General features: G+C 68.4%; 40 protein-coding genes and 1 riboswitch. Of the genes, 20 read left to right on the plus strand and 20 right to left on the minus strand.

The window, feature by feature from the left end; genetic code table 11:
• Positions 1-56 precede the first annotated feature (56 nt).
• The 8 genes from ACTJKF_RS19335 (at position 57) to ACTJKF_RS19370 (ending at position 10,018) form a co-directional block, all read left to right on the plus strand.
• Positions 57-1,316: an IS256 family transposase gene (locus tag ACTJKF_RS19335; protein ID WP_440625230.1), complete on the plus strand. Its 1,260-nt coding sequence runs from the start codon at positions 57-59 to the stop codon at positions 1,314-1,316.
• A 263-nt stretch (positions 1,317-1,579) separates the two neighbouring features.
• Positions 1,580-2,812, plus strand: coding sequence for an aspartate aminotransferase family protein (locus ACTJKF_RS19340; protein WP_440625231.1), 1,233 nt, complete (start codon positions 1,580-1,582; stop codon positions 2,810-2,812).
• A 30-nt stretch (positions 2,813-2,842) separates the two neighbouring features.
• The gene (aruF, locus tag ACTJKF_RS19345) at positions 2,843-3,943 is read left to right on the plus strand and encodes an arginine/ornithine succinyltransferase subunit alpha (protein ID WP_440625233.1); all 1,101 of its coding nucleotides are present in this window, start codon (positions 2,843-2,845) and stop codon (positions 3,941-3,943) included.
• Positions 3,940-4,986, plus strand: coding sequence for an arginine N-succinyltransferase (astA, locus tag ACTJKF_RS19350; protein ID WP_440625235.1), 1,047 nt, complete (start codon positions 3,940-3,942; stop codon positions 4,984-4,986). Before aruF ends, astA begins: the two co-directional genes overlap by 4 nt.
• 7 nt (positions 4,987-4,993) lie before the next feature.
• A complete protein-coding gene (gene astD / locus ACTJKF_RS19355) occupies positions 4,994-6,457 on the plus strand; it encodes a succinylglutamate-semialdehyde dehydrogenase (RefSeq protein ID WP_440625237.1) in 1,464 nt (487 codons plus the stop codon).
• Positions 6,458-6,471: 14 nt separating this feature from the next.
• Entirely contained in the window at positions 6,472-7,812 is a 1,341-nt protein-coding gene (astB, locus tag ACTJKF_RS19360; protein ID WP_440625238.1) for an N-succinylarginine dihydrolase, read from the plus strand.
• Between the two features lie 7 nt (positions 7,813-7,819).
• Positions 7,820-8,869: a succinylglutamate desuccinylase gene (gene astE, locus ACTJKF_RS19365; RefSeq protein WP_440625240.1), complete on the plus strand. Its 1,050-nt coding sequence runs from the start codon at positions 7,820-7,822 to the stop codon at positions 8,867-8,869.
• A 354-nt stretch (positions 8,870-9,223) separates the two neighbouring features.
• A complete protein-coding gene (locus ACTJKF_RS19370; RefSeq protein ID WP_440625242.1) occupies positions 9,224-10,018 on the plus strand; it encodes an ABC transporter substrate-binding protein in 795 nt (264 codons plus the stop codon).
• 115 nt (positions 10,019-10,133) lie between these two features.
• On the opposite strand, the gene ACTJKF_RS19375 is transcribed toward ACTJKF_RS19370, so the two are convergent.
• The gene (locus tag ACTJKF_RS19375) at positions 10,134-11,672 is read right to left on the minus strand and encodes an HDOD domain-containing protein (protein WP_440625244.1); all 1,539 of its coding nucleotides are present in this window, start codon (positions 11,670-11,672) and stop codon (positions 10,134-10,136) included.
• A 27-nt stretch (positions 11,673-11,699) separates the two neighbouring features.
• Entirely contained in the window at positions 11,700-13,439 is a 1,740-nt protein-coding gene (cdpA, locus tag ACTJKF_RS19380) for a cyclic di-GMP phosphodiesterase CdpA (protein WP_440625377.1), read from the minus strand.
• A 263-nt stretch (positions 13,440-13,702) separates the two neighbouring features.
• Between cdpA and ACTJKF_RS19385 the strand changes: the two genes are divergently transcribed.
• Positions 13,703-14,254 (plus strand): peroxiredoxin, encoded by a 552-nt coding sequence (locus ACTJKF_RS19385; protein ID WP_440625246.1) that lies wholly within the window; start codon positions 13,703-13,705, stop codon positions 14,252-14,254.
• A gap of 101 nt (positions 14,255-14,355) precedes the next feature.
• On the opposite strand, the gene ACTJKF_RS19390 is transcribed toward ACTJKF_RS19385, so the two are convergent.
• Positions 14,356-14,985, minus strand: a complete 630-nt coding sequence (locus ACTJKF_RS19390; protein WP_440625248.1) for an SDR family oxidoreductase — start codon at positions 14,983-14,985, stop codon at positions 14,356-14,358.
• Between the two features lie 260 nt (positions 14,986-15,245).
• Here ACTJKF_RS19390 and ACTJKF_RS19395 point away from each other — a divergent pair, with 260 nt between their 5' ends.
• A complete protein-coding gene (locus ACTJKF_RS19395; RefSeq protein WP_440625250.1) occupies positions 15,246-16,796 on the plus strand; it encodes an NYN domain-containing protein in 1,551 nt (516 codons plus the stop codon).
• 140 nt (positions 16,797-16,936) lie between these two features.
• Here ACTJKF_RS19395 and ACTJKF_RS19400 read toward each other — a convergent pair whose 3' ends face one another.
• From ACTJKF_RS19400 to ACTJKF_RS19430, 7 genes are all read right to left on the minus strand, one after another.
• A complete protein-coding gene (locus ACTJKF_RS19400) occupies positions 16,937-20,245 on the minus strand; it encodes an efflux RND transporter permease subunit (RefSeq protein WP_440625251.1) in 3,309 nt (1,102 codons plus the stop codon).
• Positions 20,246-20,248: 3 nt separating this feature from the next.
• Complete coding sequence (locus ACTJKF_RS19405; RefSeq protein ID WP_440625253.1) at positions 20,249-23,362, minus strand: MdtB/MuxB family multidrug efflux RND transporter permease subunit; 3,114 nt, start codon at positions 23,360-23,362, stop codon at positions 20,249-20,251.
• A gap of 15 nt (positions 23,363-23,377) precedes the next feature.
• Complete coding sequence (locus tag ACTJKF_RS19410; protein WP_440625255.1) at positions 23,378-24,748, minus strand: MdtA/MuxA family multidrug efflux RND transporter periplasmic adaptor subunit; 1,371 nt, start codon at positions 24,746-24,748, stop codon at positions 23,378-23,380.
• 247 nt (positions 24,749-24,995) lie between these two features.
• A complete protein-coding gene (locus ACTJKF_RS19415; RefSeq protein ID WP_440625256.1) occupies positions 24,996-25,820 on the minus strand; it encodes an IclR family transcriptional regulator in 825 nt (274 codons plus the stop codon).
• A gap of 570 nt (positions 25,821-26,390) precedes the next feature.
• Positions 26,391-28,352, minus strand: a complete 1,962-nt coding sequence (locus ACTJKF_RS19420) for a PhoX family protein (RefSeq protein ID WP_440625257.1) — start codon at positions 28,350-28,352, stop codon at positions 26,391-26,393.
• 190 nt (positions 28,353-28,542) lie between these two features.
• Positions 28,543-29,736, minus strand: a complete 1,194-nt coding sequence (locus ACTJKF_RS19425; protein WP_440625259.1) for an ammonium transporter — start codon at positions 29,734-29,736, stop codon at positions 28,543-28,545.
• A gap of 253 nt (positions 29,737-29,989) precedes the next feature.
• Positions 29,990-30,325 (minus strand): hypothetical protein, encoded by a 336-nt coding sequence (locus ACTJKF_RS19430; RefSeq protein WP_440625260.1) that lies wholly within the window; start codon positions 30,323-30,325, stop codon positions 29,990-29,992.
• Between the two features lie 196 nt (positions 30,326-30,521).
• Between ACTJKF_RS19430 and ACTJKF_RS19435 the strand changes: the two genes are divergently transcribed.
• The 4 genes from ACTJKF_RS19435 to ACTJKF_RS19450 all read left to right on the plus strand — a co-directional run bounded on the left by ACTJKF_RS19435 (position 30,522) and on the right by ACTJKF_RS19450 (position 33,023).
• On the plus strand, positions 30,522-30,950 hold the full coding sequence (locus ACTJKF_RS19435; protein ID WP_440625262.1) for a hypothetical protein: 429 nt from the start codon (positions 30,522-30,524) through the stop codon (positions 30,948-30,950).
• A 91-nt stretch (positions 30,951-31,041) separates the two neighbouring features.
• Complete coding sequence (locus ACTJKF_RS19440; protein ID WP_440625264.1) at positions 31,042-31,497, plus strand: Rrf2 family transcriptional regulator; 456 nt, start codon at positions 31,042-31,044, stop codon at positions 31,495-31,497.
• A 135-nt stretch (positions 31,498-31,632) separates the two neighbouring features.
• Positions 31,633-32,274 carry an NAD(P)-dependent oxidoreductase gene (locus ACTJKF_RS19445; RefSeq protein WP_440625266.1) on the plus strand — a complete coding sequence of 214 codons (642 nt, stop codon included), beginning with the start codon at positions 31,633-31,635 and terminating at the stop codon, positions 32,272-32,274.
• Between the two features lie 278 nt (positions 32,275-32,552).
• Positions 32,553-33,023 (plus strand): Lrp/AsnC family transcriptional regulator, encoded by a 471-nt coding sequence (locus tag ACTJKF_RS19450; protein ID WP_006754321.1) that lies wholly within the window; start codon positions 32,553-32,555, stop codon positions 33,021-33,023.
• A 71-nt stretch (positions 33,024-33,094) separates the two neighbouring features.
• Here the strand turns inward: ACTJKF_RS19450 and ACTJKF_RS19455 are convergent, their stop codons facing one another.
• Genes ACTJKF_RS19455 through ACTJKF_RS19465 form a run of 3 tightly spaced genes read right to left on the minus strand, consistent with a single transcriptional unit; the run spans position 33,095 to position 36,582 of the window.
• Positions 33,095-33,868, minus strand: coding sequence for an ABC transporter ATP-binding protein (locus tag ACTJKF_RS19455; protein ID WP_440625268.1), 774 nt, complete (start codon positions 33,866-33,868; stop codon positions 33,095-33,097).
• Between the two features lie 4 nt (positions 33,869-33,872).
• Positions 33,873-35,549, minus strand: a complete 1,677-nt coding sequence (locus tag ACTJKF_RS19460; RefSeq protein WP_440625269.1) for an ABC transporter permease — start codon at positions 35,547-35,549, stop codon at positions 33,873-33,875.
• Positions 35,539-36,582 carry a Fe(3+) ABC transporter substrate-binding protein gene (locus ACTJKF_RS19465; protein ID WP_440625271.1) on the minus strand — a complete coding sequence of 348 codons (1,044 nt, stop codon included), beginning with the start codon at positions 36,580-36,582 and terminating at the stop codon, positions 35,539-35,541. Before ACTJKF_RS19465 ends, ACTJKF_RS19460 begins: the two co-directional genes overlap by 11 nt.
• A gap of 232 nt (positions 36,583-36,814) precedes the next feature.
• Here ACTJKF_RS19465 and ACTJKF_RS19470 point away from each other — a divergent pair, with 232 nt between their 5' ends.
• On the plus strand, positions 36,815-36,976 hold the full coding sequence (locus tag ACTJKF_RS19470; RefSeq protein ID WP_006476417.1) for a hypothetical protein: 162 nt from the start codon (positions 36,815-36,817) through the stop codon (positions 36,974-36,976).
• Between the two features lie 169 nt (positions 36,977-37,145).
• Here ACTJKF_RS19470 and ACTJKF_RS19475 read toward each other — a convergent pair whose 3' ends face one another.
• The gene (locus ACTJKF_RS19475; RefSeq protein WP_440625273.1) at positions 37,146-38,513 is read right to left on the minus strand and encodes an amino acid permease; all 1,368 of its coding nucleotides are present in this window, start codon (positions 38,511-38,513) and stop codon (positions 37,146-37,148) included.
• A 283-nt stretch (positions 38,514-38,796) separates the two neighbouring features.
• The gene (locus ACTJKF_RS19480; RefSeq protein ID WP_440625275.1) at positions 38,797-41,088 is read right to left on the minus strand and encodes an FUSC family protein; all 2,292 of its coding nucleotides are present in this window, start codon (positions 41,086-41,088) and stop codon (positions 38,797-38,799) included.
• 181 nt (positions 41,089-41,269) lie between these two features.
• Here ACTJKF_RS19480 and recC point away from each other — a divergent pair, with 181 nt between their 5' ends.
• From recC to arfB, 4 genes are read left to right on the plus strand one after another with little or no spacing between them, the layout of a single operon-like run.
• Positions 41,270-44,608: an exodeoxyribonuclease V subunit gamma gene (gene recC / locus ACTJKF_RS19485; protein ID WP_440625277.1), complete on the plus strand. Its 3,339-nt coding sequence runs from the start codon at positions 41,270-41,272 to the stop codon at positions 44,606-44,608.
• Positions 44,605-48,309: an exodeoxyribonuclease V subunit beta gene (gene recB, locus ACTJKF_RS19490; protein WP_440625278.1), complete on the plus strand. Its 3,705-nt coding sequence runs from the start codon at positions 44,605-44,607 to the stop codon at positions 48,307-48,309. The genes recC and recB overlap by 4 nt, the downstream gene beginning before the upstream one ends.
• The gene (locus ACTJKF_RS19495) at positions 48,306-50,630 is read left to right on the plus strand and encodes an AAA family ATPase (protein ID WP_440625280.1); all 2,325 of its coding nucleotides are present in this window, start codon (positions 48,306-48,308) and stop codon (positions 50,628-50,630) included. The genes recB and ACTJKF_RS19495 overlap by 4 nt, the downstream gene beginning before the upstream one ends.
• Entirely contained in the window at positions 50,627-51,031 is a 405-nt protein-coding gene (gene arfB, locus ACTJKF_RS19500) for an alternative ribosome rescue aminoacyl-tRNA hydrolase ArfB (RefSeq protein ID WP_063548829.1), read from the plus strand. The genes ACTJKF_RS19495 and arfB overlap by 4 nt, the downstream gene beginning before the upstream one ends.
• A 51-nt stretch (positions 51,032-51,082) precedes the next feature.
• On the opposite strand, the gene ACTJKF_RS19505 is transcribed toward arfB, so the two are convergent.
• The 5 genes from ACTJKF_RS19505 to thiC form a co-directional block, all read right to left on the minus strand.
• A complete protein-coding gene (locus ACTJKF_RS19505) occupies positions 51,083-52,363 on the minus strand; it encodes an EAL domain-containing protein (RefSeq protein WP_440625282.1) in 1,281 nt (426 codons plus the stop codon).
• 480 nt (positions 52,364-52,843) lie between these two features.
• Positions 52,844-53,770: a DMT family transporter gene (locus ACTJKF_RS19510; RefSeq protein WP_440625283.1), complete on the minus strand. Its 927-nt coding sequence runs from the start codon at positions 53,768-53,770 to the stop codon at positions 52,844-52,846.
• 157 nt (positions 53,771-53,927) lie between these two features.
• Entirely contained in the window at positions 53,928-54,185 is a 258-nt protein-coding gene (locus ACTJKF_RS19515) for a hypothetical protein (protein ID WP_440625285.1), read from the minus strand.
• Positions 54,186-54,406: 221 nt separating this feature from the next.
• Positions 54,407-54,622, minus strand: a complete 216-nt coding sequence (locus tag ACTJKF_RS19520; protein WP_440625286.1) for a glycine zipper 2TM domain-containing protein — start codon at positions 54,620-54,622, stop codon at positions 54,407-54,409.
• Positions 54,623-54,874: 252 nt separating this feature from the next.
• On the minus strand, positions 54,875-56,806 hold the full coding sequence (gene thiC / locus ACTJKF_RS19525) for a phosphomethylpyrimidine synthase ThiC (RefSeq protein ID WP_440625288.1): 1,932 nt from the start codon (positions 56,804-56,806) through the stop codon (positions 54,875-54,877).
• A gap of 124 nt (positions 56,807-56,930) precedes the next feature.
• A riboswitch (TPP riboswitch) is annotated at positions 56,931-57,047 on the minus strand.
• Positions 57,048-57,317: 270 nt separating this feature from the next.
• Here thiC and ACTJKF_RS19530 point away from each other — a divergent pair.
• The gene (locus tag ACTJKF_RS19530; RefSeq protein ID WP_440625289.1) at positions 57,318-57,566 is read left to right on the plus strand and encodes a pentapeptide MXKDX repeat protein; all 249 of its coding nucleotides are present in this window, start codon (positions 57,318-57,320) and stop codon (positions 57,564-57,566) included.
• Positions 57,567-57,671: the final 105 nt, after the last annotated feature.

A 57,671-nucleotide genomic window follows, 5' to 3' on the forward strand; every position in this document is an offset into this window, starting at 1 on the left:
GAGCCTATCCGAACCTTTGTGTGTGAGGCATAAACTGATGGCCAAGGAGCCACTTTATGCCACGCAAACGCAAGGAAGAAGTGACGATTGAGCCGGGCAAGGGCTTGAACCTGGACCCGGAACTCATCAAGCAACTGGTGCCCGGAACGCTGGATCGGGCAACGATCAACGAGCAGCTCGCGGCGCTCAAGAAGGCGATCTTCGAACGCGCGCTGGGCGGCGAACTGACCCACCACCTTGGCTACGAGAAGGGTGAAGCCAAACCGGGCGGCCGCACGAACCATCGCAACGGCACCAGCCGCAAACGCGTTGCAACCGACGACGACTTGCTCGACGTCGAGATTCCGCGCGACCGCGAAGGCACCTTCGATCCGGTGTTGATCGCCAAGGGCGAGCGACGCTTCACCGGCTTCGACGACAAGATCATCGCGATGTACGCCCGCGGCATGAGCGTGCGGGAGATTCAGGGCTTCCTGCTGGAGATGTACGGCATCGAGGTATCGCCGGACTTCATCAGCACCGTCACTGACGCGGTGATCGACGAAGTGCGTGAATGGCAGCAGCGGCCGCTCGAGCCGATGTACCCGGTCGTGTTCTTCGATGCCTTGCGAGTCAAGATCCGCGACGAAGGCGTGGTGCGCAATAAGGCGATCTACCTGGCACTGGGCGTGCGCCGCGACGGCACACGTGACGTGCTGGGCCTTTGGATCGAACAGACCGAAGGCGCCAAGTTCTGGCTGCGGGTGGTGAACGACCTGAAGCTGCGCGGCGTGCAGGACATTCTGATCGCCGTGGTCGACGGCCTGAAGGGCTTCCCGGAAGCGATCAACACGGTGTTCCCGGACACGACGGTGCAGACCTGCATCGTGCATCTGATCCGGAACTCGCTGGACTTCGCCAGCTGGAAAGACCGGAAATCGGTCGCAGCCGCGCTCAAGGAGATCTATCGGGCACCGTCGGCCGAAGCGGCCGCCGTGGCGCTGGATGCGTTCGATACGAGCCCGTGGGGTAGGAAATACCCACCGATTGCCGCCCTCTGGCGCCGGGCCTGGGATCAGGTGATTCCGTTCTACGCCTTCGCGCCTGACATCCGGAAAGTTGTATATACGACCAACGCGATCGAGTCGTTGCACATGCAGCTTCGGAAGATCATCAAGGCGCGGGGCCACTTCCCATCGGACGAGGCCGCGCTCAAACTGATCTGGCTGGCGCTGCGCAACGTCGTGGTCAAGTGGACCGGTTCCCGGCACGATTGGAAGAGCGCCATGACACAGTTCGCGCTGCTTTACCCGGAACGATTCAACATTGGAGTCTGAATCTCAACCCGCCTCACACACGAAATTCCGGATACCTCCGACCGACACGATCGCAGGTGCTTCACGCGAAACGAAAGCGCACCACCAAAAACGCCCCCAAACAAAAACGCCCAGACAAAAACCAAGAGCCCTCCGCCGGAAGGGCAAAATAAAGCGAGCTATCCGCTTCCGATAGAACCCGTCGCAATTCTGCAAGACGCTTGCGTCGCCCTTACCTAAACTTGATCCTGTTGAACCCTCTTACGAAACCGAAAGGAACGACCATGACGACCTCGACCGTGACCCGCCAGACATTCGACGAAGTGATGGTGCCGGTATTTTCCCCCGCGCCGTTCGTGCCGGACCGTGCAGAGGGCTCGCGCGTGTGGGACACGGCCGGCCGCGAGTACGTGGATTTCGCGTGCGGCATCGCGGTCACGTCGCTGGGCCACGGCCACCCGGAACTGCTGAAGGTCCTGGACGAACAAGGCCGCAAGCTCTGGCACATCGGCAACGGCTACACGAACGAGCCGGTGCTGCGCCTCGCCAAACGCCTCGAATCGCTGACCTTCGCCGACCGCGCATTCTTCGCGAACTCGGGCGCGGAAGCGAACGAAGCCGCACTGAAACTCGCCCGCCGCGTCGCCTTCGACCGCCACGGCGCCGACAAATACGAAATCGTGTCGTTCGTCCAGTCGTTCCACGGCCGCACGTTCTTCACGGTCAGCGTCGGCGGCCAGCCGAAATACTCGGAAGGCTTCGGCCCGGTGCCCGAGGGCATCAAGCACCTGCCGTTCAACGACATCGAAGCCGCGAAGGCCGCGATCGGCCCGAAAACCTGTGCCGTGATCGTCGAGCCGGTGCAGGGCGAAGGCGGCGTGATCCCGGCCGATCCGGCCTTCCTGAAGGCGTTGCGCGAAGCCTGCGACGCCAACGGCGCACTGCTGATTTTCGACGAAGTGCAAACGGGCGTCGGCCGCACGGGCCAGTTCTACGCATACATGGACACGGGCGTCACGCCGGACATCCTCACCACCGCGAAGGCGCTCGGCAACGGCTTCCCGATCGGCGCGATGCTGACGACGAACGAACTGGCCGCGCACTTCAAGGTCGGCGTGCACGGCACGACGTACGGCGGCAACCCGCTCGCGTCGGCAATCGCCGACAAGGTCGTCGAACTGATCGGCGATCCGGCACTGCTCGAAGGCGTGCGCGAACGCAGCGTGCGACTGAAGGGCGCGCTCGAACGCATCAACGCACGCTTCGGCATCTTCAAGGACATCCGTGGCAAGGGCCTCTTGGTCGGCGCGGAACTCACCGCCGCATTCGACGGCCGCGCGAAGGACTTCGTCACCGCCGCCGCCGAGAACGGCCTCATCATGCTGATCGCCGGCCCGAACGTACTGCGCTTCGTGCCGTCGCTCGTGATCCCGTTCGACCTGCTCGACGAAGGCATCAAGCGCTTCGAAAAGGCAGTCGAGCAGGTGCTCGCGGCCCAGGAAGCCACCGCGCGCTGATCGGCGCGCCCATCGCAGACAGGAACGACGATGCTATTTGTTCGCCCCGGCAAACTCACGGATCTCGATGCGCTCGCGCACATGGCGCGCACCGCGCAGCCGGTCCTGCACTCGCTGCCGCACGACCGCGCGGCGCTCGAAGCGCGCGTGGCGCTCTCCGAGGATTCGTTTCGCGCGGACGTCGACTTCGCCGGCGAAGAGTTCTATCTCTTCGTGCTCGAGGATTCGTCGACGGGCAAGCTGCTCGGCACGGCGAGCATCGTGGCCGCGGCCGGCTACTCGGAACCGTTCTACGCGTTCCGCAACGACGCACTGATCCACGCGTCGCGCGAGCTGCACGTGAACCGCAAGATCCACGCGCTCACGATGTCGCACGAGCTGACCGGCAAAAGCCGGCTGGCCGGCTTCTACGTCGATCCGTCGCTGCGCGGCGACGCGGCCGCGCACCTGATCTCGCGTGCGCGGATGATGTACATCGCCGCGAACCGCCGCCGCTTCACGCCCGAAGTGTTCACGCTGCTGCTCGGCGTGAGCGACAACACGGGCGCATCGCCGTTCTGGGAAGCGGTGGGCCGCAAGTTCTTCGGCCGCAATTTCACCGACGTCGACATCGCGTCGGGCGGCCGCAGCCGCACGTTCATCGCGGAAGTGATGCCCGCGTATCCGCTCTACGTGCCGCTGCTGCCGGAAGCCGCGCAGCGCGTGCTCGGCGAGCCGAACGAAACGGCACTGCTCGCGTACGACATCCATCTCGAGGAAGGCTTCGAGCCGGACCGCTTCGTCGACATCTTCGACGCGGGCCCGGTGCTGACCGCGCAGGTCGACCGCACCGCGTGCGTGAAGCACGGCGCGGAGCGCACGGTGCGCGAAGCCGCGCGTCAGCAGGGCGACGTCGCGTACATGGTGTCGACGGGCAGCGGCGAATCGTTCCGCTGCGTGCTGGCCGACCTGCCGGGCGATACGGCCGACGCGCGGGGCGCCCATGCGCCGCTCGCGGCCGACGCGCGGGGCGCCCATGCGCCGCTCGCGGCCGACGTGCGCGCGGCACTCGATGTGAAGGATGGCGATGTCGTGCGCTGCGTGCCGCTGCACCGCCGCGACGATGACGAGATGAAGGGAGACGCAGCATGATCGTCGTTCGGGTCGTACAAACGGGCGACGTCGACGCGCTCGTGTCGCTCGCGAAGGAAACCGGGCCGGGCCTGACCACGTTCAAGCCCGACCGCGACGCGCTTGCCGCGCGCATCGAACGCTCGCGCCGCACGCTCGACGGCCGCGCCGCGCCGGGCGAAGCCGGCTACTTCTTCGTGATGGAAGAATCGAAGACGGGCGACATCGCAGGCGTCTGCGGAATCGAGACGCAGGTCGGCCTCGAACAGCCGTTCTACAACTATCGCGTGAGCACGGTCGTGCACGCGAGCCAGGAACTCGGCGTGTGGACGCGGATGTCCGCGCTCAACATCTCGCACGACCTGACGGGTTACGCGGAAGTGTGCTCGCTGTTCCTGAGCCCGCGCTATCGCACGGGCGGTGTCGGCGGCCTGCTGTCGCGCTCGCGCTTCATGTTCATCGCGCAGTTTCGCGACCGCTTCCCGGAACGCATCTGCGCGGAACTGCGCGGCCACTTCGACGAAGACGGCACGTCGCCGTTCTGGCGCGCGGTCGGTTCGCACTTCTACCAGATCGACTTCAACGCAGCGGACTACCTGAGCTCGCACGGCCGCAAGTCGTTCCTCGCGGAACTGATGCCGCGCTACCCGGTGTACGTCGACCTGCTGCCGCAAGACGCACAGGACGCGGTCGGCCTCACGCACCGCGACACGCTGCCGGCCCGCAAGATGCTCGAGGCGGAAGGGCTGCGCTACCAGAACCACGTCGACATCTTCGACGCGGGCCCGGTGCTCGAATGCCATGTGAACGACCTGCGCACGGTGCGCGAGAGCGTCGTCGTGCCGGTCGCGATCGGCGTGCCGGATGCAACCGATCACGCACGGGGCGACCATCCGCCGAAGTCGCTCGTGTCGAACACGTCGCTCGGCGATTTCCGCGTCGGCGTCGCGCCGGGCGTGGTCGCGAACGGTGCGTTCGTGCTGTCGGCCGACGATGCCGTCGCGCTCGACGTGAAGGCCGGCGATCCGGTCCGCGTGCTGCCGCTCAAAGTCAAACAAGGATAAACGAATCATGACGGAACTCTTCATCGACGGCGCCTGGGTCGCAGGCTCGGGCCCCGTCTTCGCTTCGCGCAACCCGGGCACCGACGCGATCGCATGGCAGGGCGACAGCGCATCGGCGGCCGACGTCGACCGCGCGGTCGCGAGCGCACGGCGCGCCTTCGCCGGCTGGTCGGCACTCGACTTCGACGCGCGCTGCGCGATCGTCAAGCGCTTCGCCGCGCTGCTCACCGAACGCAAGGAAGCGATCGCCGCCACGATCGGCCGCGAGACGGGCAAGCCGCTGTGGGAAGCGCGTACCGAAGTCGCGGCGATGGCCGCGAAGGTCGGCATCTCGATTCAGGCCTATCAGGAACGCACCGGCGAGAAACGCCAGGACATGGCCGACGGCGTCGCGGTGCTGCGTCATCGTCCGCACGGCGTCGTCGCGGTGTTCGGTCCGTACAACTTCCCCGGCCACTTGCCGAACGGTCATATCGTGCCGGCGCTGATCGCGGGCAACACGGTGGTGTTCAAGCCGTCGGAACTCGCACCGGGCGTCGCCCGCGCGACGGTCGAGGTGTGGCACGAAGCCGGGCTGCCGGCGGGCGTGCTGAACCTCGTGCAGGGCGAGAAGGACACGGGCATCGCGCTCGCGAATCATCGGCAGATCGACGGGTTGTTCTTCACCGGCAGCTCGGACACCGGCACGCTGCTGCACAAGCAGTTCGGCGGCCGTCCGGAAATCGTGCTCGCGCTCGAAATGGGCGGCAACAACCCGCTCGTGATCGGCGAAGTCGAGGACCTCGACGCGGCCGTGCATCACACGATTCAATCGGCGTTCCTGTCGGCCGGCCAGCGCTGCACGTGCGCACGCCGCATCTTCGTGCCGCAGGGCGCGTTCGGCGACCGCTTCCTCGCACGCTTTGCCGACGTCACGTCGAAGATCGCGGCCGACGTGTTCGACGCCGATCCGCAGCCTTTCATGGGGGCGGTGATCTCGGCGCGCGCGGCCGCAAAGCTCGTCGATGCGCAGTCGCGCCTGGTCGAGCAGGGCGCGAAGCCGATCATCGCGATGACGCAGCGCGATCCGCGCCTCGGCTTCGTGAACGCGTCGATCATCGACGTGACCGGCGTGGCGAACCTGCCCGACGAGGAACACTTCGGCCCGCTCGCGCAGATCGTCCGCTACGCGACGTTCGACGAAGCGATCGAGCGCGCGAACGACACGGCGTTCGGCCTGTCCGCCGGCCTGCTGGCCGACGACGCCAACGCATGGGCGCACTTCCGCCGCACGATCCGGGCCGGCATCGTCAACTGGAACCGCCCGACCAACGGCGCATCGTCTGCCGCGCCGTTCGGCGGCACGGGCCGCTCGGGCAACCATCGGCCGAGCGCGTACTACGCGGCCGACTATTGCGCGTATCCGATGGCGTCGGTGGAAAGCACTGAACTGACCTTGCCCGCGAGCCTGTCGCCGGGCCTGCATTTCTGATCGAGGGAACGACGATGAACGCACAAGAAGCCAATTTCGACGGACTCGTCGGCCCGACCCACAACTACGCCGGGCTGTCGTTCGGCAATGTGGCGTCGCTCAACAACGAGAAGTCGGCGGCGAACCCGAAGGCCGCCGCGAAGCAGGGGCTGCGCAAGATGAAGCAGCTCGCGGATCTCGGCTTCGCGCAAGGCGTGCTGCCGCCGCAGGAGCGCCCGTCGCTGCGCCTGCTGCGCGAGCTCGGCTTCTCCGGCAAGGACGCGGACGTGATCGCGAAGGCCGCGAAGCAGGCGCCCGAACTGCTCGCCGCGGCGAGCTCGGCATCGGCGATGTGGACCGCGAACGCGGCGACCGTCAGCCCGTCGGCCGACACGAGCGACGGCCGCGTGCATTTCACGCCGGCCAACCTGTGCAGCAAGCTGCATCGCGCGATCGAGCACGACGCGACGCGCCGCACGCTGTCGACGCTGTTCGCCGATCCCGCGCACTTCGCGGTGCACGAGGCGCTGACGGGCACGCCGGCACTCGGCGACGAAGGCGCGGCGAACCATACGCGCTTTTGCGCGGAATACGGCAAGCCGGGCGTCGAATTCTTCGTGTACGGCCGTGCGGAGTATCGTCGCGGTCCGGAGCCGAAGCGCTTCCCGGCGCGCCAGACCTTCGAGGCGAGCCGCGCGGTCGCGCATCGCCACGGTCTTGCCGAAACGGCGACGGTCTATGCGCAGCAGGATCCGGACGTGATCGACGCGGGCGTGTTCCACAACGACGTGATTTCGGTCGGCAACCGCGACACGCTGTTCACGCACGAGCGCGCGTTCGTCAACAGGCAGGCGATCTACGACACGCTGACGGCCACGCTCGACGCGCGCGGCGCACGGCTGAACGTGATCGAGGTGCCCGATGCGGCCGTGAGCGTGAACGATGCCGTCACGTCGTACCTGTTCAACAGCCAGCTGCTGTCGCGCGCGGACGGCTCGCAAGTGCTCGTCGTGCCGCAGGAGTGCCGCGAGAACGCGAACGTCGCCGCCTATCTCGACCGGCTCGCGGCCGGCAACGGCCCGATTCGCGACGTGCTGGTGTTCGATCTGCGCGAAAGCATGAAGAACGGCGGCGGCCCCGCGTGCCTGCGCCTGCGTGTCGTGCTGAACGATGCCGAGCGCGCGGCCGTCACGTCGAACGTGTGGATCAACGACACGCTGTTCGCGTCGCTCGACGCGTGGATCGAAAAGCACTACCGCGACCGTCTCGCACCGGAGGATCTCGCCGATCCGACGCTGCTCGACGAATCGCGCACGGCGCTCGACGAGCTCACGCAGATCCTGCGCGTCGGGTCGCTGTATGACTTCCAGCGCTGAGTCGCCCATGCCGTCCGCCGTATTGCTCGACGACTTCCTCGCGTTCACGCTCGCGGGCGATCCGCCGGCCGCAACCGGCGGCGCGTGTGCGGACGGTGCGGTGCGCTGGCAATGGCACGGCGACGGGCTGCTCGCGTTCGAGCCGGCCGCGGGTGACGCCGGCGCCGAGGCGCGCGCGAGCGTGCTGGTGTCGGCCGGTGTGCACGGCGACGAGACGGCGCCGATCGAGCTGCTGTCGATGCTCGTGCGCGATCTTGCCGCGGGCACGCTGCCGCTCGCATGCCGGCTGCTGGTGGTGCTCGGCAACGTGCCGGCGATGCGCGCGGGCGACCGCTATCTCGACGACGACCTGAATCGGCTGTTCAGCGGCCGTCACGCGCAAGTGCCGGCGAGCCGCGAAGCGGCGCGCGCGGTGCAGCTCGAAGCGGCGGCCACCGCGTTCTTCGCGGCGGCGCCGAAGGGCGGTGCGCGCTGGCACATCGACATGCACACGGCGATCCGCGCATCGGTGTTCGAGCAGTTCGCGCTGCTGCCGCACACGGGCACGCCGCCGACCCGCACGATGGTCGAGTGGCTCGGCGATGCGCGCATCGCGGCCGTGCTGCTGCATACCGCGAAGGGCAACACGTATTCGCATTTCACGGCCGAGCATTGCGGCGCGCTCGCGTGCACGCTCGAACTCGGCAAGGTGCGGCCGTTCGGCCAGAATGACCTGTCGCGCTTCGCGCCGGCCGACCGCGCGGTGCGCAAGCTGGTCTCGGGTGCGCCGGGTGACCGCGCCGCGGGGGGCGGCCATCCGCCGCTGCCGCGCGTGTTCACGGTGATCGACCAGATCACGAAGCAAAGCGACGCGCTCGAGCTGTTCGTCGCGGCCGACGTCGCGAACTTCACCGCGTTCGCGCGCGGCACGGTGCTCGCGCAGGACGGCGACTACCGCTACACGGTGCAGCACGACGAGGAGCGCATCGTGTTCCCGAATCCGACCGTGAAGCCGGGTTTGCGCGCGGGCCTGCTCGTCGTCGACACGACGCGCGACACGCTTGCCGCACTCGTCTGACCGATGACCGGATGCGCGTGGCCGCGGGATCCACAGCCCGCGCCCAGTCCCGCGGCATGTCCCTTTTTGAGATGACGCGCACCTGCCGCACCGACAGCCCGCGCGCCGCGCTTGCGTATTTGCGACATCGTCTTGCAAGTTCGACGGACCGCCCGGCCGTCACCGCGCACGCACTGCAGCATCGGGCGCCGGCGGCGGCTTTACCGTATCGGGCCGCGCGGATTGGTACAATCGCGGCCTTGCGGCTGTTGCGCCGCATCAAGGCGCGGCATCGGAATTGTCGACGTTATCCGACCCTGCAATGATGCATGCGCCCGTAGTTCCGGAACATTCGAGTATCGAGGAGAACACCTGATGAAGTTGGATTGGCGTAAAGTGGCCGCGCACGCGGTAGTGGCGGCGTCGGCCGTGGCGGCAGGCAGCGCGATGGCTGCGGATCTGAAGGAGATCCGGTTCGGCGTCGAGGCCTCGTATGCGCCGTTCGAATACAAGACGCCCGACGGCAAGCTGACCGGCTTCGACATCGACATCGGCAACGCGGTGTGCGCGAAGCTGAAGACGAAGTGCGTATGGGTCGAGAACGACTTCGACGGCCTGATCCCCGCGCTGCAGGCGCGCAAGTTCGACGCGATCAACTCGGACATGACGATCACCGACCAGCGCAAGCACGCGATCGCGTTCACCGATCCGATCTACACGATCCCGAACCAGCTGATCGCGAAGCAAGGCAGCGGCATGCAGCCCACGCCGCAGTCGCTGAAGGGCAAGCGCGTCGGCGTGCTGCAGGGCACGATCCAGGAAGCGTACGCGAAGAAGAAGTGGGCGCCGGCCGGCGTTGAAGTCGTGCCGTACCAGACGCAGGACCTGGCGTATGCCGACCTGAAGTCGGGCCGTCTCGACGCGACGTTCCAGGATTCGGAAGCGGGCTCGAAGGGCTTCCTGTCGAAGCCGCAAGGCCAGGGCTTCGGCTTTGCCGGCGGCACGGTCAGCGATGCCGAGATCCTCGGTTCGGGCGTCGGCTTCGGCCTGCGCAAGAACGACGCGGCGCTGAAGACCGCGCTCGATCAGGCGCTGAAGGAACTGAAGGCCGACGGCACGATCGACAACCTCGCGAAGAAGTACTTCAGCGTGCCCGTGACGCTCAAGTAAGCGTTTCGATTCGTCGCATGATGCAGCCGGCCGCCTTCGCGGCCGGTTTGCTTTTGGGGTGCCGATCGTGGCGGGTACGCTGGCGTGCCGTCCGCAGGCCTGCGCGGCTGCCGCGTCACGCGGGGAAGAACCGTCCCAGCTCCCGCGCAAGCTCGTTGAGCACGCTCATCTCCTGCTGCGTGATCTTGCGCGCGGGCTGCGCGCCGGCCCAGTCGCCGTACAGCAGCGCGACGGTCTTCGCACCGACGCGCACCGGCAACAGCACGAACGCGAGCGTGTCGGGCAGCGCGTCGAGGTACCACGCGGGCAGGCGCTTCACCATCTTCGGCTCCTGCGCCTGCTCGATGAAGATGCCGACGGAGTTCGTGATCGCGAGATGGAACACGTCCGGCTCGAAGCGCTCGTGGAAGCACAGTCGATCGAGCGCGGCATCGACGCCGGGGCCGAAGCCGAGGCGCGCGGCGAACGTGCCGTCGTCGCGGCGCACGAACATCACGGTGCGCGTGAACGCAAGGCCCGCGAGCAGGCTTTCCGACGCGAGCGCGAGCACCGGCGTCAGGACGTGCTCGGACGGCAGCGCGCGCAGGTCTGCCAGGCCGGCTTCGAGGCAGGCCTCGGGTTCGCCTTGCGCCCGCGCGATTGCGTCGGCGTTCGCGCGCAGTTCGACGATCTCGCGCATGACGGTGTCGCTCGCTTCCTCGCGTGCCAGCCGCTCGGCGATTTCGACGAGCGCGCCGGGTTCGATCTCCAGTTCGGTGCTGCAGTGCTGCGCGAGGGCCGCGATGTGCGCGTCGCGCTGCGGGCCCGCGGGCATCGCCAGCGCACCGGCGACATCGGTCGAGCAGCGGCTCACCGCGCGCAGCCAGCGCACGCGCTCGGGGGTGTCGTCGGCGCAGGCGTCATGGGGCCGCTGGCAGCGGGCGTTCCCGTCGTCGTCCTCATCTTCGTCTTCGTCTTCGTCATCGTCGCGCAGGTCGACGCGCTTCGCATGGCGGTCGCCATCGGCCATCCCCGCGCGAATCACGTCGGGCAGCCGCCAGCTCGCGGCCGCCTCGAGACCGATTTCATCGAAGCCGACGCCGAGCACATCGATGCATGCGGCCTCATCGTCGCCGTTCAACTCGGCGGCGCGCCGGCGGATCCGGTCCCATTCGGTGTCGAGATAGCAGACCACCAGCAGCTTGCCGACCTGGCGCATCAGCGTGCAGACGACGGCTTCCTCGCCGCCGCGCAGCTCCGCGTGCTCGGTCAGCTTGCGCGCGACGCAGCCGGACAGCAGCGCGCGGTTCAGCTCGAGCTTCGCGTCGATGCGGCGCGGCGTGCTGTGATGGAAATGGTCGACGAGCTTCAGCCCGACGACGAGATGGCCGACCGTGTCCATGCCGAGCACCATCAGCGCTCGCGTCACGGTCGTGATGTTGCCGCCGAACGCCATGTACATCGCGGAATTCGCGAGTCGCAGCACTTTCTGCGTGAGTGCGAAGTCCGACAGCACGACGCGCACGAGCGCGGTGAAGTCGAGGTCGTCGTTCTTCATCGCGGCCATCGTCGCGCGCAGCGATTCCGACAGCAGCGGGAAATCGCCCCGTTCGTTCATCCGGGCCCACAGCTTGTCGAGCAGCGCCGTGCGGGGCAGGTGTGCGGTGATTGACATATGGATCTGTCCGGTTCGCCGTGCGCGTCAGGCGGCGTGCAGGCGCAACTGCTGCGCCTCGAAGCGCCGCGCGAGCTCGTCAGACGGCAGCGCCTGGCAGACGAGCCAGCCCTGGATATGGTTGCAGCCCATCTCGGTCAGCAGCTCGCGCTGCGCCTCGGTCTCGACGCCTTCCGCGACGAGCTCGAGATCGAGCGTCTGCGCGAGGCCGACCACCGCCGACACGATCGCGCGGTCGTTGCGCGACGTCAGCAGGTTCTCGACGAAGCTGCGGTCGATCTTCAGCTTCGCGAGCGGGAAGCGCTGCAGGTAGGCGAGGCTCGAATAGCCGGTGCCGAAATCGTCGATCGCGAAGCGGATGCCGAGCTCGGTCAGCTCCTCGAGCAGCCCTTTCGCCTGCGCGGGATCGTGCATCAGCAGGCTTTCGGTGATTTCGAGCACGATGCGGCGCGGGTCGATGCCCGTCAGCGCGATCGCCTCGCGCACGCTCTGCGTGAAGCGCGGGTCGCGGAACTGCTGCGGCGACACGTTGACCGCCACATACTGCAGCGCGAGCCTCTGGCGGTCCCACGCGACGAGCTGCATGCACGCGGCCTTGAGCACCCAGTTGCCGAGATAGTTGATCAGGCCGATCGATTCGGCGAGCGGAATGAAGGTCGCCGGCGGCACGAGGCCGTGCACCGGATGGCGCCAGCGCATCAGCGCCTCGACGCCGACCACCGCGCCCGACTGGCTGCGCGTGATCGGCTGGAAGTGGAGCGAGAACTCGCCGTTGCGCACGCCGTCGTACAGGTCGGCTTCGAGCTTGAGCCGCTCGGCGTCGGCCGGATCGTCGACCGGCGCATGAAACGCGAGCGCATTGCCGCCCGATGCCTTCGCCTGCGCGAGCGCGTGATCGGCGCGGCGCAGCAGCGGGCTGTGGTGCTGCGCGCGATGGGCCGCCGCACGTTCGTCCGGGTAGAGCGCGATGCCGATGCTCGCCGACAGGTGGACGGTCTGCCCCTGATAGACGTAAGGTTCGCGCACCGCGGCCTGCAGCCGGCGCGCGAGCGCGTCCGCGGCGTTGCTCGCGCGGGTGCGGTCCGGCGCGGTGAACACGACCGCGAACTTGTCGCTCGCGACGCGCGCGAGCTGCTCGTCGGGCGCGACGAGCGCCTGCAGCCGCTGCGCGGTTTCGCGCAGCAGCGCGTCGCCGGCGTCGTAGCCGAGCGCGCGGTTGATGCGCTGGTAGTCGTCGAGGTCGAGCAGCAGCAGCGCCGCGCAGGTGCCGTTTTCGTCCGCCGCCTGCTGCGCGCGCATCAGCGCGGGCACGAGTGCGGACAGGTTGTCGAGCCCCGTCATCGGATCGTGATGCATCTCGTACGTCAGGCGTGCCTCGAGCGCGCGCCAGACCGACACGTCGAACGCCGCGATCGCGAAGCCTTCGACGCCGTGGTGGCGGCTCTTGAACGCGCGAATCTCGACGTCGAGCGGGTAGGTGAGCGACTTGACGATGCACATCGTCGCCTTCTCGACCTGGCCGGAACGCGCGGCGCGCGCAAGCAGGCTTTCCAGCGCAGCGGTATCCTGTTCTGCGATCAGGTCGCGCAGCGTCAGCGTGTGCAGGTAGTCGCGGTGATAACCGATGAAGCGCAGGCTCGCGTCCGACACGTACAGAAAGCGCAGCTCGCGGTCGACATGGGCGAGGAAATCCACCGTGCCGACCGTCTGTTCCAGCCAGTCGCGCACGGTGTCGTCGCGTCGCGGCGCACCGGCGCGCGCAGGCATCAGCGCGCCGCCCGACCAGGCGAAGCGGCGCAGCGTATGCAAGGCGTTGCGCCAGGAGCCCTTGCGTGGCGTCTGTTTCCTGTTGGCTTCCATGAGTCTCGCTGACGTGAAGGGCTGGAACCGGTTGTCCGGAAGGAATAACGGCAGGCGGTGCGGAATCTTTAACCGGCTGCCGCTGGACCGGGTCGTGCATACTGTCGTTCGGCAGGCGAACGGCAGTGTGGCCTATCTCGAGGCCGACTTTATAAGAAATGAGGACGCAGATGAAGCGAAAACTATGGGTGGGCGTGGCGGCGGCGCTGCTGGTGGCCGGTCATGCGCTGGTCGCGCAGGCGCAACTGAAGCCGGGCGACGCGGCGCCGGACTTTACGACGCAGGCGTCGCTGGGCGGCAAGACTTACACGTACTCGCTCGCCGATGCGCTGAAGCACGGGCCGGTCGTGCTGTACTTCTATCCGGCCGCGTTCACGAAGGGTTGCACCATCGAGGCGCATGCGTTCGCGGATGCGGTCGATCGTTACAAGGCATACGGCGCGACGGTGATCGGCGTCTCCGCGGACAACATCGACACGCTGACGAAGTTCTCGGTGAGCGAGTGCCGCAGCAAGTTCCCGGTCGCGGCCGATCCGGACGCGAAGATCATCCGCGAATACGACGCGAAGCTGCCCGCGCTGGATCGCGCGAATCGCGTGTCTTACGTGATCTCGCCGGAAGGGAAGGTGTTGTACGAATATACGAGCCTGTCGCCCGACAAGCACGTCGAGAACACGCTCGGCGCGGTGAAGGCCTGGGCCGACGCGCATTCGAAGCAGTAAGCCGCGGCGCGTCGGCGCACGGTAAAGCGGCCCGCGTCGCGGGCCGCCGGCACGACGGAACGCGCCGCCCGGTGGCGGCGCGGGCTTGCCGCGGGCTTGCGTTAGGCACGCAATGCCTGTTCGATCGGCACGCCGCCGCCGACGAAGCCGATGACCTTGCGCGTAATGCCAAGCTTGATCGCTTCGATCGCGGCCCATGCGACATCCTGGCGCGATACCGGCGGCGCCGCGTCGAGCGGCTCCTCGGTCAGTGCGATCTTGCCGACGCCCGGGCCGTCGGCGAGCGGGCCGGGCCGCAGGATCACGTAGTCGATGCCCGATGCGATCACCTGGTCGTCGCCTTCGCGCTTCATCTGCGAGTAATGGCGCAGCGCGTCGCCGCTGCGCTCCGGCCAGTACGCGGTCAGCGAACTGATCACGACCAGCTTCTGCACGTTGCAGGCGAGCGCATGCTCGGCCGCGCGCGCGACCGCGTCGCGGTCGATCTGCTCCTCCTCGGCGGCGCCTTCCGATTCCGCCGAGCCGGCCGCATAGATCACGTGCGTGATGCCCTGGAACGCGGACGAGAAATCGCCCGTCAGATCGGCCTCGACGACCTTCGCGCCCGGCAGCGCATAGCCGTGCCGGCGCACCAGCGCAGTCACCTCGAATTCCGGCTGCTTGAGCAGCAGATCCGCGCATGCCTGGCCCGTGCGGCCGGTCGCGCCAATCAGCAGTACCTTCGTCGTCATGAAACCGCTCCTTGCTCGATGTGTCATCCTTTCAGATAGGGACGGACGACCGATACTCAAGTGTATGTCGATTTGGGCAGGCGGCGCGCTGGTAATGGGGGCCGCACCGCGCAAGGCTTGCCGGCGCGGCCGGGCGGGGGCGCGCCGGCAAGCCCCGCGCGCATCGATTGCGGAATCGACCCGCCGACCGGCTATCATGTGCGCGATGCATTTTTCGCCGCGACGCAATACACCGCGGCGACCAACCGGTTGGAGTACACATGGCATTACCCCTGGACAACGTCAGCATGGCCGTGTTCTGCGACTTCGAGAACGTCGCGCTCGGCGTGCGCGATGCGAAGTACGAGAAATTCGACATCAAGCCCGTGCTGGAGCGGCTGCTGCTGAAGGGCAGCATCGTCGTGAAGAAAGCGTATTGCGACTGGGAGCGCTACAAGGGCTTCAAGGCGTCGATGCACGAGGCGAGCTTCGAGCTGATCGAGATCCCGCACGTGCGCCAGTCGGGCAAGAATTCGGCCGACATCCGGCTCGTCGTGGACGCGCTCGATCTCTGCTACACGAAGTCGCACGTCGATACGTTCGTGATCATCAGCGGCGACTCGGACTTTTCGCCGCTCGTGTCGAAGCTGCGCGAGAACGCGAAGAAGGTGATCGGGGTCGGCGTGAAGAAGTCGACGTCGGACCTGCTGGTCGCGAACTGCGACGAATTCATCTTCTACGACGACCTGGTGCGCGAGCAGCAGCGCGCGCTCGCGAAGCGCGAACAGCAGCGCGCGGGCAACGGCGGCGCGAAGCGGCCCGACGAGCCGTCGCGCAAGCCGGAGCTGGAAGTGCGCCGCAGCGAGGCGATCGCGCTCGCGGTCGAGACCTTCGACGCGCTGGCATCGGAGCGCGACGACGTCGGCAAGATCTGGGCGTCGGTGCTCAAGAGCGCGATCAAGCGCCGCAAGCCGGACTTCAACGAGTCGTATTACGGTTTCCGCGCATTCGGCAACCTGCTCGACGAAGCACAGGCGCGCGGCCTGCTCGAAGTGGGCCGCGACGACAAGTCTGGCGCGTTCGTGTCGCGGCCGCGTCAGTCGGCCGTGGCCGAGCACCCGGCGCCGCGTGAGGCCGGTGGCGCACACCACGGCCACGGCGCGCGCCATGCGGAACCGGCGCCGGCCAAACGCGAGTCGCGGCGTCGCGGCCAACGGGCGGAAGCGGCCGCGCATGAAAGCGGGCAAGTCGATGCGGAAGAGGTGGCCGCCGTCGACGTCATGGACGACGCGGCGGTCGTGCTGGCTGAAACCAGCGCGCCGGCCGAGGCTGTCGAGATGACCGACACGCACGGCGACACGCACGGCGACACGCACGGCGACACGCACGGCGACACGCACGGCGACGCGAAGGACGGCCGCAAGCGCGCCCGCAAGAGCGCGGCGAAGAAGGTCGGCGCGAAGAAGGGGGGCGAAGCCAAGGGCGGCGACGCGAAGAGCGCTGGCCATCATGCGGCGAAGTCGGACGATGCCGCGCATGGCGGGGCGAAGCACGGCGGCGACAAGCATGCGGACGGCAAGCAGGCCGAAGCCGCGCATCGCGAGACGGAGCACGGTGATGGCCGGCACGCCGCCGCGCCGCACGCGGCGCCGACGGTCGGCGAATTCGCCGGTTCGGTTGCCGCTGCGCAGCCGTCGCATGACACCGCGCCGACCGAACCGGCTGCCGAGTCGGCCGGTGAAGCCACTGCCGACGCGAAGCCGAAGAAGCCGGCCCGCAAGACGGCGCCCCGTGCGCGTCGTCCGCGCAAGACGGCGGCTGCCGCCGAGTAACGACGGCAGCGCCCGGACGGTGGCGCTCGGCACCGGGCGCCGCCGGCGCAACCCAACCACGGCCGGCGCAATGCCGGCCGATTCGTTTCGTTATCCGTTCAGCACGTACGGCTGCGTCATCACTTTCCGGCCGCCGGCGCTTACTCGCCAGCCACCGCCGGGCCGCCCGTATTGCCGCGGCGGTTGCGGCGCTTCTCGCCCCACACGCGGAACCGGTCCATGTACAGGTAGACGACCGGCGTCGTATACAGCGTCAGCACTTGCGACATGATCAGGCCGCCGGCGATCGCGATCCCGAGCGGCGCGCGCAGCTCGGCCCCGTCGCCATGGCCGAACGCGAGCGGCAGCGCGCCGAGGAGCGCCGCCATCGTCGTCATCATGATCGGCCGGAAGCGCAGCAGGCACGCCTCGTGGATCGCATCGAACGACGACTTGTGGCCGTTGCGCGTCTGGTCGATCGCGAAGTCGACCATCATGATCGCGTTCTTCTTCACGATACCGATCAGCAGGATCACGCCGATCAGCGCGATGATGCTGAACTCGGTCTTGAACAGCAGCAGCGCGAGCAGCGCGCCGACGCCGGCCGACGGCAGCGTCGACAGGATCGTGATCGGGTGGATGTAGCTCTCGTACAGGATCCCGAGCACGATGTAGACGGTCAGCAGCGCCGCGAGGATCAGGATCGGCTGGTTGTTCAGCGACTGCTGGAACGCCTGCGCGGTGCCCTGGAAGCTGCCGACGATCGTCGGCGGCACGCCGATCTGCGCCATCGTCTCGTAGATCACCTGGGTCGCCTGCGACAGCGACACGCCCGGCGGCAGGTTGAACGAGATCGTCGTCGCGACGAACAGCCCCTGGTGGTTGACCGACAGCGGCGTCGTGCTCGGGCCGAAGGTCGCGATCGCGGACAGCGGGATCATCGTCGACTTCGACGTCGACACCGATGCGCCCGACGACGCGCTCGACTTGCCGCTCGACGCGATCGAGTTCAGCGCCTGGTTGCGCGCGGAATCGGACGCGATCGCCGCGGCGCTGGTGGCGGCCGTACCGGCGCTCGACGTGCCGGCCTTCGTCGCGACGAAGGTGCCGGCCGCGGCGTTGGTCGTCTGCGAGCCGTTCGCGCTGCCGCCCGACGTGCTGATCCACACCTGGTTCAGCATCTCGGGGCTTTGCCAGTATTTCGGCGCGACTTCCATCACGACGTGGTACTGGTTCAGCGGGTTGTAGATCGTCGAGACCTGGCGCTGGCCGAACGCGTCGTACAGCGTGTTGTCGATCTGCGCGGGCTTGATGCCGAACCGCGCGGCGGTCGCGCGATCGATCGTCACCATGGCCTCCATGCCGCCTTGCTGCTGGTCGGAATTCACGTCGGTCAGCTCGGTGCGCTTTTGCAGCGCCTCGGTCAGCAGCGGCCCCCATTTGTACAGATCGGCGCTCGAATCGCCGAGCAGCGTGAACTGGTACTGCGCGTTGCTCTGCCGGCCGCCCACGCGAATGTCCTGCGAGGCCTGCAGGAACGTGCTCGCGCCCGCGACGTCCGACAGCGGCTTGCGCAGCTGCTGGATCACCTGGTCGGCCGACAGCTTGCGTTCGGTGCGATCCTTCAGCATGACGAACATGAACCCCGAGTTGGTCTGCGTGCCGCCGGTGAAGCCCGCCACACTCGCCACGTTCGGGTTGGCCTGCACGATCCGCATCATCTCGGTGAACTTCAGCTTCATCGCCTGGAATGACGTGGACTGGTCGGCCCGAATGCCACCGATCATCAGCCCGGTGTCCTGCTGCGGGAAGAAGCCCTTCGGCACGATGACGTACAGGTAGACGTTCAACCCGATCGTCGCGAACAAGATCAGCAGGATCAGCAGCGGGCGGCGCAGCGCCCACGACAGCGAGCGCTCGTAGCCGCGCTGCATCCGCGTGAAGAAGCGCTCGAGGAAACGGCCGAAGGGGCCTTCCTCCTGCACGTCGTGCGATTCGCGCAGCAGCCGTGCGCACATCATCGGCGTAACGGTGAGCGACACCGCGAGCGAGACGCCAATCGCGAGCGACAGCGTCAGCGCGAATTCGCGGAACAGCCGCCCGACGATGCCGCCCATCAGCAGGATCGGCAGGAACACCGCGACGAGCGAGAGGCTCATCGACAGCACCGTGAAGCCGACCTCGCGCGCGCCGTCGAACGCCGCCTGCATCCTGGGCTTGCCGTTCTCGATGTGGCGCGTGATGTTCTCGAGCACGACGATCGCATCGTCGACGACGAAGCCGGTCGCGACGATCAGCGCCATCAGCGACAGGTTGTCGATCGAGAAGCCGAGCAGGTACATCGCACCGAACGTGCCGATGATCGAGATCGGCACCGCGACGCTCGGAATCAGCGTCGCGCGCCAGTTGCGCAGGAACAGGAACACGACCATCACGACGAGGCTGACCGCGATCAGCAGCGTGTGCTCGGTGTCCTTCAGCGACGCGCGGATGGTGGTCGAGCGGTCGAGCACCGGCGTGACCGTGATGTCGGCCGGCAGCGACGCGGTGAGCTGCGGCAGCGCCGCGCGCACGCGGTCGATCGTCTCGATGATGTTCGCGCCGGGCGAGCGGTAGAGGATCACGAGCACCGCGCGCTTGCCGTTCGACAGGCCGAGGTTGCGCAGGTCCTCGACACCGTCGACGACCTCCGACAGGTCGGACAGCCGCACGGCCGCGCCGTTGCGGTACGCGACGACCAGATCGCTGTACTGCGACGCCTGCGAGGCCTGGTCGTTCGTATAGAGCTGGTAGCGCTTCGGGCCGAATTCGATCGCGCCCTTCGGGCTGTTCGCGTTCGCGGACGCGAGCGCGGCCCGCACGTCCTCGAGGCCGATCCCGTAGTGGAACAGCGCATGCGGTTCGAGCTCGACGCGCACGGCCGGATTCGCGGAGCCGCTCACGGACACCTGGCCGATCCCGTCGATCTGCGACAGCGACTGCTGCAGCACCGTCGACGCGGCGTCGTACAGCTTGGCGGGCGACGACGTTTCCGACGTGAGCGACACGATCATGATCGGCGAGTCGGCCGGGTTGACCTTGCGGTACGTCGGGTTGCTCTTCAGCGACGCGGGCAGGTCGGCGCGCGCCGCGTTGATCGCGGCCTGCACGTCGCGCGCGGCGCCGTTGATGTCGCGGTTCAGCCCGAACTGCAGGATGATCCGCGCGTTGCCGACCGTGCTGGTCGACGTCATCTGGCTGACGTCGGCGATCGAGCCCAGATGCCGCTCGAGCGGGCTCGTCACGCTGGTCGCGACCGTCTCGGGGCTCGCGCCGGGCAGCGACGCCTGCACCGAGATGGTCGGGAAGTCGACCTGCGGCAGCGGCGACACCGGCAGCTTGATGAACGCGAACAGGCCCGCGAGCGCGACGCCGAGCGCGAGCAGCGTCGTCGCGACGGGGCGGGTGATGAAGGGGCGCGACAGGTTCATCGCTCACGCATCCGTGTGCTTGCCGGCGCCGGGGCCGTGCCGCTCGAACCAGCCGCGCACGCGGCGCGCGAGGCTGTCGAAGCCGAGATAGATCACCGGCGTCGTGAACAGCGTCAGCACCTGCGACACGATCAGGCCGCCCGCGATCGCGATCCCGAGCGGCTGGCGCAGCTCGGAGCCCGCGCCCGAGCCGACGATCAGCGGCACCGCGCCGAGCAGCGCGGCGAGCGTCGTCATCAGGATCGGCCGGAAGCGCAGCAGGCACGCCTGATAGATCGCCTCGCGCGGCGGCTTGCCTTCGACGCGTTCGGCCTCGAGCGCGAAGTCGATCATCATGATCGCGTTCTTCTTCACGATGCCGATCAGCAGCACGATCCCGATGATCCCGATGATGTCGAGATCGTGCCCGGTGATCATCAGCGCGAGCAGCGCGCCGACGCCGGCCGACGGCAGCGTCGACAGGATCGTGATCGGGTGGATGTAGCTCTCGTACAGCACGCCGAGCACGATGTACATCGTGACGACCGCCGCGAGGATCAGGAACAGCTGGTTCGACAGCGATGCCTGGAACGCGAGTGCGGCGCCCTGGAAGCGCGTCTGGAACGAGGCGGGCAGGCCGATGTCCTGTTCGGCCGTGCCGATCGCCTTCACGGCCTCGCCGAGCGATGCGCCCGGCGCGAGGTTGAACGAGATCGTCGTCGACGGGAACTGCGACAGGTGCGCGACGAGCAGCGGCGACGGCCGTTCGTGGAACGACGCGATCGACGACAGCGGCACCTGGCCGCCGCCCGCGGACGGCAGGTAGATATCGTTCAGCGATTCGGCGTAATGCTGCTCCTTCGGCGCCGACTCGAGGATCACGCGGTACTGGTTCGACTGCGTGAAGATGGTCGACACGATGCGCTGGCCGAACGCGTCGTACAGCGCGTTGTCGACGGTCGCCGGCGTGATGCCGAAGCGCGCGGCGTTCGCGCGGTCGATCTCGATGTAGACCGACTGGCCGTTGCTCTGCAGGTCGGTCGCGACGTCGGCGAGCGACGGCTCCTTCTGCAGCCGCGCGACGAGCTTCGGCACCCAGGTCGCGAACTCGTCCGGGTTCGGGCTCGTCAGCATGAACTGGTACTGCGTCGGGCTCACGGTCGAGTCGATCGTCAGATCCTGCACCGACTGCATGAACAACGTGATGCCGGTCACGTTCGCGACGCGCTGCTGCAGGCCGCGGATGATCTGCGCGGCGGTCTCGGAGCGTTCGTCGCGCGCCTTCAGGTTGATCAGCATGCGGCCGCTGTTCAGCGTGATGTTGTTGCCGTCGACGCCGATGAACGACGTGAGGCTCTCGACGTTCGGATCCTTCAGGATCTCGGCCGCGAGCGTCTGCTGGCGTTCGGCCATCGCGCCGTACGAGATCGACTGCGGCGCCTGCGTGATCGCCTGGATCACGCCGGTGTCCTGCGGGGGGAAGAAGCCCTTCGGCACGTACACGTAGAGCAGGGCGGTCAGCCCGAGCGTGATCAGCGCGACCACGAGCGTCGAGCGCTGGCGGTTCAGCACCCATTCGAGCGCGACCGCGTAGCGCGCGATCACCCAGTCGATCGCGCGGTGCACGCGCGCCTCGAAGCGATGGCTCTCGGGCGGCGGCGAATGGCGCAGCAGCTTCGCGCACATCATCGGCACGAGCGTGAGCGACACGATCGCCGAGATCACGATCGTCACCGCGAGCGTGATCGCGAATTCGTGGAACAGGCGGCCGACCACGTCGCCCATGAACAGCAGCGGGATCAGCACCGCGATCAGCGACACCGTCAGCGAGATGATCGTGAAGCCGATCTGCCGCGATCCCTTCAGCGCGGCCTCGAGGCCTGTTTCGCCTTCCTCGACGTAGCGCGCGATGTTCTCGATCATCACGATCGCATCGTCGACGACGAAGCCGGTCGCGATGGTGAGCGCCATCAGCGACAGGTTGTTCAGCGAGAAGCCGGCCATGTACATCACCGCGAGCGTGCCGATCAGCGACAGCGGCACCGACAGGCTCGGGATGATGGTCGCGTAGATGTTCGCGAGGAACAGGTACATCACCAGCACGACCAGCGCGACCGCGAGCAGCAGCTCGAACTGCACGTCGCGCACGGCCGCGCGGATCATCGTCGTGCGGTCGGTGACGACCTGCACGTCGAGGGCGGCGGGCAGCGTTTCCTGCAGCTTCGGCAGCTGCGCCTTGATCGCGTCGACGGTCGCGATCACGTTCGCGCCCGGTTGGCGCTGCACGTTCAGGATGATCGCGGGTTCCGAATTGACCCACGCGCCGAGCTTGGTGTTCTCCGAGCCGGCGACCACCTTGGCGACGTCGGTCAGCATCACCGGGCGGCCGCTCTTGTAGGCGACCACCGCGTCGTTGTACTGGTCGGCGCTGGTGAGCTGGTCGTTCGCGTTGATCGTGTACGCGCGCGTGGGGCCGTCGAAGTTGCCCTTCGGCGTGTTCACGTTCAGGTTCGAGATCGTCGTGCGCAGGTCGTCGAGGTTCATCCCGTACTGCGCGAGCGCGGTCGGGTTCGCCTGGATCCGCACGGCCGGCCGGTTGCCGCCCGACAGGCTGACGAGGCCGACGCCCGCGATCTGCGAGATCTTCATCGCGAGGCGTGTGTCGCTCAGGTCCTGAACCTGCGTGAGCGGCAGGGTCTTCGACGTGATGGCGAGCGTCAGCACCGGCGCATCGGCCGGATTGACCTTCGCATAGATCGGCGGGGCCGGGAGATCGGACGGCAGCAGGTTGCCGGCCGCGTTGATCGCGGCCTGCACTTCCTGTTCGGCGATGTCGAGCGGCAGGTCGAGCGAGAACTGCAGCGTGATCACCGATGCGCCGGCCGAGCTTTGCGACGACATCTGGTTCAGCGACGGCATCTGGCCGAACTGCCGCTCGAGCGGCGCGGTGACCGACGACGTCATCACCTCCGGGCTCGCGCCCGGATAGAAGGTCTGGACCTGGATCGTCGGATAGTCGACCTCGGGCAGCGCGGCGAGCGGCAGGAAGCGCAGCGCGACGAGGCCGGCCAGCATGATCGCCGCCATCAGGAGGGCGGTGCCGACCGGCCGGAGAATGAAGAGACGGGATGGATTCATCGAGCGGCCCGCGCGTTACCGGGCCGCGGAGGCCGCTGCCTGCGACGCGCCGTGCTTGTGTCCGCCGTGCTGGGCGCCCGCGCCCGACGCGCCCGATGCCGCGCCGGCGCCGTGCGCGCCCGACGCGCCCTTCGGCTTGTCGGCCGGGATCGAGATCTTCGCGCCTTCGCGCAGCCGGTCGGAGCCGTCGGTGACCACGCGCTCGCCGAGCGCGACGCCGCTGACGATGCTCGTGCGCTCGCCGTCGACCGGGCCGGTCGTGACCTTGCGCACCGTCACCGTGTTGTCGGGCTTCACGATGTAGACGAACTGGCCGATCGAGCCGGTCAGCACGGCGGCCGTCGGCACGATCGTCGCATTGCGAAGCACGTCGACGAGCAGCCGCGTGTTCACGAACTGATTCGGGAACAACAACCCTTCCTTGTTGGCGAACGTCGCGCGCAGCTTGACCGTGCCGGTGCTGGTGTCGATCTGGTTGTCGAGCGTTTCGAGCGCGCCCGTCTCGAGCGGCACCGTGTTGTTGCGGTTGTACGCGGTGACCGACAGCTTTTGGCCCGCGTTCACCTGCTTGACGATCTGCGGCAGGTTGTCTTCCGACGTGGTGAAGATCACGCTCATCGGCTGCAACTGCGTGATCACGACGATCCCGGTCGAGTCGCCGGGCGTCACGTAGTTGCCGGGGTCGACCTGGCGCAGGCCGACGCGGCCCGACACCGGCGCCGTGATGCGCGCATAGGTGAGGTTCAGCTTCGCGGAATCGATCGCGGCCTGATCGGTCTTCACCGATCCTTCGTATTGCTTGACGAGCGAGGCCTGCGTGTCGACCGTCTGCGCCGCGATCGAGTCCTGCGACAGCAGCGTCTGGTAGCGCTTCAGGTCGAGGCGGGCCGTCGCGAGCAGCGCCTCGTCGCGCGCGTGCGTGCCTTCGGCGTTCTCGAGCGCGACCTGGTACGGGCGCGGGTCGATTTGCGCGAGCACGTCGCCTTTCTTGACGATCTGGCCTTCCTGGAACGCGACCGACTGCAGGTAGCCCGACAGCTGCGTCTTGACCGTCACGTTCGCGAGCGGCGTCACGGTGCCGAGCGCGGACAGCACGATCGGCATCTCGCCTTGCGTCGCGGTCGCGACCGACACGGGCTGCGCAACGTTGGCCATCGCGGCCGGGCCGCCGCGGCCGCGATGGCTGCCAGCACCGGCGCTGGCGCCGGAGGCCGCGCTGCCCGCTGCCGGCGTGCCGGCCGGCGTACGGTTCCACGGGTGCCACCACAGCAGGCCGCCGATGACGACGACCGCGAGCGTCCCGATCACCAGCGTGCGGCGCGGCCGGCGCGCGGCAGGGGAGGCGGGGTCCTTCGAAGGGGGCGTGGGCTTTTGTTGGTTGTCCATCGTGTTCTGTCAGGAAGGCGGCGCGGCGTGCCGGGAAACGGGCGTGGAGCGGCGCGTGGGCATGCGGTGCCGGGAGGGCCGGCTCGGTCCGGGCCCGTTCCGGCCCGCGCGGGAAAAGAGCGGTGCGCACCGCGAATGCGGCGCGACGATGGGCATGATCCTACGTCCCGTCCCCGTTAGAGTCCAGTGCTCTATCTTTCAACGGGTTACGGTCGTTACAGAACGCGACAGGACGATGACGAATCGATTACATGGCACCGCGCCGGGCCGGCGCGCCGCCGATTTCGCGGGTGATTTTCGCGATGCATTCGTGCAGCGCGGGCACCACGTGTTCCTCTAGCCATTCGGGCGGGCACTGGCTGGACGCGCCGCCGCAGTTCACCGAGTAGCGCTGGCCCGACGGACCGACGAAACCGGCTGCGACCGCGTTCAGCCCTTCGCGCCATTCGCCGATCGCGATCGCATGGCCTTCCCGGATCGCGGCTTCGAGGCCGGGGTTCAGCCGTGCCGATACATGCGGCCAGTCGTCGCCGGCCGTCGCGCGCAGCGCGTCGAGCAGCGTGTGGCGCTCGCCGTCCTCCAGCGCCGCCAGATACGCGCGGCCGACCGCGGTGCGTGCGATGTCCATCCGCGAGCCGATCTCGAGGCGCGTGACGAGCACGGCGGAGCGCGGCCGGATCACGTCGATCGCGACCATGTCGAGCCGGTCGCGCACCGCGAGGTGCACCGACAGCGACGTGCGCTCGGCGAGCTCGATCATGAACGGCCGCGAGCGTGCGCGGATGTCGAAGTTGCGCAGGAAGCCGTGGCTCAGCTCCAGCACCGATGCGGTGAGCACGAAGCGCTCGCTGTCGGGCAACTGGAACAGGAAGCCGGCGCTGACGAGTGTCGCCGTGATGCGCGACACGGTCGGCTTCGGGATGCCGGTCAATTCGGTCAGCTCGCGGTTGCTGACCGGGGCGTCGGCGGCTGCGATGCGGCGCAGCACGGCGAGGCCGCGCGCGAGCGCGGTGATCTCGTCGGGCGACGATTCGCGATCTCGGGGCGCGGGAGGCGTTACAGGTGTCGACACGAGGGATTCTCTCTATTTCCGAAACTCGATTTCAATTTTGTTGGTATTGTAGGACGATTGTCAAAAGATGCATGTTCCATGGGTGAATCGTTCATTGGATGCGATTTTACGGGTTCACCCTTGGTTTATTAGGAAAACGCTCCGATGAGCGTTGCCGGAAAGTGCGGAAGCCGGTGCAAATACCGCTTGACTTGTCGGGCGGAAACGGAAAGAATGTCTCACGTTTTCGAAACATCGTTTCAGGAGTTTAACCGGCAACGGTGTTTCGCGCAGTCTCTCAGGTTCTAGCACGGCCCTCGGAATGGCTAGAACTTTTTTAGCGCCACGGTCTCCGTGGCGCTTTTTTTTGCCCGTCCGCCGGACGCGTCAGGCCCGTATTATCCCCGATCGCTGAAAACGCCTGTTCCTATCGGGCGCGCGCATGCCTGCATGCACGCGCGGCTGCGTCGCGCGCAAAAAAAAGCGCGACGCCCACGACGGGCATCGCGCATCAAACGGCGTGGAGCGCCGACGAATGAAACGTGATGAAGAAAGGGTGACAGGGGCACGCGGCCCCCGTGGCGCGGCGGGTCAGGCCTTCGCGAGCTTGATGCTGGTCGGCTCGGCCGTCAGGTAGCCGACGCTGGCGCCGAACCGGTCCTTGTAGTTCGCGCGCACGAGCGGATCGAGGGCCGGCTTGACCTTGTCGTGCAGCGGCGACTCCCAGTCGCCCGCGTGCTGGAAGTTGCTCATGATGTAGGTCCAGCCGTTGATCTCGTCGACCGCATGCAGGCCCGTCGATTCGGCGCCGGCCGGACACGACAGCACGCGCGACAGCGACTTCGTGTCGACGTTGTACGCCCACAGGAAGTTGTTCACGTGCATGCCCGAGTCTTCGCCGATGAAGAGCGTGCGCAGCTTTTCGGAGAACTTCAGGTTGTCGGGGTTCGCGATCCTGTCCGGGTTCGCGAGGTTGCCGAGCGCATCGGCCGCGGCGAGGTCCTCGCCGACGAGCGCGGCCGGCGCGCCCATGTCGACCGGCACCCATTCGCTGTCGATTGCGCTGCCGGTCGTGTCGCGCTGGCTGCCCTTCAGGTTCAGCGCATAGACGGCGCCCGCGGCGATCTTCTTGTCGACCGCGACGTCGCGCGACACCGCATTGCCCTTGACCATCGACGTCTCGATCCGCGACATCGCCGTGTAGACGATCTTGTCCTTCGCGTTCACGGTCGTGCCTTCGAGCTTCGTGAACGCCATGCTGCCGCCGATCAGCGCCGCATAGCGGTGCGTCTCCAGGAACGCGGCCGCCTTTTCCATCCCCGGCTTCACGCGCATCCAGTTGAACTTGCCGCCGAAGTGGATCTTCGTGTAGCTCGCGTCGTTCGGGTCGATGGTCGTCAGGTCCATGATGTCCGACGCCTTCAGCGTGTTCGCGAGTGCTTCGATCTCGCTGCTGGTTGCGTGGCCGATCTTGATCCACGTGAGCGTGGCGCTGCCTGCGCCGGCGGACGACGTCTGCGTCCACTTCGCGACGTACAGCGTGCCGGCCGACAGGTCGGCCGCCTTGTCGGCGACGAACATGAACAGGCCGCCGTTGGTGGCGTCGTCGCCCATCATCACGGTGCGCTGGTCCGGCATCACCTGGATCAGCTCGTGCGAGATGCGGCCGAGGCAGTAGTGCTTCTTCGCCGTGCCCGTGCCGTCCGGATTCACCGTGATCTCGGGCAGATGGCCGTAGTGGTAGGGGTTCGCCTTCGTCTCGTCGCCGAAGGTGTTCTTGCTGAACGCCTTGAACTGCGCGTCGGTGGCGGCCTTGGTCGCGTCCGGTTCGTACTCCTCGCTCGACAGGTGCGTGCCCCACGGCGACAGGCTCGCACCGCACGTGATCCACAGGCCGTGCGCCTTCGACGTGTCGACGTTGTGATACTTGACCACCTTCAGCGCACCGCTGGACGGATCCTGGTCGAGCGTGATCACCGCGATCGGCGACGGCAGCTGGCCGTACTGCGATGCGCTCGCCTGGTCGCGCGTCGTGTATTCGAACTGCACGACCGCGAACACCGTGTTGCCCTTCACGCCGGCCACGGCCGCGTTCTTCAGCGTCAGCAGCGAGCTGCCGTCCGGGCAGTCCGAATAGAACTGGCGTTCCTTGCCCGCCACCGAACGGTCGATGATCGGCTGGTTGTCGATGTCGTAGTAGCCGCCCGCGAGCGTCGTGCCGCCGTTGCCGTCCGGCACCCTGTCGCCCGTCACGAAGAACGGCCGGTACGCGAGCTTGAAGTTGCGCGACGAGCCGTCCGAGAACGACACGGACAGCGTCGAGCCGACCGTCGTCGTGGCCATCGCGGCCGCGTTGTCGAGCGTGGGCGCCGCCATCGCCGAGAACGCCGCCGACGTGTACGCGGCAGCGGCCGGGGGCGTCGTCGCCGGCGTATCGTCGCCGCCGCAGCCCGTCAGCAGGGCCGGCAGCGCGAGGCCGGAGAGGGGCAGCATGGGCGCGCCGGCGAGGATCTTCAGGGCCTGGCGACGGGTGGCATTGGGCAACGCGGGCATGTGGAGTCCAGTTTCAGAGGTGAGAAGAATGACCCTCGCGATGCAGGCGAGCAGCAAGCAATGCGAAGGTAAATTGAAAACTGGACGGAAGTGTAGGGACGCTAGATGAAAGTTTTTTGAATTGAAAACGTAATGATGCGTCGGGCGTCCGTCAGGTGAGCTGACGGACGCCGGTCGCACGCGTTTGCGCTCAGTCGCGCTCGGGCGTCGCCGAGATGCGGTGGATCGACAGGTCGGCGCCGTCGAATTCGGCTTCGCGATCGAGACGCAGGCCGACGGTCGCCTTCAGCGCACCGTACACGAGCGTGCCGCCGGCCGTGGCGATGACGATCCCGCCGAGCGTGCCGATCAGCTGTGACACGAACGACACGCCGCCCAGGCCGCCGAGCGCGGGTTGCCCGAACACGCCGGCCGCGAGGCCGCCGAGCGCGCCGCACATCCCGTGCAACGGCCACACGCCGAGCACGTCGTCGATGCGCCACTTGTTCTGCACGCAGGTGAACATCGCGACGAACAAGGCGCCTGCCACCGCCCCCGTGACGAGCGCACCGATCGGGTGCATCACGTCGGAGCCGGCGCACACGGCCACGAGGCCCGCGAGCGGGCCGTTGTACGTGAAGCCCGGGTCGTTGCGACCGGCCATCCACGCGGCGAGCGTGCCGCCGACCATCGCCATCAGCGAGTTCACGGCGACGAGGCCGCTGATCTTGTCGAGCGTCTGCGCGCTCATCACGTTGAAGCCGAACCAGCCGACCGCGAGCACCCACGCGCCGAGCGCGAGGAACGGAATGTTCGACGGCGGATGCGCGGCGATCCGGCCGTCCTTCGCATAGCGGCCGTGGCGTGCGCCGAGCAGCAGCACGGCCGGCAGCGCGACCCAGCCGCCGAACGCGTGCACGACGACCGAGCCCGCGAAATCGTGGAACGGCGCGCCGAACGCGTGCGTGAGCCAGTCCTGCACGCCGAAACGGTCATTCCATGCGATCCCTTCGAAGAACGGATAGATGAAGCCGACGATGATCAGCGTCGCGACGAGCTGCGGATTGAATTTCGCGCGCTCCGCGATACCACCGGACACGATCGCGGGGATGGCCGCGGCGAACGTCAGCAGGAAGAAGAAGCGCACGAGCGCGTAGCCGCTGTGCTGCGACAGCGTGCCGATGTCGTCGAAGAATTCGACGCCGTACGCGATCGTGTAGCCGATGAAGAAGTACGCGAGCGTCGACACCGAGAAGTCGACCAGGATCTTCACGAGCGCGTTGACCTGGTTCTTCTTGCGGACCGTGCCGAGCTCGAGGAATGCAAAGCCCGCGTGCATCGCGAGCACCATGACGGCGCCGATCAACAGGAACAGTGTGTCGACGCCGGATTTCAGACCATCCATGCCGTGGCTTCCTTGCGCAAAAAACGGGCAAGGAATGCAAATATCGAGCCAACTTGGTGAACGGCTGCGTGCAATTGGTGCGGAAGGCCGCGCGGTGCGGCATTCCGGTGAAGCGTGCACGATCGCGGGGCAGCGCGCATGCGGCGCGGATGCCGCCGCGCGCGCACATACGTGGTGCGAAGTGTGCGCAACTGGTGCGCGCGACGCATGGCGCGGTGCGGCGTGGTGCGCCGCGATGCACCGGTCTGGCGCGTCAGCGGCGCGCGAACAGCACGCGCGGCCGCCGCAGGCGCAGCGCGCACGCGGACCAGTAGGCGGCCACCGTCGCAAGGCCGAGCGCGGCGAACGCAAGCGCCGCGAAGCCCGCGAGTGACTGGCCTTCGCCGTCGGGGCCGAGAATGCCTTGCGCGACGATCAGCGCGGCGACCCAGAAGCCGATCACGGCCTGCGCGAGCAGGCGTGCGGAGGCGACGCGGCGCGGGCGCCCGGCGGCGCGCAGACGCTGCGCGGACGGCGAGCGAAGACACAGGAACAGGGTGGCGGCGAGCACGGCGGCCAGCGCGATGAACCAGTCGATGAGGAAAGCCATGAGGAAGCGGGGGCGGATCGGATGGAGCGGATTGAAGCCCGCCACTTTAGTGTCGCCGCGCCTGCGATTGAATCAGACGAGTCCGAAATTGAAAGGCATATTTAATCGGAAGTCGTCATTGGCTCCGTTCCACAGGCGGTATCATCGACCCCGGTCCAACCATTCAGGCCGTGTGGCGCACGGCCGGAGATTGCTGATGAAGATGAAGACTTGGCGGGCGCGTCGCGTGCCCGGATCCATGCTGGTGGCCGCGGCCGTCGGTGCGACACTGCTGCTCGCGGGTTGCGAGAAGTCCGGCACGCCGGCCACGCAACCCGATACGGCCGCGAGCGCGGCCGCCGATGCCGCGAACAACGCGGCCAAGGCGCTCGACCAGGTGGCGAGCACCGTCAACCAGCAGATCAATGCCGCGAAGGCCGGTATCGCGAGCGCGGCGTCGGCCGTGCCGCCGCTGTCGGCGAGCGGTCTCGCGTCCGCCGCGCAGGCGCAGTTCGATGCGGCTGCTTCCGCGGTCGTCGCGCATGCGGCGTCCGAAGCGGGCGCGAAGATGGCCGAGGCCGGCAAGAAGCTCCAGCAGTGGAGCCGGCAGGGCGCGTCGGGTTCGAAGCCGGCCAGCGGCGAATAACCCGGCCCTTGCGCGATCTGCAAAATGTAATTATAGTGGTTACACATGTCGCCGGCTGCCGTTCGGGCCGGCGTCGCCGAGTGAGTGAGGAATGAATACCAGCAGCCGGTTCGCGTTTGCCGTTCACGTGCTTGCCTTGCTGTCGATGCAGGAAGGCGTGCCGCTGTCGTCCGACATCATCGCGGGCAGCGTGAACACGAATCCGGCGCTGATTCGCCGGCTGCTGTCGATGCTGGCGGCCGCGGGATTGACCGCGTCGCAGCTCGGTGCGGGCGGCGGCGCGCTACTGGCGCGCGAGCCCGGTGCAATCACGCTGCTCGACGTGTATCGCGCGGTCGACGATGCGCAGTTGTTCGCGCTGCACCGCGAGGCGCCGAATCCCGCGTGTCTCGTCGGGCGGCACATCCAGGGCGTGCTGATCGACTATATCGGCGACGCGCAGCGCGCGATGGAGGCCTCGCTTGCCACCCGTACGCTTGCCGACGTCACGGCAGACGTGCTCGAATCCGAGCAGCGCAACCTTGCGGCGGGAAGCGCGGGCGGGTGAGGGCAGGCAACGAATGACGCAGGGCAGGAGGCCGGGCGGCGCGCAGGCGCGGCGATCGGTACGACGGAGTTCCGCTCCGTTTTTTTTCGGTCTTATATGTAATTGCTTTAGTTACTTTTTTTCAGGAGAATCGACATGACGCAACCTACCTTGAACATCGCCCTGTTTGGCGCCACCGGCATGATCGGCTCGCGCATCGCGGCGGAAGCCGTGCGCCGCGGCCATCGCGTGACCGCGCTGTCGCGCCATCCGGGTGCAGCCGGCGGCGGCATCACCGCGAAGGCGGCTGACCTGTTCGATGCGGCGAGCATTGCGGCCGCGCTGCCGGGTCACGACGTCGTCGCGAGCGCATACAGCCCGAAGCAGGACGAGCCCGCGAAGATCCTCGCGGCGGCGAAGGCGCTGGTGGAAAGCACGCGCAACGCGGGCCTCAAGCGGCTCGTGGTGGTGGGCGGCGCCGGTTCGCTCGAAGTCGCGCCCGGCAAGCAGCTGGTCGACACCGAAGGTTTCCCGGACGCGTACAAGGCGGTCGCGCTCGCGCACCGCGACGCGCTCGCGTATCTGAAGACGGTCGGCGATCTCGACTGGACGTTCTTCGCGCCGGCCGCGATGATCGCGCCGGGTGAGCGCACGGGCACGTTCCGCACGGGCGTCGGCAAGCTGATCGCGGACGCGCAGGGCAACAGCAAGATCTCGGCGGAAGACTACGCGGTCGCGTTCGTCGATGCGCTCGAACAACACAGCTTCGTGCGCGAGATCGCGACGGTCGCGTATTGAGCGACGGCGCGGCGGCACGGCGCGCGAGCGCCGCTTGCGCCGTGCGCGGCCCGCACGACGGTAGCGACTTCAGGCGACGCCATCCCGACGGGTGGCGTCGCCTGTTTCGTCTACGGGGCCGATGATCGATCGAGCGGCGCGTGCGAGGTCGTGCGTGGGGCCGATCCTTCGACGTGTGATTGGTATTTATCCCGGTCGACGCCGCGCGGCGGTTTTCATATTGTTCCCCGTCATGCACGATGCATAGAAAAAATTTCTATCTACGAGGGACCGGGTAAATGGATGCCATCGATCGCAAGCTGCTGGAGCTGTTGCAGGCGGATGCCACATTGCCGATCGCGGAACTCGCGCAGCGCGTGAACCTGTCGCAGACGCCCTGCTGGAAGCGCGTGCAGCGGCTCAAGGAAACCGGCGCGATCCGCGCGCAGGTCGCGCTGTGCGATCCGCGCAAGCTCGGGGTCGGCACGACCGTGTTCGTCGCGATCCGCACGAACCAGCATACCGAGGAGTGGGCGCAGCGTTTCACGCAGGCCGTGCGCGACATGCCGGAAGTCGTCGAGGTGTACCGGATGAGCGGCGAGACCGACTATCTGCTGCGCGTCGTGGTGGCCGGCATCGACGACTACGATCGCGTGTACAAGCAACTGATTCGTGCGGTGCCGCTGTTCGACGTGAGCTCGTCGTTCGCGATGGAGCAGATCAAGTATTCGACCGCGCTGCCGGTGCGCGATCTGTCCGAGCCGGCGTAGCGCGTGGGGCGGTCGCGCAGCGTGTCGTGCGCGGCCGACGACGAGCGCCGTTGTCGTGACGGCCGGTCTGCTCAGCGGCCGCGCGCCATCGCGCGCGCGCGTTCGTCCGCCAGCGCGTCACGGCGCACGAACTCCGCGACGAACGGGCTGGCCGGGTGATGGTGTAGGGCATAAGGCGTGTCCCATTGCGCGAGCTGGCCATCCTTCATCACGCCGATCCGGTCGGCGATCGCGAACGCTTCCGCCTGGTTGTGCGTGACGAGGATCGCGGTGTGACCCGTGCGCTTCAGGATGTCGCGCAGTTCGAACGCGAGCCGCTCGCGCGTATCGACGTCGAGATTCGAGAACGGCTCGTCGAGCAGCAGCAGTTCCGGCGACGGCGCGAGCGCGCGGGCGAGGGCGACGCGCTGCTGCTGGCCACCCGACAGTTCGTGCGGATACGCGCTGCCCGAATCGGCGAGACCGACGAGTTCGAGCAGGTCCGCGACGCGTGCGCGCCGCTCGGCCTTCGGCATCCGCCGCAGGCCGAACGCGACGTTGCCGGCCGCGCTCAGGTGCGGGAACAGCGCATAGTCCTGGAACATCATCCCGATGCGCCGCCGCTCGGGCGGCACGTCGAGCGACGGCGCCGCGACGGGCGTGCCGTCCAGCACGATGCGCCCCATGCGCACGGGCTCGAAGCCCGCGATCGCACGCAGCACGGTGGTCTTGCCGCAGCCCGATGCGCCGAGCAGGCAGCCGATGTCGCCGCGCGGCAGCGCGAGGCTCAGCCCGTCGACCACCGTGCGGCGGCCATGCGGCGTGTCGTAGGCGACGCAGAGGTCGTCGAGTTCGAGCAGGTTCACGGTGTCAGGCTCCGATCTTGTGACGGGTGCGTGCGAGCAGGATCACGGGCACGAGCCCGGCCAGCACGATCGCGAGCGCGGCGACCGCGCCTTCCTCATAGGTGCCGCGCGCGGCTTCCGCATACAGCCAGGTCGCGAGCGTGTCGAAATTCAGCGGGCGCAGCAGCAGCGTCGCCGGCAGCTCCTTCATCGCGTCGACGAATACGAGCAGTGCGCTCGTCGTGAGCGCGGGCCGCAGCAGCGGCAGGTGCACGCGGCGCAGCGTGCCGCCGGCCGTTTCGCCGAGCGAGCGGGCGGCCTGTTCGAGCGACGGCGGAATGCGCGCGAGGCCGGCTTCGATGCTGCCGGCCGAGATCGCGAGAAAGCGCACGGTGTACGCGATCACGAGCGCGCCCGCCGAACCCATCAGCAGCAGCCCGTCGCGGCCGAGCGCGGCGCCGAGCAGCCGGTCGGCCGCGGCGAACGGAAGCAGCAGGCCGATCGCGAGCACGGTGCCCGGCACCGCGTAACCCAGGCTCGCGATGCGTGCGCATGCGCGGGCCGGGCCCGCACGCGCGCTGTCGCGCTGCGCGCGTGCGGCCCACGCGACGACGAGCCCGCACGCGAGCGTCGCGACGGTCGCGGCGGCGGCGATCGTCAGCGTGTTCGCGAGCCCCGTCAGCAACTGCGCGGACACGCCGCCGACGAGATGCAGCCGCTTGCCGGCCTCGACCGCGAGGTACGCGGCCGGCGCGCCGAAGCCGAGCAGCACCGGCAGCCAGCCGAGCACCGCGGCGCTCCACGCGGCCGCGCCCGTCAGCCGGCGCGGCGCGATCGGCCGCATGCGGCGGCCGTGCGCGTAGCGCTGGCGGCGGCGCCCGTAGCGTTCGAGCGCGATCATGCCGACGACGATCGCGAGCATCGCGAGCGCGATCTGCGCGGCGCCGGCGAGATCGGAGCGCGTGATCCACGTGGTGTAGACCGACACGGTCAAGGTCTGCACGCCGAGGAATTCCGACGCGCCGATGTCGTTCAGCGTTTCGAGCAGCGCCAGGCTGACGCCGACCGCGATCGCGGGCCGCGCGAGCGGCACGACCACGCGCCAGAACGTCGCGATGCGTTCCGCGCCGAGCGTGCGCGCGGCTTCGAGCAGGCTCGCGGACTGCGTGACGAACATCGCGCGGGTGCTCAGGTACACATAGGGATACAGCACGAAGCCGAGCACGAAGATCGCACCGGGCAGCGAGCGCAGGTCGGGCAGGCGGAACTGCCGCGGGCTGTCGAAGCCGAGCAGCCAACGGATCGCGCCCTGCACGGGGCCGATCGGATGGAGCAGGTCGAGGTACGCGAACGCGACGATGTAGGTGGGCACCGCGAGCGGCAGCAGCAGCGCCCAGGTCAGCATCCGGCGGCCGGGAAAATCGTACGCGGTGACGAGCCACGCGCAGCCGGTGCCGAGCACCGTGACGATCGTGCCGACGCCCGCGAGCAACAGCAGCGTATTGGCGAGCGCCCGCGGCAGCACGAATTCGGCGAGATGGGTCCAGTGCGCGAGGTCGGCGCCGAATGCGGCGGCGACCAGCACCGCGAGCGGCGCCGCGACCGCCGCGGCGATCGCGACGGCCGCGCCCAGCCACAGGCTGCCCGCGCGCAAGCGGAACGGCTGGCGGCGCGCGCGGGCGAGCGATGCATCAGTTGTCAAAGCCGACCTTGTCGACGAGCTGGCTGGCCGCCTTGCGATGCTTCGCGATGTCGGTCAGCGGCAGCGGGTCGACCTTCAGCGTGCCGAAGCTCGCGATCACCGGATCGAGCTTCACGTTCGCGCGCACCGGGTATTCGTAGTTCGCCTGCGCATACAGCGCCTGTGCTTCGGGCGACACGAGGTACTCGAGCAGCTTCACCGCGTTGGCCTTGTGTGGTGCGTGCTTCGCGACCGTCGCGCCGCTGACGTTGACGTGCGTGCCGCCGCTCTTCGCGTTCGCGAACGTCGGCCGCACGACCTTGATCGCGTCGCCCCACTTGCGTGCATCGGTGCCGGCTTCCGCGTTCTTCATGTGGCCGACGTAGTACGCGTTCGCGAGACCGACGTCGCAGATGCCGCCGAGAATGTCGCGCGCGACGTCGCGGTCGCCGCCCGTCGCCTTGCGCGCGAGGTTCGCCTTCACGCCGCGCAGCCATTTTTCGGTTGCGGCTTCGCCGTCGTGCGCGATCATCGCCGCGACGAGCGCCGTGTTGTACGGATGCTGTCCCGAGCGGATGCAGACCTTGCCCTTCCATTTCGGATCGGCGAGATCCTCGTAGCGAAACGCGTCGACCTTCAGGTCCTTCTCCACATACAGCACGCGATCGCGCAGCGACAGCGCATACCAGTCGCCTTGCGCGCCGCGCAGGTTCGCCGGAATCGCGTCGTCGAGCACCTTCGAGCGGATCGGCTGCGCGAGCCCGCCATCGACGAGGTCGAGCAGGTTGCCGATGTCGACCGTCATCAGCACGTCGGCCGGCGACTGCGCGCCCTCCGCCTTCACGCGCTCGAGCAGGCCGTCCTTCACGAACACCGTGTTGACCTTGACGCCGCTCTGCTTCGTGAACGCGTCGATCAGCGGCTGGATCAGCTTCGGCTCGCGGGTGGTGTACAGGCTCACTTCCTCGGCGGCCAGGGCCGGCGGCGCGAACGCGGCGGCGGCAAGAGCGAGGGCGCCGGCGAGCGGCAGCAGGCGGGTGCGCGGATTCGACATGGAGACTCCGGTGAGGCAGGCGGACGAAGAGGCGTTTCGGGGCGTGCCTGCCGCCCGGGCGACCCGAAACATTACAAAGCGAAAGATTTCGGATTCTAGATCGAAATGGGAACGATTATCAAATGAAAGCTTGCGGGAGGCGGCGGATGGCGGGCGGGCAATGGGGCGTCGCAGCGCGGGCGCAAGCGCGTAGAATGCCCGCTTCGACGAATTCCACGGAGCCGCACCGACCATGAACGACCAGCGCAAGAAGAACCCAGTCCGCAACGTGAGCATCCTGATCGTCGTGGCCGTGCTGCTCGTGATCGGGACGATCCTGTACAACGCGATCTCGCAGAAGCACGCATACGACGAGGCCCATCCGGCCGAGGCCGCGAGCGCCGCGTCGCACTGACGCGGGTACGTACGCGCATGATCGCCGCGCGGCCCGGGCGGGCAGCCGGCGATGCGCAGGAACGGTGGGAAGGCTAACAGCCGCGGCGGGCGACGCGCGATGCGTCGCGTTACGCCGGGAGAGACGCGGGCGCCGAAGCCGGCGCACCGCACAGAGCATCAGTCGTGCGTCATCGTGACGCAGGCGCAAACTTCGGGCGGATCCGTGCGTAGAACACGACCGCGAGCAGCACGAGCCATGCCGCGCCGACGTAGAGCGCGACCCGCGTGTCCTCGAACCAGCCTAGCATCACGATCACGAAACCCATGAACGCGATCGTCAGCGCGGGCGCGACGGGCCACAGCGGCACCTTGAACTTCAGCGCCGCGACTTCCGCGCTCGACAGGCGACGGCGCATCGCGACCTGCGACAGCAGGATCATCAGCCACACCCACACAGTCGCGAACGTCGCGATCGCCGCGACGACCAGGAACACGTCCTTCGGCATCAGGAAGTTGAGCACCACGCCGACCAGCAGCGCGCCGGCCATCACCAGCACCGTGACCCACGGCACGCCGTGCCGCGACGTCGTCATCAGCACGCGCGGCGCCTGGCCCTGCCGCGCCATCCCGAACATCATCCGGCCTGCGCCGAAGATGTCGCTGTTGATCGCCGAGATCGCCGCGCTGATCACGACGAGGTTCAGGATCGTCGCGGCCGACTTCACGCCGAGCGCCGAGAAGATCTGCACGAACGGGCTGCCGTCGCTGCCGACGCCGGTCCACGGGCTGATCGACATCAGCACGACCATCGTCAGCACGTAGAACAGCAGGATGCGCGCGGGCACCGCGTTGATCGCGCGCGGAATCACGCGCTCCGGATCCTTCGCCTCACCGGCGCTCATCCCGATCACCTCGATGCCGCCGTACGCGAAGATCACGACCGACAGCGACGCGATCAGCCCACCGATCCCGTTCGGGAAGAAGCCGCCGTGGTTCCACAGGTTCGCGAACGTCGGCACGTCCGCCGCATGGCCGAAGTGCATGCCGGTCAGCAGGATCGCGACGCCGCCGCCGATCATCGCGACGATCGCGCCGACCTTGATGATCGACAGCCAGAACTCGAGCTCGCCGAACACCTTCACGTGGCACAGGTTCAGCCCGCAGATGACCGCGACGACGCCGAGCACCCAGATCCACTGCGGGACGTCCGGAAACCAGAAGCCCATGTAGATGCCGAACGCGGTGATATCGGCGATGGCGACGATCACCATTTCGAGCGTGTAGGTCCAGCCGGTGACGAAGCCCGCGAACGGGCCGAGGTTTTCGGTCGCGTAATGGCCGAACGAGCCGGCGACGGGTTCGCGCACGGCCATCTCGCCGAGTGCGCGCATCACCATGTAGACGGCCGCGCCGCCCAGGATGTAGGCCAGGATCACCGCCGGGCCCGCGAGCTGGATCGCGGACGCCGAGCCGTAGAACAGGCCGGTGCCGATCGCCGAGCCCAGCGCGAGAAAGCGGATGTGCCGCGCGCTCAGGTGGCGCTGCAAGTTTTTCATCGAGTCTCCGAATCGTTATGCGACGGACCGGGCGAGCGGGGCCGGTCCTGCTGGCTTAAGTTGTCTATACAACTTAAATGTGAACAAATGATAACAAGCCGGGCCATGGGACCGGAATCGGGTATTCCCTGACTGGCGCAACCGGCGGAATCGGGGGTGGGGCAGTCGCGCGGCGCGCGCGCGGGCCGTGTGGGGCGGGCGGATCATGCTGCGGGAGGGTGTTGCGGAAACGGCAGCGTCGCCGGCCGGCCCGCTTGCGCAGGCGGCCGGCGATGGAACAACGTCATGCGGGCAGGCGGATCACGCTTGCGTCCTTGCGGATCAGCAGCGACGACGCGAGCATCTGCTTGCACTGGTGCGCGAGCACCTTCAGGTCGTGCGTGAGGTCGGCGCCCACCGCGTCGGATTTTTCCGCGGACACAACCATCGCGTCGAGGTCGCGCGTGATCTGCTTCGCCGCGTCGAGCTGGTCGGCCGGCGGCGGTTCGCCGGCTTCCGCCTTCTCGAGGTTCTCGAGCACGGCGGACAGGCCGCGGTGCAGCGCGTCGTCGTGAGCGAGACGCTCGTCGACCGTGCACGCGCTGCGGATCAGCGGTGCGGCCGCGGTGATCTGCGCGCCGAGCACGTGGGTCTGCACGAGCAGGTCGTTCAGTTCCGGCACGAAGCGCTGGTGTGCCTTCGGCTCGATCATCATCCGCTGGAAGGCCTGGCCGAGGTTCGCGAACGCGATGTGGACGTCCTTGCGCGCGAGGCGGTAGCGGTAGTCGTCGTCGAGGGTGGTGGCGGGTGCTTCGATCGCCGCGGCGACGACCGGCACGACGGCCGCGCCGTCGGCGGCCGGCACGGGCGGCGGCGACGCGCCGCGCCCGGCGCGCCACACGGCCTCGAAATACTTGCGCGTCGACGTCAGCATGTCGGTGACGAGCTTGCCCATCAGCCGGTATTCCCAGTACGGGAACAGGCGGCTCGCGGCGATCGCGATCATGCAGCCGACCACGGTGTCGATCGCGCGCTCGCCGATGATGCGCATGCTGCCCGGCGCGAGCAGATGGAACATCAGCAGCACGTACGACGACGTGAACACGACGCTCGCCGCGTAGTTGAACAGCAGCAGGCTGTAGCTCATCACCATCGACCCGAACATGATCGCGATCAGCAAGTGCGGCGCCTTGACCGTGTAGATCAGCGCGATGCTCGCCGCGCAGCCGATCAGCGTGCCGATGATCCGCTGCGCGTTGCGCTGCTTGGTCAGCGAATAGCCGGGCTTCAGGATGATGATGGTCGTCATCACGATCCAGTAGGCGTTCGTGAGCGGCAGCAGCCGGCCGAGCCAGAAGCCGACCGCCACCGCGATCGTCACGCGCAGCGCATGGCGGAAGCTCGGCGAGCGCATGTTCAGGTTCGAGAAGATCAGCAGCGGCGACATTCGGCGCCGCTGCAGGAAGCGCGTGAGCGCCTTGTCGATCTTGAGCTCCGTCTGCTGCGGATCGGCATGGCCCGACAGGTTGCGGCGCATCCGGTCGATCAGGCGCGTCGCGCTCCAGATGCGCCGGAACGTCGCGACCACCGCCGCGTACGCTTCCGCGTTGGTGGCCGCGAAGTTCTTCTTGCGCATCAGCTCGATCTCGTACTCGATCGCGCGCAGTTCGGCCTTCACGCTGATGCGCGAATGCGGCGCGCGGTTCTCGAGCACCGCGAGGCCGATCTCCTCGAGATCGGCGGCCGCCTTGCGGATCAGGTCGCGGTAGAAAATGATCAGGTCCGAGCCGCCGAATGTGTTGCGCACGAGCGGGTAGTCGGTGTGCGCGCCGACGAACAGCTCGTGCAGGTCGACGCTGTTGATGAACAGGTTGTACATCGTCGTGCGGCCGGGGTCGAGCTTGCCGCGGCGCAGCTTCGGCAGGTTGCGCAGCACGATGTCCCGTGCGGTTTCCTGCGTTTCGACCGCGGTGATCTGCTTGGCGACCAGGTTGCGGTAGCAATCGTCGAGATCGGCGTCGAGATCGTAGAACTGCGCGCGCGCGAGCAGGTAGTCGGCGCACGCGAACAGGCTTTCGGCGAGCGCCTGCTGCTCGATCCGGCGCGCCTGCCATTGCGACACGAGCGTCGCCCAGTACGTGTACCAGAGGCCGCCGGCGAGAATCCAGCCGGCGTTGATGAACGCCTGCAGCGGCGTGAACTTGTCCTCGAGCGTCATCACCATCATGAACAGCGTCGCGAAGCTGATCTGCGGCCAGCGGTTGCCGTACACGACGATCAGCGACAGCACGAACGTGAGCGGCACGATCGTCAGCCACAGCGCGAAGATGTTCGGCGTGGCGAGGCCGGTCGCGAGCGCGGCCAGGCAGCCGATCACGCTGCACGCGAGCATCTCGTTGTGCTTGTACTTGAGCGGGCCCGGCATGTCGACGACGCACGCGCCGAGCGCGCCGGTCGAGATCGTGAAGCCCAGATCCCGGTTGTGAAACACGATCAGGCACAGCACGGCCGGCAGCGACACGCCGACCGCGATCCGCAGGCCGCCGAAAAAGTACTGGCTGTAGAAAAACTTTCTGATTTCGACCGAATAGCGCATCGATGGGCTGAATGACAGACGAAGACGCCCGGGGCGGCGTATTGACTGGCGACGAGTCTATCGTATTTCGCGGTCCGCAAAACCTGGCCATTCGGCCGAGGGGCTTTGCGACGGCCCTTTTGCTATCCTTGGTGCTCCTGTTCGCCCGGCCCGGCCGGCGCGACGCTCAGACACCCGCTTCATGCTCCATCTCTTCTATTCGAACCGTCACGAAACGCTGGCCGACGCGCTGCTCGACGATCTCGCCGCCTTCCCGGCCCGTCACGGCCCGTGGGCGCAGCAACAGGTGATCGTGCCGAGCGCGGCGCTGCGCCGCCGTCTCGAGCTCGACATCGCCGCACGTCACGGCGTGTGCGCGAACGTCGAGTTCACGTATCTCGCGCAATGGCTGTGGGCGCAGATCGGCCGCGTGATGGAGGTACCCAAGCGCTCGCCATTCTCGCCCGACCGCCTCGTATGGCGCTGCTACCGGCTGTTCGCGCAGGCCGCGGGCGGCGCGCCGTGGCTCGCGTCGCCGCGGCTGGCCGCCTATCTGTCCGCGTCCGACGATGCGATGCGCTACGAACTGGCGCAGCGTGTCGCGGCCGTGCTCGATCATTACCTGACCTATCGGCCCGAATGGCTGGCCGCGTGGCAGGCCGGCGAATCGGTGCTCGCGGGCGACGCCGCGCCGCGCGGGATCAGCGACGCCGCGCGCGACGACGAGCACTGGCAGGCCGCACTGTGGCGCGCGCTGCTCGCGGAGCTGAGCGACAGCGGCACACCGCCCGCGCACCGTTTCCTCGTGGAGGCGCGCAACCTCGATCCCGACACCGCCGAGCGGGTCGACTGGCCGGAGTCGGTCAGCGTGTTCGCGCTGCCGACGATGCCGCCACTGCACGTCGCGCTGCTGCGCGAGCTGTCGCGCTGGATCGACGTGCGTGTCTATGCGCTCAACCCGTGCCGCGAGTTCTGGTTCGATATCGTCACCGCCGCGCACGCGGAGGCGCTCGACGCGGCCGGCCGGCTCGACTATCAGGAAGTCGGCCATCCGCTGCTCGCGGAGTGGGGCCGGCAGACGCAGGCGCAGTTGCACATGCTGCACGAACTGACTGAAAGCGCCGCGTCGGGCGATGCATCGCGTTTCGTCGGGAATCCCGCGCCGACCTGGCTCGCGCGCGTGCAGAACGCGATTCTCGACCTGCAGCCGGAAGCCGAACTCGGCGACGCACCGGCCGAGCGCGGGATCGAGGTGCACGTGTGCCACAGCCTCGCGCGCCAGCTCGAGGTGCTGCATGACCGCCTGCTCGCCTGCTTCGATGCCGACGCGACGCTGCAGCCGTCCGACGTGCTGGTGGCGGTTGCCGATCTCGCGGCGGCCGGGCCACTGATCGATGCGGTGTTCGGCACGGCGGGCGCCGGCGGCGCGCGCGTGCCTTACCGCGTTACCGGCCTGCCGCCGTCGCAGGCGAACCCGGTCGCGCGCGTGCTGCTCGAATGGCTCGCGTTGCCGGAGCGCCAGGTCGGCGCGCCGGAGCTGGTCGAATGGCTGCGCGTCGACGCGGTGGCGGCCCGTTACGGCATCGACGCGGCCGCGCTCGAAACAGTGCAGACCTGGCTCGCGGCCGCCGGCGCGCGCCGCGGGCTGTCGCCGACGGCGAGCGACGATGCGGCGGTGCCGGCGCCGCGCCATACGTTCTCCGATGCGCTCGCGCGGCTCTTTCTCGGCTATGCGATGCCCGAAGGCGCGGCACCGGTCGGCGCGTGGCTGCCGATCGAGGCGGCCACCGGCAGCGAGGCCGAACTGCTCGGCCGGCTCGCGCGCTTCACCGACGATCTCGACGGCTTCGCGCGGCGGCTCGCCGACGCGCACGCGCCGCGCGCATGGAGCGAACTGTTCGCCGATACGCTGGCGCGCTTCTTCGACTCCGGCGCCGCGTATGCCGATGCGCTCGCGGGCGTGCGCGACGCGCTCGACGCGATGCTCGCCGCGATGACGGAAGGGGCGCCCGACGAGGCGTTGCCCGCGGCCGTCGTGCGCGCGGGGCTGGCGGCCGCGCTCGACGATCCGGCGCGCGGCGGGGTGCCGTGGGGCGGCGTCACGTTCTCGTCGCTGACGAGCCTGCGCGGCTTGCCGTACCGCGTCGTGTGCCTGCTCGGGATGGACGACGGCGTGCTGCCGAGCCTCGCGCGTGCGGACGAATTCGACCTGATGGCCGTGCTCCCGAAGCTCGGCGACCGGCAGCGCCGCGACGACGAGCGCAACCTTTTTCTCGACCTGCTGCTGGCCGCGCGCGATCGGCTGCTGATTGCGTATACCGGGCGCAGCATTCGCGACAACGCCCCGTTGCCGCCCGCGGCGCTCGTCGACGAACTGCTCGACCATCTCGCGCTCGTCACGGCCGGCGCCGACGCCGCGCCGGATGCGGTCGACGCCGCGCGGCGCGCGTTCATCGTCGAGCATCCGCTGCAACCGTTCGCGGCCGAGTATTTCCGCCCCGGCAGTGAACTGGCTTCGTACGACGCCGAGCGCGCGACGCTTGCTTCGCTGCTCGCGGCCGAAGCCGCGCGCGATGCGACGCGCGAGCAGCCGTTCTTCGCGCAGCCGCTGCCGGCCGAGCCGGTCGAGGCCGTTGCGTTCAGCGAATTCGAACGCTTCTGGCGGCATCCGGCCCGCGCGCTGCTGCGCGCGCGGCTCGGCATCGTGCTGTCCGACGCGCAGGCCGAACTGCTCGACACGGAGCCGTTCGCGCTCGACTTCGCCGGCAGCGACGCGCTCGCCGAGCGTCTGCTGCCGCTCCTGATCGAATCGGAGGAAGGGGGCGTGCACGATCATGCGCTGCGCATCGCGGACGCCAGCCCGGAATTGCCGGGCGGTGCGACGGGCGCCGTCTGGCGCGACCAGGCACTCGGCGCGATGACGCAGCTTGCGTCGAACGTGCGCCATGCGCTGGCCGACGGGATGGAGCGGCGGCCGTTCACGCTGTCGATCGCGCCCGCATGGCCCGACACCGACCAGGCGCTGTTCGGCGCCGATGACGCGATGCTGTCGGACGACGCGGTGAGTGCGCCGCTCGAGCTGCACGGCACGCTGAACCGGCTGACGCCGGCCGGCCAGATCATCTATCGCTATGCACGGCCGAGCTCGCGCGACTACCTGTCCGCGTGGCTCGCGCATCTCGTCTACTGCGCGGTGGAGCCCGACGGCCCGCGCCGCACGCTGTGGTTCGGCAGCGGCGGCGCATTCGAGCTCACGCCGGTCGCGGCGCCGCTCGAGCGCCTCGCGCCGCTCGCCGCGCTGTTTCGTGCCGGGCGGCGCATGCCGCTGCGCTTCTTCCCGCGCAGCGCATGGGCGCGCATGTCCGACGGCGAGGCGAAGGCCGCGAGCGTGTGGATCAACGAGCGCGTGGCGAGCGAAGCCGACGATCCGGCGATCGCGATCGCATGGCGCGGCGCGCATCCGTCGCTCGACGAGCCGTTCGGCACACTCGCGCGGCTCGTATTCGAGCCGATGCTGGAACACCTGAAGGAGGTCGCATGAGCGCCGCATCCCAGCCGCTGGCGGCGCTCGAGCTTGACGTGTTCGCGTGCCCGCTCGACGGCGTCAATCAGATCGAGGCATCGGCCGGTACCGGCAAGACGTGGAACATTTGTGCACTCTACGTGCGCCTGCTGCTCGAAAAGGATCTCGGCGCGGACGAAATCCTCGTCGTGACCTTCACGAAGGCGGCGACGGCCGAACTGCACGAGCGGATTCGCGGGCGGCTCGCGCAGCTCGCGCATGCGCTCGATACCGGCGACGACGGCGGCGATCCGTTCGTCGCGCGCCTGCTCGAGACGACGCTCGGCGCGGCCGGCGCGCTCGACACCGAAACCGCCGCGAAGCGGATCCGGCGCGCGCTGCGTGCATTCGACCAGGCGGCAATCCACACGATCCACGCGTTCTGCCAGCGCGCGCTGCAGGAAGCGCCGTTCGCGGCCGCGATGCCGTTCGCGTTCGAGATGCAGGCCGACGATGCGGCGCTGCGCTTCGAGCTTGCGGCGGACTTCTGGCGCACGCGTGTCGAGCCGATGGCCGCGCGCTGGCCCGGCTTCGCGACGTGGCTCGTCGATTCGGGCGCGGGCCCGGCTGCGCTCGACGCCCAGCTCGCGCGCCGGCTGAAGAAGCCGCTCGCCGCACTGCGCTGGGACGGCGTCGTCGAACCGGACGAATCGGCGGAGGCCGCCGCCGCCGAGTGTTTTGCGGAGGCCGCACGGATGTGGGCCGCCGAGCGCGACGCGATCGATGCGTTGCTGCGCACCGCGCAGCCCGCGCTCAACCAGCGCTCGCACAAGCCCGACGCGGTTGCCGATGCGCTCGCCGCGTGGTCCGCGCATTTCGCGCAGGGCAACGCAACGGCCACGCTGCCGAAGGCCGCGCTCAAGCTCACGCGCACCGCGCTGGTGAAGGCGACGAAAAAGGGGGGCGCGACGCCCGAACACGCGTTCTTCGACGTCGCCGATGCGCTCGCAGCAGCGGTGGCCGCGGCCGAGGCCGCGCAGCATGCGCGCTGGCTCGCGCTGATCGCCGACTGGCTCGATACCGCGCCGGCCGAGCTGGCCGAACGCAAGCGCACGCGTCGCGTCGTGTCGTTCGACGACCTGCTCGCGAACCTGTATCACGCGCTGCATGCGCATCCGTGGCTCGCCGAGACGCTGCGCGCGCGCTATCCGGCCGCGCTGATCGACGAGTTCCAGGATACCGACCCGCTGCAGTTCGCGATCTTCGACCGGATCTTCGCGCCGGGCGGGCCGCTCTTTCTCGTTGGCGATCCGAAGCAGGCGATCTACAGCTTCCGCGCGGCGGACCTGCACACCTATCTCGCCGCGCGGGCCAGCGCGAGCGCGTGCTATACGCTCGCGGTCAACCAGCGCTCGACGCCGGCGATCGTCGACGCGTGCAACCGTTTCTTCATGTCGAACCCGCGCGCGTTCGTGCTCGACGGGCTCGACTACTACGCGGTGCGGGCCGGCACGCGCGTGCGGGCGCCGTTCGTCGACGAGACGGATCCGGGCCCGGCCGGCGATTTCCGGATCTGGGCGCTGCCCGGCGGCGACGGCACGCTGCTCAAGCGCGACGCGCAGGCGCAGGCCGCTCAGGCATGCGCGGCCGAGATTGCCCGGCTGATGCGCGGTGCGCGGGAAGGGCAGGCCCGGCTCGGCGACACGCCGCTGTCGCCGGGCGACATCGCGGTGCTCGTGCAGACGCACCGGCAGGGCAGCCTCGTGAAGCGCGTGCTCGCCACATGGGGTATCGGCAGCGTCGAGCTCGCGCAGGCATCGGTGTTTTCGACCGGCGACGCGGAGCAGCTCGAACGCGTGCTGGCGGCGATCGACGCGCCGGGCGACCTGCGGCGCCTGCGCTCGGCGCTGGCGGCCGACTGGTTCGGCCTCGATGCGGGTGCGCTGTGGCGCATGGAGCAGGGTGATGGCGATGCGTCGCGAGAAGCGGCCGACAGCACGGATGCGATGAGCTGGGTCGAGCGCTTCTCGCGCTACCGGCTGCTGTGGCGCGAACGCGGCTTCGCGGTGATGTGGCGCACGTTCACGCGCGAGCTGCGGATCGCCGAGCGGCTGATGGCCGGCGCCGATGGCGAGCGCCGCGTGACCGACATCAACCATCTGGCCGAACTGACGCAGGCGCGCGCGTCCGCGCAGCCGGGCATTGCGCCGACGCTGCGCTGGCTCGCCGCGCAACGCCTCGACGGCGGTGGAGAGGAGGCGCAGCTGCGTCTCGAATCCGATCGCAACCTCGTGCAGATCGTCACCGTGCACAAGTCGAAGGGCCTCGAATACGCGGTCGTGTTCTGTCCATTCCTGAACGACGGCGGGCTGCGCGAGCCGCCCGCGTCGGGGTTGCCCGATGCACGCGAGTATCACGACGACGCGGGCGACGCCGTGCTGCATTACGGATGCGACGACGCAGCCGCCGAGCATGCCGCGCGCCAGGCGTTGCGCGAGCAGGCGGCGGAGCGCGCGCGACTCGTCTACGTGGCGCTCACGCGCGCGGTCTATCGGTGCTATCTCGTTGCCGGGCCTTATCTGTCGTCGCGCTCGACCCGCGAGGCGCGGCGCAGCGTGCTGAACTGGCTCGTGGCCGGCGCCGGCCAGTCGTTCGACGCGTGGCTCGACGAGCCGCCCGACGAAGCCGCGCTCGATACCGCGTGGCAAGCGCTCGCAGGTGGCCCGGTGAGCGTCGCGCCGTTGCCGGTGCCGGCGCGTCGCGAGCGCCTGGCCGCCGGCCACGATGCATCGCAGACGCTCGCGGCACGCCATGCGACGCGCGTGCTGCGCGACGCGTGGCGGATGGCGAGCTTCAGTTCGCTGACCGCGTCGATGGCGCGCGAGGAGGCGGGCGTCGCGCTCGTGCCGGACGACGAGCTGCGGCCCGATCACGATGCGCTTGCCGCCGCGACGCCGGACGGCGCGTTCGCCATCGCCGAGACGGTCGCGGCCGAGCCGCCGGACGACGACATCCTCGTGTTTCCGCGCGGGGCGGCAGCGGGCGAGTGCCTGCACCGCCTGTTCGAACTCAGCCGGTTCACGGAGCCCGATTCGTGGCACCAGGCCGCGCTCGGCGCGCTGCACGACCGGCCGGTCGAGGCCGCGCCCGAACTCGCGACGCGCCTGCCGGCGATGATGGCGCGGCTCGTCGACGATGTCGTGCGCACGGAGCTCGTGCCGGGCATGCGGCTGGCGGTTCTCGATCCCGCGAAGCGGCTCGACGAAATGGGTTTCCTGTTCCCGGCGCCGTCGCTCGAGTTGAGCGCGCTGCGCCGGCTGCTGGTCGCGCACGGCTATCCGGACGTTGCGCTGGACGCCGGCATGCTCACCGGTTTCATCAAGGGTTTCATCGACATGATCGTCGAACACGACGGCCGTTTCTGGATCGTCGACTGGAAGTCGAACCATCTCGGCAACACGCCGGATGCCTACGGCCCGCGCGCCCTCGACGTCGCGATGGCCGATCACGCGTATCACCTGCAGGCGCTGCTCTATACGGTCGCGCTGCATCGCTATCTGCGCGGCCGGTTGCCCGGCTACGACTACGACACGCATATGGCGGGCTACCTGTACCTGTTCGTGCGTGGCGTGCGGCCCGGCTGGCGCAGCGGCGGCGAACCGGCCGGCGTGCATGCGCGGCGGCCCGCGCGCGAACTCGTCGACGCGCTCGACCGGATGATGGAAGGGGGCCGCGCATGAACGTGTCCGACGACATGCTCGAATTCACCGGCGGCCTCGTCGCGCGCCTGCCCGAGCCCGCCGATTTCGGCATCGCGCTCGCGGAAGGTTTCGCGCGCCGCATCGGTGACCTGTCGCGCGGCGCGGGTGCGTCGGCCGCGGCCGCGCGCTGGGCGGCGCGTGCCGCGTTCGCGACGAGTCGCGCGACCGCCGGCGGCCACGTATGCGTCGCGCTCGGTGCGCTCGCGCAGCGTTACGAGGCGACGATCGACGAGGTGCGCGCGGCGCTCGCCGCGAGCGGCCTGGTGGCGTTCGGCACGCTCTCGCGCGGCGACGAGCGGCCGCTGATCGTCGATCGGCACGATCATCTCTATCTGTCGCGCTATTTCGACTACGAACGGCGGCTTGCCGAGGCGCTGGTCGCGCAGGCCGGCGCCGCCGCGCCGGGCGATGCGCTGTCGCCCGAACGGTTGCGCGACAGTCTCGCGCGTTACTTCGGGCCGGCGACGGGCGAAGTGGACTGGCAGCGCGTCGCGGCGATCGTGGCGCTGACGGGGCGGGTGACGATCGTCAGCGGCGGTCCCGGCACCGGCAAGACGACGACGGTCGTCGGCGTGCTGGCGTGTTTGCTCGACGCGCATCCGGGGTTGCGCATCGCGCTCGCGGCACCGACCGGCAAGGCCGCGCAGCGCATGCAGGAAGCGCTGCACGCGCGGGCGGGCGACCTGCCGCCGGAACTGGCCGCGCGCCTGCCCGACACGTCGTATACGCTGCATCGCCTGCTGGGCGGCGGCGGGGGGGCGGGCTTTCGCCATCATCGCGACAACCCGTTGCCGTACGACCTGATCGTGGTCGACGAGGCGTCGATGATCGACGTCGCGCTCGCCGCCCATCTGCTCGACGCGCTCGCGCCCGGTGCGCGGCTCGTGCTGCTCGGCGACAAGGACCAGCTTGCCGCGGTCGAGGCCGGTGCCGTGTTCGCGGAACTCAGCGCGCGGCCGACGTTCACCGCCGCGGCACGCACGCGTATCGCGCATGCACTCGGGATCGACGAAGCGGCTTTCGTCGCCGCGTTGCCGGTGCCGGACGGCGAGATGGCGCAAGCGGGAACCGGTCCGGCCCCGGCCTCGGTTTCGGCTCCGGCCGCCGCGGCGCTATCCGCGTCGGCATTGGTGCCCGCTGCGCACAAGCCAGCTGCGCGGCGCAACGTGGATACGCGCCAGGCGTCACTGTTCGACGACGACCCGCAGGACGACGCGGCTTCTCCCGCCGACGTCGCCTCGCCGGCCGCTTTGTTGCCGTCTGCTGCATCCGCACCTGCACCGACCGACATCGACGGCCCCTCCGCGACCGCTGGTCCCGCTTGGATCGAGGCCGGCGAGCTTGCGTGGCTCGACGCGGTCGAGCTGGCGCCATTCGACCCGAGCGACGCGGGCAACATGGCGCGCGCGTCGGCCGCCGCCACGCGCGCGGGCGAAACGGCTGTCGTTCCGCCCGCGCCCGCGCCGCTCGCGGACTGCGTCGTGTGGCTCGAACGCAATTACCGCTTCGGTCTCGATTCGCCGATCGGCCGCCTGTCGCTCGCGATCCGCCGTGGCGACGTGCAGGCCGCGCTCGACGCACTGCCGAACGACGATGCGGCTGCAGCGTCGTTTCATGACGATGCGGGCGACATGCTGGCGGCGTCGACGGTCGAGCGGCTCGCGCGCCGGTTCGGCGCATACCTCGATGCATTGCGCACCGCGTTGTCCGAACCGGTGCCGGATCCGCTGCCGCTGTTCGATGCGCTCAACCGCTTCCGGATCCTGTGCGCGACGCGCACCGGCTCGCGTGGCGCCGAGCACGTCAATGCGCTGGTGGCCACGCACGTGCGGCATGCCGCTCGCGTGCCGCTCGCGGTCGGCGCACACTGGTTCACCGGGCGGCCGATCATGGTGACGCGCAACGACTATGCGCTCGGGCTGTTCAACGGCGACATCGGCATCGCGCTGCCAGACGCGCACGGCGTGCTGCGCGTGTGGTTCCGGCGCGCCGACGGCACCGCGCGCGCGGTATCGCCTGCCGCGCTGCCGCCGCACGAAACGGCGTTCGCGCTGACGGTCCACAAATCGCAGGGCTCCGAATTCGACGAGGCCGCGCTCGTGCTGCCGGCATCGTTCGGCCGCGTGCTCACGCGCGAACTCGTGTACACGGCCGTCACGCGCGCCCGCGCGCGCGTGCAGGTGATCGGCCCGCGGCGCGTGCTGGCGCAAGCGGTCGCCACACGCACGCAACGCGATTCGGGGCTCGCGGCCCGCGTCGACGAGGCGCTCGCGCGGCGCCGCGAGGAGACGCCGCGATGATGATCCGCTACACGCTCGATCCGGCCGAAGTCGAATGGACGGCCGTGCGCGCGCAGGGCGCCGGCGGACAGAACGTCAACAAGGTGTCGAGCGCGATTCACCTGCGCTTCGACATCCGCGCGTCGTCGCTGCCGCCCGTCATCAAGGAGCGGCTTCTCGCGCTGTCCGATCAGCGCATCACGCGCGACGGCATCGTGGTGATCAAGTCGCAGGAATACCGCACCCAGGAGAAAAACCGCGACGCGGCGCTCGCGCGGCTCGATGCGTTGATCGGCAGCGTCGCGTTCACGCCGCGTGCGCGGGTCGCGACACGGCCGACGCGCGCATCGAAGGAGCGGCGGCTCGAACACAAGTCGCGCCGCAGCGTGGTGAAGTCGGGCAGAGGAAAGGTGATCGACTGACGAAAGGCCGATCGGCCGGGCGGGGCGAACGAACCCGTACCGCCGCGCCGGCTATCGCATCACGGTTCCCGCACTGTCGAGCACGAAGTCGACGCAGAACACGACGAGGCGGCTCTGCGCGCGAATCGCGACGGCCGCCGTATAGCAGTCGCGGCCTTCGGTCAGCGAGAAGTGCGGCCCCATCAGCGCGACGCGTCCCGGCGCCGCGACCGCGCGCTGGAAGTACGGCCGCCGCGACCAGTTGCTGTGGGTTTCCGGGAACAGTGGTGCGAGTCGCGTGCCGATCGCCTGGCCGTCCTCGGGACGCGCGCCGATCGACGGCAGGAACTGTTCGCCGATCTCGTCCGTGACGAACACGCGGCGTGCGGCCGGCACCGTGAAGACGCGCTGCGCGGCGTCGTGCAGGTTGTCGCTCGCGGAAAACGCGGCCGCGCCGGCGAGCACGAGCCGCTCGATCGCGTCGAAGCCCGGCTGCTCGGCGACGACCGGCGCATGCCGGCGGGCGATGAAGCGTTGCCATGCGGCGTCGAGCATCGCGGGTGCCGCGGCGCTCGCGTGCGCGATCGACCCGTCGGGCTGACCGAACTGGAAGCCCTGGACGAAATCGATGTCGGCTTCCATCAGCGCCTGCAGCGCGTCGTCGTTTTCGACGCCTTCGGCGAGCACCATCGCGCCGGCCTGATGGAGCATCGATACCAGGTGATGCATGATGCGGCGATCGTCGGCCGACGTGTTGGCGCGTTCGACGAGCGAACGGTCGAGCTTGACGATGTCGGGCCGAACACGCCACACGCGGTCGAAGTTCGAGAATCCGGTGCCGAAATCGTCGATCGCGATCAGGAAGTCGCGATGCTGGATCATGTCGATCGTGCGGGCGAGCGCGGCTTCATCGCGCGCCGGCTGCTCGACGACTTCCAGCACGATGCGGTTCGGCGGCAGTGCGAAATGCCGGCACAGGGCCTCGACGAACTCGCGCTGCACGAGGCCCGAATCGAGCACGCGCGGCGTCACGTTCAGGAACAGCCAGCCGTCGCCGATGCCTTGCGCGACGAAGTTGGCCGTATGCAGGCAGCGCGCGAGGCGGTCGAGCAGCAGCGCATCGGCGGCCGCGCGGGTCTTGTCGAACAGCGCGATCGGCGACACCAGCGTGCCGTTCGCGTCCACGACGCGCAGCAGTGCTTCATAGCCGACCACGCGCTTGTGCGTGATCGACAGCACGGGTTGAAACACGCTGCGCAGCGTCGTGTCGCGATACGTGGCGATCCAGCCGCCGGGCGTCGGCGTGAGGCGTTCGAGCACGGAATCGAGCGAGAGGTCGCGGGAGGGCTTCATGTCAACGGTGCCCGGCGGCGAATGGAGGGGCGGTGTCGTGCCGCCACGCAGAAGCCGTCGCACGCGCGGGTGGACGCGAGAGAACGTGGAGCATCGTGACCGCCTTCTGCGGATGAGTGTTCCGAGTGTAACGGGAATGGCGCGACGCGCGTATCAGGGTAACTCCACACGCAAACGCTACACCGCTGCCTGGGCGCGCGCGTTAGCCGGAGAGGACGCACGCGCCACGGCCGCCGGCCGTGCACGCGGCGACAGTGCTGCGTGTGCCGAGTGCATTGCGTGCGAAGAATGCGGGAGGCGAGAGACGGCAGGCGGGGGGCGGGGCGGGCGAAGCCGCGGAAATGTCGGACAAGCCGGTCGGCTGCACTGCGATCGCCGCGGCCGTCGGCCTCCGGCGAAACGCGACGCGATCGGGCGCGGCCACGGCTGGACCGAAGTCGAAGTGCGGCAACCGAGGGGCGTCGCCGGCCCGCGCGCCGCTCAGACCGTTGCGTCGCCGCGCGGGCCGAACCCGGGAATCCGCTTGATCACGCCGGTCGCGAGCGCGGTGCCGACGAGCACGATCGCGCAGCCTTCGATCATCACGACCGACACGCGTTCGCCGAGGAACAGCGTGCCCCACAGCAGGCCGAACACGGGAATCACGAACGTCACGGTAATCGCACGGGCCGGGCCGACATGCGCGATCAGGTAGAAGAAGATGAAATACGCGATGCCCGTGCAGGCAATGCCGAGCGCGAGCACGGCGCCCCACGCATGCGCGCTGACCGCTGCAGCCGGCCAGGTCGCGATCGCGAACGGCAGCAGCAGCACGGTCGAGCCGATCATGCTGCCGGTGGCATTGACGAGCGGATCGACGCCGCTGAGCTTGCGCTTCGTATAGTTGGCGGCGATCCCGTACAACAGCGTCGCGCCGAGCGCGGCGGCGGCCGCAAGTGCGGTCGCGCTGGCGCCGGTGCTGCCGTGTGCGTTCGCGATCTGATCCCACACGAGCGTGAGCACGCCGGCAAAACCGATCACGAGGCCGAGCGCGCGCGGCAGCGACAGCTTGTCCTTCAGCCATACGTAGGCGACGAGCGCGCCCCACAGCGGCGTCGTCGCGTTGATCACCGACGTCACGCCGGCCGACAGCGTCAGTTCGGCATAGGCGAACAGGCAGAACGGCGCGCCCGAGTTCAATACGCCGACGACGAACAGTGGCCACGCGTGCCGGCGCAGCCGGGCGCCGAGATCGGCGGGCTTGAAGCGCGTCAGCGCGAGGCCCGTGAGGAACAGCGCACCGATGCCCACTCGCAGCGCCATCAGCGGCGCGACGCCGAATTCGGCGACGCCGATCCGGATGAACAGGAACGACGCGCCCCACAGGGCGGCAAGGATGGTCAGCAGAAAGGCGTTCTTGGGCGACATCGAGTGTGGCGGGCGAGGGGACGGGATGCGCTGAATCTTACACCGCGTTAACGCGCCGTCGTTTCACGATCGGATGAAACGACAAGAAACGGGAAATCCGGCGGGAAATCCGTGCGCCGCCGACGCGGCGAACCGGCCGCGCGACCGGTTCAGCCGATCAATGATGGTGCCAGCCGCCGTGTCCGCCGCGTCCGCCGAACCCGAAGTTCAGCGATAGCGCGGGGCCCCAGTAGCCGCCCCATGCCGGCGCATAGGCGGGGGCCGGATAGTAGTACGTGGGGCCGGGGTCGACATAGACGGGCGCGGGCTGCACCGGCGCCGCGGCGTAATAGCCGCCCGGATAGTAGCCGTAAGGGTAATAACAGCCGGCGAGTGTCGCGCAGGCGAGCGCCGCGGCGACGAGGGTCCTGTTCATGGTGTTTCTCCGGCGGCGCCGGCAATCGGCAGATGCTTAAGCTTAGGCCGCACGGCGATGACACGCTGCGCAAAACGGTAACGGATCATTTCCGCGGCCGATCCGGCGCGCTGGCGCGAACCCCGTCGCCGGATGCAAAAACGGCGCTTCCGCATCGCGGAAACGCCGTCTGGCCGAAACGTGCCCACCGGTGCCGCGCGTCGCGCGAACGGCGGGCCGGCTTACTTGCCGACCTGGTTGCCGATGAGGCCGCCGGCCGCCGCGCCGCCCAGCGTCGACAGCGCGTTGCCGCCGATCGCCGCGCCGGCCACCCCGCCGACACCCGCGCCGATTGCCGTATCGCGCTGGCGTCGTGTCATCGAATCGCAGGCCGACAGGCTGGCCACCGTCGCGACGAGCAGCGCGCATACCCCAAAACGCCGAATCGAATAGCTCATGATCATTGTCCTTGTGGTAGTGAACGGAGGAACGCACGACCGGCTGTCGGCCGCACATAACCCCAATTTACGCGCCGCTCCATAAGGCTGCTGTAAGGACTTGTTAAGCCTCGAGCGGTTTCGTAATCAATTGTTTCCCTTGTGCCGGCAGGCACGTGGCGTGCGACGGCGCGCAAAAAAGCCCGCTCGAAAGCGGGCTTTTGCCGTGCATCGCGATGCGGTCCGGGCGGACCGCCGCGGCCACTTGGCGGCTTACTGGCGGTGATAGATCTCGGCGCCGGTCTTCACGAACTCGACCGCCTTGACCTCCATCCCCTTCTTCAGCGCTTCGGTTTCCGACACGCCCTGCTGCGCCGCGAACTCGCGCACGTCCTGCGTGATCTTCATCGAGCAGAAGTGCGGGCCGCACATCGAGCAGAAGTGCGCGACCTTTGCCGAATCCTTCGGCAGCGTTTCGTCGTGGAATTCGCGCGCCTTGTCCGGATCGAGGCCGATGTTGAACTGGTCTTCCCAGCGGAACTCGAAACGCGCCTTCGACAGCGCGTTGTCGCGCACCTGCGCGCCCGGGTGACCCTTGGCGAGGTCGGCCGCGTGCGCGGCGAGCTTGTACGTGATGATCCCTTCCTTCACGTCGTCCTTGTTCGGCAGCCCGAGGTGCTCCTTCGGCGTCACGTAGCACAGCATCGCGGTGCCGAACCAGCCGATCATCGCAGCGCCGATGCCCGACGTGATGTGGTCGTAGCCCGGTGCGATATCGGTGGTCAGCGGCCCGAGCGTGTAGAACGGCGCTTCCTTGCACCAGTCGAGCTGGAGATCCATGTTCTCCTTGATCAGCTGCATCGGCACGTGGCCGGGGCCTTCGATCATCACCTGCACGTCGTGCTTCCACGCGATCTGCGTGAGTTCGCCGAGCGTCTTCAGTTCGCCGAGCTGCGCTTCGTCGTTCGCGTCGTAGATCGAGCCGGGGCGCAGGCCGTCGCCGAGCGAGAAGCTCACGTCGTACGCCTTCATGATCTCGCAGATCTCTTCGAAGTGTTCGTACAGGAAGCTTTCCTTGTGATGCGCGAGGCACCACTTCGCCATGATCGAGCCGCCGCGCGACACGATGCCCGTCATCCGGTTCGCGGTGAGCGGCACGTACTGCAGGCGCACGCCCGCGTGGATCGTGAAGTAGTCGACGCCTTGCTCGGCCTGCTCGATCAGCGTGTCGCGGAAGATTTCCCAGGTGAGATCCTCGGCCTTGCCGTTGACCTTTTCCAGCGCCTGGTAGATCGGCACCGTGCCGATCGGCACCGGGCTGTTGCGGATGATCCACTCGCGCGTTTCATGGATGTGCTTGCCGGTCGACAGGTCCATCACCGTGTCGCCGCCCCAGCGGATCGCCCACGTCATCTTGTCGACTTCCTCGCCGATCGACGACGTGACGGCCGAGTTGCCGATGTTCGCGTTGATCTTCACGAGGAAGTTGCGGCCGATGATCATCGGCTCGGATTCCGGGTGGTTGATGTTCGCGGGGATGATCGCGCGGCCGCGCGCGATTTCGTCGCGCACGAATTCGGGGGTGATCTCGGCGAGCGCGTTCGCGCCGAAGGCCGCGGCGCCGAACGCCTGGCCCGGATGCTGGCGGCCCATCATCGCGGCGAGCTTCGCGCCGTTCGGGCCGCTCGACTTCAGGCTCTCGATGTACTCGGCGCGGCGCTGGTTCTCGCGGATCGCGATGTATTCCATTTCCGGCGTGATGATGCCTTGACGCGCGTAGTGCATCTGCGTGACGTTCTTGCCCGGCTGGGCGCGGCGCGGATTGCGGTGCAAACCCGGGAACCGAAGCTCGGCGGTGGCCGGATCGGCCGCGCGCTCGAGGCCGTACTGGCTCGACAGGCCGTCGAGCACCTCGGTGTCGCCGCGCGCTTCGATCCAGCCCTGGCGCAGCGCGGGCAGGCCCGCGCGGATGTCGATCTTCGCGTCCGGATCGGTGTACGGGCCCGACGTGTCGTACACGTAGATCGGCGGATTCTTTTCGCCGCCGAAGCCGGTCGGGGTGTCGGCCTGCGTGATTTCGCGCATCGGCACGCGGATGTCGGGCTGCGAGCCGGTCACGTAGACCTTGCGCGAATTCGGAAGCGGGGCGACGGCCGCGGCATCGACATGAGCGTCGGCGGACAGAAACTTCGGATTGGCGTTCATGCAATCTCCTGTGTGAGCGCCGGACACGCGCTTCGGCGCTTGCCCGGAGCCCTTGACGAATGTGGGGCTCGAGCTAAGCAGGAGACGAGGTTTGACGAGGCGGCGGATTTCGTCAGAAGGATGGCGGCGAAATCCGTACGCTTCCCTGCGCTGGCATTATCCAGATCAGGTTCTAAGGGTATTTCTCACCCGCAATGCCGGTTGTTTGACCAAGCGCATTGCAGGACCCCCGCGTTAGCAAGGGCACACGATACACCGGCTTGGCGGCGGTTTCAACCGGGAGAGGATCGGCTGCCCCGGTGCGGTCGCCACAGCGCGGGCGATGCGATGGCCCGTCGAAATGGCCGCGCGCGCCGCCGCCGCATGGCCTCACGGCGTGGCCGCCCGCGGCGAAGCGGTGCAACATGACGCGCCTTCGCACGCGCTCAAAAGAAATTTTCGCAGCGGCTGTCATTTTCCGCGACGTCGTCCGTCTATTCGGCTCCTTGAACCCATGTCTTGGAGAGATGTCATGAAAAAGGTACTGATTGCCGCTTGCGTTGCCGCTTTCGCCACGATCACCGCGGGCGCGTACGCGCAGAGCGACGCGATGTCGCAAAACGGTTCGTCGATGTCGAAGGACGCGATGGGCCACGATGCGATGGCGAAGGACGGCGCGATGAAGAAGGGCGCCATGAAGAAGCATGCGATGAAGAAGGACGCGATGTCGCACGACGCGATGGGCAAGTCGTCGGGCGACAAGATGGCGCCGTCGAACTGACGGCGCCGGACAGGAGGGGCGGTCGGCGCGTGTGCTTGACGACGGCCGCCCGTCCGCGTCTCGTTTTGTCTCGTTTCGTTTCGTCGCAGCGTTCCGGGAGTCCTC

Origin of the sequence: Burkholderia sp. 22313, from assembly GCF_052045245.1 — a bacterium.
Classification (GTDB): domain Bacteria; phylum Pseudomonadota; class Gammaproteobacteria; order Burkholderiales; family Burkholderiaceae; genus Burkholderia.

Bases quoted from the DNA above. Each gene is read 5' to 3' on its own strand.
- astD (WP_440625237.1), top strand. From the start codon at position 4,994: ATGACGGAACTCTTCATCGACGGCGCCTGGGTCGCAGGCTCGGGCCCC.
- ACTJKF_RS19425 (WP_440625259.1), bottom strand. From the start codon at position 29,736: ATGGATGGTCTGAAATCCGGCGTCGACACACTGTTCCTGTTGATCGGC.
- ACTJKF_RS19520 (WP_440625286.1), bottom strand. From the start codon at position 54,622: ATGAGCTATTCGATTCGGCGTTTTGGGGTATGCGCGCTGCTCGTCGCG.
- ACTJKF_RS19445 (WP_440625266.1), top strand. From the start codon at position 31,633: ATGACGCAACCTACCTTGAACATCGCCCTGTTTGGCGCCACCGGCATG.
- astE (WP_440625240.1), top strand. From the start codon at position 7,820: ATGCCGTCCGCCGTATTGCTCGACGACTTCCTCGCGTTCACGCTCGCG.
- ACTJKF_RS19405 (WP_440625253.1), bottom strand. From the start codon at position 23,362: ATGAATCCATCCCGTCTCTTCATTCTCCGGCCGGTCGGCACCGCCCTC.
- astA (WP_440625235.1), top strand. From the start codon at position 3,940: ATGATCGTCGTTCGGGTCGTACAAACGGGCGACGTCGACGCGCTCGTG.
- ACTJKF_RS19495 (WP_440625280.1), top strand. From the start codon at position 48,306: ATGAACGTGTCCGACGACATGCTCGAATTCACCGGCGGCCTCGTCGCG.
- ACTJKF_RS19450 (WP_006754321.1), top strand. From the start codon at position 32,553: ATGGATGCCATCGATCGCAAGCTGCTGGAGCTGTTGCAGGCGGATGCC.
- aruF (WP_440625233.1), top strand. From the start codon at position 2,843: ATGCTATTTGTTCGCCCCGGCAAACTCACGGATCTCGATGCGCTCGCG.
- thiC (WP_440625288.1), bottom strand. From the start codon at position 56,806: ATGAACGCCAATCCGAAGTTTCTGTCCGCCGACGCTCATGTCGATGCC.
- ACTJKF_RS19395 (WP_440625250.1), top strand. From the start codon at position 15,246: ATGGCATTACCCCTGGACAACGTCAGCATGGCCGTGTTCTGCGACTTC.
- astB (WP_440625238.1), top strand. From the start codon at position 6,472: ATGAACGCACAAGAAGCCAATTTCGACGGACTCGTCGGCCCGACCCAC.
- ACTJKF_RS19390 (WP_440625248.1), bottom strand. From the start codon at position 14,985: ATGACGACGAAGGTACTGCTGATTGGCGCGACCGGCCGCACGGGCCAG.
- ACTJKF_RS19440 (WP_440625264.1), top strand. From the start codon at position 31,042: ATGAATACCAGCAGCCGGTTCGCGTTTGCCGTTCACGTGCTTGCCTTG.
- ACTJKF_RS19430 (WP_440625260.1), bottom strand. From the start codon at position 30,325: ATGGCTTTCCTCATCGACTGGTTCATCGCGCTGGCCGCCGTGCTCGCC.
- recB (WP_440625278.1), top strand. From the start codon at position 44,605: ATGAGCGCCGCATCCCAGCCGCTGGCGGCGCTCGAGCTTGACGTGTTC.
- ACTJKF_RS19375 (WP_440625244.1), bottom strand. From the start codon at position 11,672: ATGTCAATCACCGCACACCTGCCCCGCACGGCGCTGCTCGACAAGCTG.
- ACTJKF_RS19435 (WP_440625262.1), top strand. From the start codon at position 30,522: ATGAAGATGAAGACTTGGCGGGCGCGTCGCGTGCCCGGATCCATGCTG.
- ACTJKF_RS19410 (WP_440625255.1), bottom strand. From the start codon at position 24,748: ATGGACAACCAACAAAAGCCCACGCCCCCTTCGAAGGACCCCGCCTCC.
- ACTJKF_RS19470 (WP_006476417.1), top strand. From the start codon at position 36,815: ATGAACGACCAGCGCAAGAAGAACCCAGTCCGCAACGTGAGCATCCTG.
- ACTJKF_RS19480 (WP_440625275.1), bottom strand. From the start codon at position 41,088: ATGCGCTATTCGGTCGAAATCAGAAAGTTTTTCTACAGCCAGTACTTT.
- ACTJKF_RS19400 (WP_440625251.1), bottom strand. From the start codon at position 20,245: ATGAACCTGTCGCGCCCCTTCATCACCCGCCCCGTCGCGACGACGCTG.
- cdpA (WP_440625377.1), bottom strand. From the start codon at position 13,439: ATGCCTGCGCGCGCCGGTGCGCCGCGACGCGACGACACCGTGCGCGAC.
- ACTJKF_RS19515 (WP_440625285.1), bottom strand. From the start codon at position 54,185: ATGAACAGGACCCTCGTCGCCGCGGCGCTCGCCTGCGCGACACTCGCC.
- ACTJKF_RS19420 (WP_440625257.1), bottom strand. From the start codon at position 28,352: ATGCCCGCGTTGCCCAATGCCACCCGTCGCCAGGCCCTGAAGATCCTC.
- ACTJKF_RS19475 (WP_440625273.1), bottom strand. From the start codon at position 38,513: ATGAAAAACTTGCAGCGCCACCTGAGCGCGCGGCACATCCGCTTTCTC.
- ACTJKF_RS19370 (WP_440625242.1), top strand. From the start codon at position 9,224: ATGAAGTTGGATTGGCGTAAAGTGGCCGCGCACGCGGTAGTGGCGGCG.
- arfB (WP_063548829.1), top strand. From the start codon at position 50,627: ATGATGATCCGCTACACGCTCGATCCGGCCGAAGTCGAATGGACGGCC.
- ACTJKF_RS19530 (WP_440625289.1), top strand. From the start codon at position 57,318: ATGAAAAAGGTACTGATTGCCGCTTGCGTTGCCGCTTTCGCCACGATC.
- ACTJKF_RS19335 (WP_440625230.1), top strand. From the start codon at position 57: ATGCCACGCAAACGCAAGGAAGAAGTGACGATTGAGCCGGGCAAGGGC.
- ACTJKF_RS19505 (WP_440625282.1), bottom strand. From the start codon at position 52,363: ATGAAGCCCTCCCGCGACCTCTCGCTCGATTCCGTGCTCGAACGCCTC.
- ACTJKF_RS19340 (WP_440625231.1), top strand. From the start codon at position 1,580: ATGACGACCTCGACCGTGACCCGCCAGACATTCGACGAAGTGATGGTG.
- ACTJKF_RS19385 (WP_440625246.1), top strand. From the start codon at position 13,703: ATGAAGCGAAAACTATGGGTGGGCGTGGCGGCGGCGCTGCTGGTGGCC.
- ACTJKF_RS19465 (WP_440625271.1), bottom strand. From the start codon at position 36,582: ATGTCGAATCCGCGCACCCGCCTGCTGCCGCTCGCCGGCGCCCTCGCT.
- ACTJKF_RS19510 (WP_440625283.1), bottom strand. From the start codon at position 53,770: ATGTCGCCCAAGAACGCCTTTCTGCTGACCATCCTTGCCGCCCTGTGG.
- recC (WP_440625277.1), top strand. From the start codon at position 41,270: ATGCTCCATCTCTTCTATTCGAACCGTCACGAAACGCTGGCCGACGCG.